Annotated in this window: 48 protein-coding genes (2 of these 48 only partly in view); 27 read left to right on the top strand and 21 right to left on the bottom strand. The window is 65.4% G+C overall.

Translation table 11 applies throughout. The annotated features are described in order from the left end of the window. A protein-coding gene (locus LDO41_RS16415; protein WP_223990028.1) for a carbon starvation CstA family protein crosses the window boundary here: on the bottom strand, window positions 1-1229 show its 5' portion. The gene continues 844 nt to the left of window position 1, outside the view; 1229 of the gene's 2073 nt are visible here — the first part of the coding sequence; the start codon lies at window positions 1227-1229; its stop codon lies off the left edge, out of view. Between the two features lie 151 nt (window positions 1230-1380). Here LDO41_RS16415 and LDO41_RS16420 point away from each other — a divergent pair, with 151 nt between their 5' ends. The 5 genes from LDO41_RS16420 to LDO41_RS16440 all read left to right on the top strand — a co-directional run bounded on the left by LDO41_RS16420 (window position 1381) and on the right by LDO41_RS16440 (window position 7497). Then, window positions 1381-2799: a cache domain-containing protein gene (locus LDO41_RS16420; protein WP_223990030.1), complete on the top strand. Its 1419-nt coding sequence runs from the start codon at window positions 1381-1383 to the stop codon at window positions 2797-2799. Then, a complete protein-coding gene (locus LDO41_RS16425) occupies window positions 2796-3470 on the top strand; it encodes a response regulator (RefSeq protein WP_223990032.1) in 675 nt (224 codons plus the stop codon). Before LDO41_RS16420 ends, LDO41_RS16425 begins: the two co-directional genes overlap by 4 nt. A gap of 317 nt (window positions 3471-3787) precedes the next feature. Then, window positions 3788-4915, top strand: a complete 1128-nt coding sequence (locus LDO41_RS16430; RefSeq protein WP_377741619.1) for a TRAP transporter substrate-binding protein — start codon at window positions 3788-3790, stop codon at window positions 4913-4915. Between the two features lie 18 nt (window positions 4916-4933). Next, window positions 4934-5581: a TRAP transporter small permease subunit gene (locus LDO41_RS16435; protein ID WP_223990036.1), complete on the top strand. Its 648-nt coding sequence runs from the start codon at window positions 4934-4936 to the stop codon at window positions 5579-5581. Next, window positions 5578-7497 carry a TRAP transporter large permease gene (locus tag LDO41_RS16440; protein WP_223990038.1) on the top strand — a complete coding sequence of 640 codons (1920 nt, stop codon included), beginning with the start codon at window positions 5578-5580 and terminating at the stop codon, window positions 7495-7497. Before LDO41_RS16435 ends, LDO41_RS16440 begins: the two co-directional genes overlap by 4 nt. Window positions 7498-7554: 57 nt before the next feature. Here the strand turns inward: LDO41_RS16440 and LDO41_RS16445 are convergent, their stop codons facing one another. Further along, on the bottom strand, window positions 7555-9408 hold the full coding sequence (locus LDO41_RS16445; protein ID WP_223990040.1) for a phosphoenolpyruvate carboxykinase (GTP): 1854 nt from the start codon (window positions 9406-9408) through the stop codon (window positions 7555-7557). Window positions 9409-9833: 425 nt separating this feature from the next. Here LDO41_RS16445 and LDO41_RS16450 point away from each other — a divergent pair, with 425 nt between their 5' ends. From LDO41_RS16450 to LDO41_RS16480, 7 genes are all read left to right on the top strand, one after another. Next, window positions 9834-10856, top strand: coding sequence for a D-2-hydroxyacid dehydrogenase family protein (locus tag LDO41_RS16450; RefSeq protein ID WP_223990042.1), 1023 nt, complete (start codon window positions 9834-9836; stop codon window positions 10854-10856). A 135-nt stretch (window positions 10857-10991) separates the two neighbouring features. Beyond that, window positions 10992-11612, top strand: coding sequence for an MOSC domain-containing protein (locus LDO41_RS16455; protein ID WP_223990044.1), 621 nt, complete (start codon window positions 10992-10994; stop codon window positions 11610-11612). 306 nt (window positions 11613-11918) lie between these two features. Beyond that, entirely contained in the window at window positions 11919-13148 is a 1230-nt protein-coding gene (locus LDO41_RS16460) for an efflux RND transporter periplasmic adaptor subunit (protein ID WP_223990045.1), read from the top strand. A 4-nt stretch (window positions 13149-13152) separates the two neighbouring features. Beyond that, window positions 13153-16383 carry an efflux RND transporter permease subunit gene (locus LDO41_RS16465; RefSeq protein ID WP_223990047.1) on the top strand — a complete coding sequence of 1077 codons (3231 nt, stop codon included), beginning with the start codon at window positions 13153-13155 and terminating at the stop codon, window positions 16381-16383. 87 nt (window positions 16384-16470) lie between these two features. After that, complete coding sequence (locus LDO41_RS16470; protein ID WP_223990049.1) at window positions 16471-16980, top strand: MotA/TolQ/ExbB proton channel family protein; 510 nt, start codon at window positions 16471-16473, stop codon at window positions 16978-16980. Then, window positions 16977-17306: a DUF2149 domain-containing protein gene (locus LDO41_RS16475; RefSeq protein ID WP_223990051.1), complete on the top strand. Its 330-nt coding sequence runs from the start codon at window positions 16977-16979 to the stop codon at window positions 17304-17306. The genes LDO41_RS16470 and LDO41_RS16475 overlap by 4 nt, the downstream gene beginning before the upstream one ends. Then, window positions 17303-18133 (top strand): ChaN family lipoprotein, encoded by an 831-nt coding sequence (locus LDO41_RS16480; protein ID WP_223990053.1) that lies wholly within the window; start codon window positions 17303-17305, stop codon window positions 18131-18133. Before LDO41_RS16475 ends, LDO41_RS16480 begins: the two co-directional genes overlap by 4 nt. A gap of 192 nt (window positions 18134-18325) precedes the next feature. Here LDO41_RS16480 and LDO41_RS16485 read toward each other — a convergent pair whose 3' ends face one another. Continuing rightward, window positions 18326-19789 carry a sensor histidine kinase gene (locus LDO41_RS16485; protein ID WP_223990055.1) on the bottom strand — a complete coding sequence of 488 codons (1464 nt, stop codon included), beginning with the start codon at window positions 19787-19789 and terminating at the stop codon, window positions 18326-18328. Window position 19790: 1 nt separating this feature from the next. Continuing rightward, complete coding sequence (locus LDO41_RS16490; RefSeq protein WP_223990057.1) at window positions 19791-20465, bottom strand: response regulator; 675 nt, start codon at window positions 20463-20465, stop codon at window positions 19791-19793. Between the two features lie 220 nt (window positions 20466-20685). Between LDO41_RS16490 and LDO41_RS16495 the strand changes: the two genes are divergently transcribed. Then, window positions 20686-21798 carry an ABC transporter substrate-binding protein gene (locus tag LDO41_RS16495; RefSeq protein WP_223990471.1) on the top strand — a complete coding sequence of 371 codons (1113 nt, stop codon included), beginning with the start codon at window positions 20686-20688 and terminating at the stop codon, window positions 21796-21798. Window positions 21799-21813: 15 nt separating this feature from the next. Here LDO41_RS16495 and LDO41_RS16500 read toward each other — a convergent pair whose 3' ends face one another. Then, complete coding sequence (locus LDO41_RS16500; protein WP_223990059.1) at window positions 21814-22539, bottom strand: TetR family transcriptional regulator; 726 nt, start codon at window positions 22537-22539, stop codon at window positions 21814-21816. 414 nt (window positions 22540-22953) lie between these two features. Between LDO41_RS16500 and LDO41_RS16505 the strand changes: the two genes are divergently transcribed. Genes LDO41_RS16505 through LDO41_RS16515 form a run of 3 tightly spaced genes read left to right on the top strand, consistent with a single transcriptional unit; the run spans window position 22954 to window position 28764 of the window. After that, window positions 22954-24123: an efflux RND transporter periplasmic adaptor subunit gene (locus LDO41_RS16505; protein ID WP_223990061.1), complete on the top strand. Its 1170-nt coding sequence runs from the start codon at window positions 22954-22956 to the stop codon at window positions 24121-24123. A gap of 35 nt (window positions 24124-24158) precedes the next feature. Then, window positions 24159-27311 carry an efflux RND transporter permease subunit gene (locus tag LDO41_RS16510; protein WP_223990063.1) on the top strand — a complete coding sequence of 1051 codons (3153 nt, stop codon included), beginning with the start codon at window positions 24159-24161 and terminating at the stop codon, window positions 27309-27311. A 1-nt stretch (window position 27312) separates the two neighbouring features. Continuing rightward, on the top strand, window positions 27313-28764 hold the full coding sequence (locus LDO41_RS16515; RefSeq protein ID WP_223990065.1) for an efflux transporter outer membrane subunit: 1452 nt from the start codon (window positions 27313-27315) through the stop codon (window positions 28762-28764). 38 nt (window positions 28765-28802) lie between these two features. On the opposite strand, the gene LDO41_RS16520 is transcribed toward LDO41_RS16515, so the two are convergent. The 5 genes from LDO41_RS16520 to LDO41_RS16540 form a co-directional block, all read right to left on the bottom strand. Next, window positions 28803-29648: an OmpW/AlkL family protein gene (locus LDO41_RS16520; protein WP_377741620.1), complete on the bottom strand. Its 846-nt coding sequence runs from the start codon at window positions 29646-29648 to the stop codon at window positions 28803-28805. Window positions 29649-29686: 38 nt separating this feature from the next. After that, a complete protein-coding gene (locus LDO41_RS16525) occupies window positions 29687-30922 on the bottom strand; it encodes a DUF2957 domain-containing protein (protein WP_455423710.1) in 1236 nt (411 codons plus the stop codon). A gap of 165 nt (window positions 30923-31087) precedes the next feature. Then, the gene (locus tag LDO41_RS16530; protein WP_223990069.1) at window positions 31088-32461 is read right to left on the bottom strand and encodes a DUF2957 domain-containing protein; all 1374 of its coding nucleotides are present in this window, start codon (window positions 32459-32461) and stop codon (window positions 31088-31090) included. A 241-nt stretch (window positions 32462-32702) separates the two neighbouring features. Next, complete coding sequence (locus tag LDO41_RS16535; protein ID WP_377741607.1) at window positions 32703-33623, bottom strand: DUF1571 domain-containing protein; 921 nt, start codon at window positions 33621-33623, stop codon at window positions 32703-32705. Window positions 33624-33781: 158 nt separating this feature from the next. Continuing rightward, window positions 33782-34735, bottom strand: a complete 954-nt coding sequence (locus LDO41_RS16540) for a TetR/AcrR family transcriptional regulator (protein WP_223990071.1) — start codon at window positions 34733-34735, stop codon at window positions 33782-33784. Between the two features lie 581 nt (window positions 34736-35316). Here LDO41_RS16540 and LDO41_RS16545 point away from each other — a divergent pair. Genes LDO41_RS16545 through LDO41_RS16560 form a run of 4 tightly spaced genes read left to right on the top strand, consistent with a single transcriptional unit; the run spans window position 35317 to window position 39663 of the window. Beyond that, window positions 35317-36918: a flavin-containing monooxygenase gene (locus tag LDO41_RS16545; protein WP_223990073.1), complete on the top strand. Its 1602-nt coding sequence runs from the start codon at window positions 35317-35319 to the stop codon at window positions 36916-36918. Beyond that, window positions 36915-37820 (top strand): SDR family NAD(P)-dependent oxidoreductase, encoded by a 906-nt coding sequence (locus LDO41_RS16550; RefSeq protein WP_223990075.1) that lies wholly within the window; start codon window positions 36915-36917, stop codon window positions 37818-37820. The genes LDO41_RS16545 and LDO41_RS16550 overlap by 4 nt, the downstream gene beginning before the upstream one ends. Then, entirely contained in the window at window positions 37817-38797 is a 981-nt protein-coding gene (locus tag LDO41_RS16555) for an alpha/beta fold hydrolase (RefSeq protein ID WP_223990077.1), read from the top strand. The genes LDO41_RS16550 and LDO41_RS16555 overlap by 4 nt, the downstream gene beginning before the upstream one ends. Beyond that, window positions 38794-39663, top strand: a complete 870-nt coding sequence (locus LDO41_RS16560; RefSeq protein ID WP_223990079.1) for a metal-dependent hydrolase — start codon at window positions 38794-38796, stop codon at window positions 39661-39663. Before LDO41_RS16555 ends, LDO41_RS16560 begins: the two co-directional genes overlap by 4 nt. Here the strand turns inward: LDO41_RS16560 and LDO41_RS16565 are convergent. After that, window positions 39647-40471 carry a MerR family transcriptional regulator gene (locus LDO41_RS16565; RefSeq protein WP_223990081.1) on the bottom strand — a complete coding sequence of 275 codons (825 nt, stop codon included), beginning with the start codon at window positions 40469-40471 and terminating at the stop codon, window positions 39647-39649. The two genes, LDO41_RS16560 and LDO41_RS16565, sit on opposite strands and share 17 nt — an antisense overlap. A 317-nt stretch (window positions 40472-40788) precedes the next feature. Between LDO41_RS16565 and LDO41_RS16570 the strand changes: the two genes are divergently transcribed. After that, window positions 40789-42792, top strand: coding sequence for a methyl-accepting chemotaxis protein (locus tag LDO41_RS16570; RefSeq protein WP_223990083.1), 2004 nt, complete (start codon window positions 40789-40791; stop codon window positions 42790-42792). Window positions 42793-42839: 47 nt separating this feature from the next. Here LDO41_RS16570 and LDO41_RS16575 read toward each other — a convergent pair whose 3' ends face one another. The 3 genes from LDO41_RS16575 to LDO41_RS16585 form a co-directional block, all read right to left on the bottom strand. Further along, on the bottom strand, window positions 42840-43415 hold the full coding sequence (locus LDO41_RS16575) for an Sbal_3080 family lipoprotein (RefSeq protein WP_223990085.1): 576 nt from the start codon (window positions 43413-43415) through the stop codon (window positions 42840-42842). Window positions 43416-43561: 146 nt separating this feature from the next. Then, window positions 43562-44164, bottom strand: a complete 603-nt coding sequence (locus LDO41_RS16580) for an OB-fold putative lipoprotein (RefSeq protein WP_223990087.1) — start codon at window positions 44162-44164, stop codon at window positions 43562-43564. A gap of 81 nt (window positions 44165-44245) precedes the next feature. Beyond that, entirely contained in the window at window positions 44246-44830 is a 585-nt protein-coding gene (locus LDO41_RS16585) for a TetR/AcrR family transcriptional regulator (protein ID WP_223990089.1), read from the bottom strand. Between the two features lie 178 nt (window positions 44831-45008). On the opposite strand from LDO41_RS16585, the gene LDO41_RS16590 reads away from it, so the two are divergent. The 4 genes from LDO41_RS16590 (at window position 45009) to LDO41_RS16605 (ending at window position 47978) form a co-directional block, all read left to right on the top strand. Next, window positions 45009-45950, top strand: coding sequence for a ketopantoate reductase family protein (locus LDO41_RS16590; protein ID WP_223990091.1), 942 nt, complete (start codon window positions 45009-45011; stop codon window positions 45948-45950). A 108-nt stretch (window positions 45951-46058) separates the two neighbouring features. Continuing rightward, the gene (locus tag LDO41_RS16595) at window positions 46059-46991 is read left to right on the top strand and encodes a ketopantoate reductase family protein (RefSeq protein WP_223990093.1); all 933 of its coding nucleotides are present in this window, start codon (window positions 46059-46061) and stop codon (window positions 46989-46991) included. Window positions 46992-47121: 130 nt separating this feature from the next. Then, window positions 47122-47571: a Panacea domain-containing protein gene (locus LDO41_RS16600; RefSeq protein ID WP_223990095.1), complete on the top strand. Its 450-nt coding sequence runs from the start codon at window positions 47122-47124 to the stop codon at window positions 47569-47571. A 2-nt stretch (window positions 47572-47573) separates the two neighbouring features. Further along, complete coding sequence (locus LDO41_RS16605; protein ID WP_223990097.1) at window positions 47574-47978, top strand: hypothetical protein; 405 nt, start codon at window positions 47574-47576, stop codon at window positions 47976-47978. Window positions 47979-47985: 7 nt separating this feature from the next. Here LDO41_RS16605 and mnmE read toward each other — a convergent pair whose 3' ends face one another. The 7 genes from mnmE to rpmH form a co-directional block, all read right to left on the bottom strand. Next, window positions 47986-49413 carry a tRNA uridine-5-carboxymethylaminomethyl(34) synthesis GTPase MnmE gene (mnmE, locus tag LDO41_RS16610; protein WP_223990099.1) on the bottom strand — a complete coding sequence of 476 codons (1428 nt, stop codon included), beginning with the start codon at window positions 49411-49413 and terminating at the stop codon, window positions 47986-47988. Further along, window positions 49410-50249: a CHAD domain-containing protein gene (locus tag LDO41_RS16615; protein ID WP_223990101.1), complete on the bottom strand. Its 840-nt coding sequence runs from the start codon at window positions 50247-50249 to the stop codon at window positions 49410-49412. Before LDO41_RS16615 ends, mnmE begins: the two co-directional genes overlap by 4 nt. Before the next feature lie 183 nt (window positions 50250-50432). After that, window positions 50433-51203, bottom strand: coding sequence for a trans-aconitate 2-methyltransferase (gene tam, locus LDO41_RS16620; protein WP_223990103.1), 771 nt, complete (start codon window positions 51201-51203; stop codon window positions 50433-50435). A gap of 118 nt (window positions 51204-51321) precedes the next feature. After that, window positions 51322-52992 carry a membrane protein insertase YidC gene (gene yidC / locus LDO41_RS16625; RefSeq protein ID WP_223990104.1) on the bottom strand — a complete coding sequence of 557 codons (1671 nt, stop codon included), beginning with the start codon at window positions 52990-52992 and terminating at the stop codon, window positions 51322-51324. 22 nt (window positions 52993-53014) lie between these two features. Further along, on the bottom strand, window positions 53015-53311 hold the full coding sequence (gene yidD / locus LDO41_RS16630) for a membrane protein insertion efficiency factor YidD (RefSeq protein ID WP_223990106.1): 297 nt from the start codon (window positions 53309-53311) through the stop codon (window positions 53015-53017). A 10-nt stretch (window positions 53312-53321) separates the two neighbouring features. After that, entirely contained in the window at window positions 53322-53822 is a 501-nt protein-coding gene (rnpA, locus tag LDO41_RS16635) for a ribonuclease P protein component (protein ID WP_223990108.1), read from the bottom strand. Window positions 53823-53991: 169 nt separating this feature from the next. After that, window positions 53992-54126: a 50S ribosomal protein L34 gene (gene rpmH / locus LDO41_RS16640; protein ID WP_008650850.1), complete on the bottom strand. Its 135-nt coding sequence runs from the start codon at window positions 54124-54126 to the stop codon at window positions 53992-53994. Between the two features lie 826 nt (window positions 54127-54952). On the opposite strand from rpmH, the gene dnaA reads away from it, so the two are divergent. Together dnaA and dnaN are read left to right on the top strand one after the other, a co-directional pair. Beyond that, window positions 54953-56671 (top strand): chromosomal replication initiator protein DnaA, encoded by a 1719-nt coding sequence (gene dnaA, locus LDO41_RS16645; RefSeq protein WP_223990110.1) that lies wholly within the window; start codon window positions 54953-54955, stop codon window positions 56669-56671. Between the two features lie 399 nt (window positions 56672-57070). Further along, window positions 57071-57671: the 5' portion of a DNA polymerase III subunit beta gene (gene dnaN / locus LDO41_RS16650; RefSeq protein ID WP_223990112.1), read on the top strand. 515 nt of this gene lie beyond the right edge of the window; 601 of the gene's 1116 nt are visible here — the first part of the coding sequence; the start codon lies at window positions 57071-57073; the stop codon falls past the right edge of the window.

Consider the following 57671-nt stretch of genomic DNA (forward strand, 5'->3'; position numbering starts at 1 on the left):
GCCGCTGCCACCGCTTCCGGCGTGGTGCCGATCACGGCCGCCGGGCTGTTCATCGCGAAGTACACGCCCGGCTCGATCACCGAAGCGGCCACCAGCGCCATGATCGCGACGAACGATTCGGCCAGCATTGCGCCGTAACCGATAAAGCGCGCGTGCGATTCGTTCTCCAGCAGCTTGGGCGTGGTGCCCGAGGAGATCAGCGCGTGGAAGCCCGAAACGGCGCCGCACGCGATGGTGATAAAGAGAAACGGGAACAGGTTGCCCGACCACACCGGACCGTTGCCCTGCGCGAACTGCGTGAACGCGGGCATCTTGAGTTCAGGCGCGACGATCACGATGCCGATGGCCAGCGCGATGATCGTGCCGATCTTCAGGAACGTCGACAGGTAGTCGCGCGGTGCCAGCAGCAGCCACACGGGCAGCACGGCGGCGATAAAGCCGTAGATGATCAGCATCCACGTCAGGGCCTTGCCGTCGTACGTGAACAGCGGCGCGAGCGTGGCGCTGTCGTGCACGTACTGGCCGCCGATGATGGCGAGCATCAGCAGGACGAAGCCGATTACCGACACTTCGCCGATACGGCCCGGGCGCAGGTAGCGCGTGTAGATGCCCATGAACAGCGCGATGGGAATCGTCACCGCCACGGTGAACGTGCCCCACGGCGAGCCGGCCAGCGCCTTCACGACGATCAGGGCCAGCACCGCGAGGATGATGATCATGATCATGAAGCAGCCGAACAGCGCGATCAGGCCGGGCACGGTGCCCATCTCGGATTTGACGAGGTCGCCCAGCGAGCGGCCGTCGCGGCGCGTGGAGATGAACAGGATCATGAAATCCTGTACCGCGCCGGCAAAGACCACACCGGCGAGAATCCACAGCATGCCGGGCATATAGCCCATCTGCGCGGCCAGCACGGGGCCGACCAGCGGACCGGCACCGGCGATCGCGGCGAAGTGGTGGCCGAACAGCACCGCCTTGTTGGTCGGTACGTAGTCGAGGCCGTCGTTATGGCGCCAGGCCGGCGTCATGCGTTTGGGGTCGAGCTGCATCACCTTGTCGGCGATAAAGCGGCTGTAGTAGCGGTAGGCGATCAGGTAGATGCAGATCGCGGCTACCACGATCCACAGCGCACTGACGGCCTCCCCGCGCGACAGCGCGACCGTGGCGAAGGCAAACGCGCCGATGACGGCGACGGCCAGCCACATGAGGTGTTCTGAGATGCGGTTCATGTGTGAAAGGTCTCCTCTTTTTACGGCGTGTAGTATTGATACCCGCCCCTTGCCCACACAACCGCGTAACTACGCAACGTGCCTGCGTAGTACTACGCAGGTCGACGATGACATGCGGCCTTGCGGGTGTCGGTGTTTACCCCCGCTCATCATGAAACTGCGCCAGAAGATACTTTTGCTTGCCGTCGCGCCGCTCGCCGTGGCGATGCTCGGCATCGCGCTGGCCGTGCGTTATCAGGCCACCGCGCTCGCGCGCCATGAGCACGCGTTGGTCGAAGCCGCCTACCTCCAGAGCAAGGAAATGGAGCTCCGGCACTACGTGGAACTCGCGCAGAGCACGATCAAGCCGATGGTGGATTCAGGCCGCAAAGACGCCGCCACGCGCGAGGCCGCGATGGAGGCGCTGGCACGGCTCGACTACGGTCCAGACGGTTACTTCTTCCTGTACGACCTGCAGGGCCGCAACCTCATGCATCCGCGCCAGCCCGAACTCGTCGGGCAGGACCTGTGGCTGATGCGCGACCCCGAAGGCGCGCTCACGATCCAGAAGCTGATCGCGGCCGCGTCGAAGGGCGGCGGCTCGGTGCGGTACCTGTGGCGCAAGCCGTCGTCGCAGCAGGTGGCGCCAAAGCTCGGCTATGTGGTGGCCATCCCCGAATGGAACTGGATGGTCGGCACCGGTATCTACCTCGACGACGTCGAGGAGACGCTGCGCCGCCTCGACGCGCGCGCGGCGATCGACATTCGCGACACCATGGCGTGGATCGGCGTGATCGCGGGCATCAGCATTCTGCTGGTGGCGGCAAGCGGACTCGCCCTCAACGTGAGCGAGCATCGCGAGGCCGATGCCAAGCTGCGGCAACTCGCGCAGCGCGTGGTGCAATCGCAGGAACAGGAACGCGCGCGGCTGTCGCGCGAGCTGCATGACGGCGTGAGCCAGTTGCTGGTGTCGGTGAAGCTGGTGCTCGAGACCGCCGCCAACCGCCTGCGCATCGCGCCCACCGAGAGTGCGTCGGTGGTGCCGGTGCTCGGCATGGCGCTGAGCCGCCTCGATACCGTGTTCAACGAAGTGCGCCGCGTGGCGCGCAATCTGCGCCCCGCGCTGCTCGATGACCTCGGCCTGTTCGCGGCACTGCAGCATCTGGCGCGCGAGATGCAGGAAGGTAGCGCGTTGCAGGTCGATGTGACGCTGCATGGCACGCCGCGCGAACTGTCCGACGAGCAGGCCACCGCGTTGTTCCGCATCGCGCAGGAGGCGCTGACCAACGTCGAGCGCCACGCGCATGCGCATCGCGTGCTCGTGACGCTGGACTTTGCCGCCGATGCCACACGCCTGACCGTGCGCGACGATGGCGCGGGCTTCGACGTCGCGCGCATGCAGCTGGATCCGAATCGCGGCATCGGCCTGCGCAACCTGCGCGAACGCATGGCCGCGCAGGGCGGCTCGTTTGACATCGCGTCGGGCCTTGCCGGCACGCGGCTCGTCGCTTCGCTGCCGCTCGCGCCGCCATCGTCGTTAGCGTCGTCTTCCGCTTCTTCTTCCGCAGTCTCCGATATCTCGCCGTCATGAATGTGTTTTCGGAAGCCGCCACGCCGGCCCGCGTCCTGCTGATCGACGACCATGCGCTGGTGCGCGATGGCATGCGCATGCATCTGACACTGCAACCGGGGCTCGAAGTGGTCGGCGAAGCCGATGATGGCGAGGCCGCGCTGGCGTGGCTCGCGCAGGCCGACGAGGCGCACCGACCCGAACTGGTGATCACCGATATCGGCATGCGCGGCATGGGCGGTATCGCGCTGGCGAGCGCGCTGCATGATCTCTATCCGGAGCTGGCCGTGCTGATCGTCTCGATGCACGACAACCTCGAGTACGTGCGGCAGGCGGTGCGCGCGGGCGCGCGCGGCTACGTGCTGAAGGACGCGCCGGCCGACGAACTTCTCGCCGCGATTCAGACCGTGCTTGCGGGCCGGGTGTTCTACAGCGCGCGTATCGCGCGCGCGATGGCCGCGCAGTCGGAAAGTCCGCTCGATGCGCTCACGCCGCGTGAGCGCGACATCCTCAACGGTATCGGCCGTGGCCTGGCCAACAAGGATATCGCCGCGCAGCTTGGCGTCTCCGTGCGCACGGTGGAGACCCATCGCCTGAACCTCAAGCGCAAGTTAGGCATCGAGGGCCGCGCGGGACTCGTCAAGTATGCGGTGCAGCAATTGGGCACCGATGGCGAGGCCGGACAAGCCTGAAGGGTAATCCCTACATTGTTGACGTGATGCAGGCTTCCTAAGATCAATACAACTAAAGGCCGTGGAGATTGCCTCTAATGTCTCCCCGCATCGTCGAAGAACGATGCGTCATGCGCCTCGCACCGATTTCCTTCCGTTCCATTGTTGACGTCTGATGGCGGCGCTGGCTCATGGCTGGCGCGGCACGACGACGGCCAGGCATTTCGTGTCGGTCCAAACCAACAGCAGGGGAGACAGTCATGGCAGCAAGGCGCAAAGGCAGCAAGGTCGCGGGCGTTCAGAGCGTTCAGGGCGCGGACCCACACGTGGAGCCGCGCGTGGAGCCACACACGGCGGCAGGTTCGCGCCGTAACTTCCTCGGCGGCGCCGCGGCCGCGGCCACCGGCGTGGCCACACTCGGCTTTCCCTCGATCGTGAAGGCACAAGGGCCGATCAGCATGCGCTGGCAAAGCACCTGGCCGACAAAGGACATCTTCCACGAGTTCGCCGGTGACTTCGTCAAGAAGGTCAACGACATGTCCGGCGGCGAGCTCCGAATCGAACTGCTGCCGGCCGGCGCGGTGGTCAAGGCATTCGACCTGATCGACGCGGTCAGCAAGGGCACGCTCGACGGCGGCCACGGCGTGATCGCGTACTGGTACGGCAAGAACTCGGCGCTCGCGCTGTGGGGGTCCGGACCCGCGTGGGGCATGGATGGCAACATGCTGCTGGCCTGGCACAAGTTCGGCGGCGGCAAGGAACTGCAGGAAGAGATCTACCGCAGTCTGAACCTCGACGTGGTGTCGCTGATGTATGGGCCGATGCCGACGCAGCCGCTCGGCTGGTTCAAGAAGCCGATTACCAAGCCCGAGGATTTCAAGGGGCTCAAGTTCCGCACGGTCGGGCTGTCGATCGACATCTTCACGGGCCTTGGTGCCGCCGTGAACGCGCTGCCCGGCGCCGAGATCGTGCCCGCGATGGACCGAGGCCTGCTCGACGCGGCCGAGTTCAACAACGCGAGCTCCGATCGCGCGCTCGGCTTCCCGGACGTGTCCAAGGTCTGCATGCTGCGCAGCTTCCATCAGTGCTCGGAGCAGTTCGAGGTGCTGTTCAACAAGAAGCGCTACGACGCGCTGTCGCCGAAGCTGCGCTCGGTCATCGCCAACGCCGTCGACGCCAGTTCCGCGGAGATGTCGATGAAGGCGATCGATCGGTACTCCAAGGACTACCAGGCGCTGCAGGAGCAAGGTGTGAAGTTCTACGCCACGCCCAACTCGGTGCTGCAGGCGCAGCTGAAGATCTGGGACGAGATTGTCGCGCGCAAGGAGAAAGAGAACCCGATGTTCAAGAAGGTCAACGACTCGATGAAGGCGTTCGCGCAGCGCAGCACGCGCTGGCAGAACGATACCAACGTCGACTACCGCATGGCCTCGTCGTATTACTTCGCCACCAAGAAGAGCGGCTGACACACCGGGAGCGGCCTCGTGCAAACACTGCTGCTGGGTATCGACAAGATCAGTACCCTGGTGGGACAGGCCGCCTCGTGGCTGATCATCGGATTGACGCTGATGATCAGCTACGAGGTGTTCTCGCGCTACGCGCTGGGCACCCCGCACGCATGGGTTCTCGACGCGAGCAACATGCTGTACGGCGCGTTGTTCATGCTTGGCGGCGCGTACACGCTGGCCAAGCGTGGCCATGTGCGCGGCGACATCCTGTATGGCTTTCTGACGCCGCGCGGGCAGGCCGGGATCGACCTCGTCCTGTACCTGTTGTTCTTCTTCCCGGGCGTGATCGCGCTCGCATGGGCCGGCGTGGACTTCTTTCAGGACTCGCTCGCGCAGAACGAGCATTCGTCGATTGCCGCCGACGGTCCGCCGATCTATCCGTTCAAGGCCGTGATTCCCGTGGCCGGTGCCCTGCTGCTGCTGCAGGGGCTGGCCGAGGTGATCCGTTGCGTGCTGTGCCTCAAATACGGTCACTGGCCACGTCGCGAAGAGGATGTCGAAGAGGTGGATGTCGACAAGCTCAAGCAGATGGTGGGCAAGAGCGATGTGCTCGCGCGCACGGCTGAACCCGATGGTGACGACCGCAACAAGGACGCATCGAAACTGGAGAGCACCACGCGATGAGAAAGGAACTGTGGTTCGGCCTCACGCTGATCGTGCTGATCGTTGGCGCCGTCGCGTGGTTTATGCCGGCGCCGTCGATGTGGACCAACGGCCATCTCGGGCTGCTGATGCTCGCGCTGATCGTGGTGGCGATCATGCTCGGCTTCCCCACCGCGTTCACGCTGATGGGCATGGGCGTACTGTTCGCCTGGCTCGCCTACCGGCACGCCGATCCGGGTATCGCGGTGCAGCAGACGCTCGATCTGATGGTGCAGCGCGCGTACGCGGTCATGACCAACGACGTGCTGATCTCGATTCCATTGTTCGTGTTCATGGGCTATCTGGTCGAGCGCGCGAACCTGATCGAGAAACTGTTCCGCAGCCTGCATCTCGCGCTCGCATGGCTGCCGGGGTCGCTCGCCGTGGCCACGCTGATCACGTGCGCGATCTTCGCCACGGCCACCGGCATCGTCGGCGCGGTGGTGACGCTGATGGGCCTGCTCGCGTTTCCGGCGATGCTGCGCGCGGGATATAGCACGCAGCTGTCGGCCGGTGCCGTCACTGCGGGCGGTTGCCTCGGCATCCTGATTCCACCCTCGGTGCTGCTGATCGTCTATGGCGCCACGGCCGGGGTGTCGGTGGTGCAGCTCTATGCCGGGGCGTTCTTTCCGGGGCTGATGCTGGCCGGGCTGTACATCCTCTACGCGATCATCATCGCGAAGATCAAGCCGTCGCTGGCACCGCCGCTATCGGCGGAGGAGCGTCGCATCCCGCTGTCGACGTTCGCATCGACGCTGCGCGACCGCATCAGCCAGCGCGCGTTGCCGGCCCTGTTCGGCGCGCTCAAGGGTCGCCGCAATGCCGACGTGCCGATGGGTTATGTGATGCGGCAGCTCGGCGTGGTGCTGTCGCCGGCGATCGTGGCCGCCATCCTGATGAGTCTGATGTACGCGGTCGCCACGGCGCCAAAGAACGTGGCCGTCGGTAACGGCGCGGTGGAGATGGGCGCGATGATCGATAGCAACGAGTCGTCATCGTTCGACTCGCTGCAGGCGCCGCCGAGCGAAGGCGAGGCGCTGGCGCCGCCGCCCATTGCCACACCGAAGCCGGTGACGCCGCAGGACGTGGCGCCGATCGCGTCTACGCCGGTGGTCGAGCCTCCCGCGGCCGAAGCCCCGCCCACGCCGGTGCCGCAGTGGTTCTGGATCATGCTGGCCGTCGTCGCGCTCGGGCTCGTGGTGTTCTACTGGTATTTCAATTTCGCGCGGCTCGAGATCTTCAAGCTGCTGCTGTCGTCGTTCTTCCCACTCGCGGTGATGATCATCGCGGTGCTCGGGTCGATCGTGTTCGGTCTGGCCACGCCGACGGAAGCCGCCGCGGTGGGCGCGCTCGGTGGCGCGGTGCTGGCCGCCGCGTACGGGCAACTCAACTACGCCGTGGTGCGCGACTCGGTGTTCCTCACCGTGAAGACGAGCGCGATGGTGTGCTGGTTGTTCGTCGGTTCGTCGATCTTCTCGGCGGCGTTCGCGCTGCTGGGCGGACAGGCGCTGGTCGAGCAGTGGGTGCTGTCGATGGACCTGACGCCCGTGCAGTTCATGATCCTCGCGCAGGTGATCATCTTCCTGCTGGGGTGGCCGCTCGAATGGACGGAGATCATCATCATCTTCATGCCGATCTTCATCCCGCTGCTCGACAACTTCGGTATCGATCCGCTGTTCTTCGGGTTGCTGGTCGCATTGAATCTGCAGACCGCGTTTCTCTCGCCCCCGGTAGCGATGGCCGCGTTCTATCTGAAGGGCGTGGCGCCACCGCACGTGACGCTGAACCAGATCTTCGTCGGCATGCTGCCATTCATGGCGATTCAGCTGGTCGCGCTGGTGCTGCTGTATGTCTTCCCGGGCATCGGGCTGTGGCTGCCGGAGGTGTTGTATCGCTAGACGACGCTACCCATAAAAAACGGCCCCCGAAGGGGCCGTTTTTTATCATGCAGTGTCTTAACCGAGACGCTTTTCCAGCGCGGCCTTGGTGTCGACGAGTTCCTGCGGCAGATGGTGCTTCAGCTGCGTGAACAGTTCCTCGTGCAGCGCCAGCTCACGCTTCCATGCGTCAGCGTCGATCGACGTCACTTGGTCGAACTGGGTGGTGTTGAAGTCCAGACCGTTCCAGTTCAGGTCGCCATAGCGCGGCGAGGTGCCGAACACGTGCTCGGCGCCCTGCCCCTTGCCTTCCACGCGGTCGATCATCCACGACAGCACGCGCATGTTCTCGCCAAAGCCCGGCCACACGAAGTTGCCCGACTCGTCCTTGCGGAACCAGTTCACGCAGTAGAACTTCGGCAGCTTGGCGCCCGATGCCTCGAGCTTCTTGCCGAGCGCGAGCCAGTGACCGAAGTAGTCGGCCATGTTGTAGCCGCAGAACGGCAGCATCGCGAACGGATCGCGGCGCACCACGCCCTGCTGGCCGGCTGCCGCCGCGGTGGTTTCCGAGCCCATGGTCGCGGCCATGTACACGCCTTCGGTCCAGTTGCGCGCTTCGGTTACCAGCGGCACCGTGGTCGAACGGCGGCCACCGAAGATGAACGCGTCGATCGCGACGCCGGCCGGGTTGTCCCAGTTGTCGTCGATCGACGGGCACTGCGATGCCGGTGCGGTGAAGCGTGCGTTCGGATGCGCGGCCTTGGCGCCGGTTTCCTTGGCGATGGCGGGCGTCCAGTCCTTGCCCTGCCAGTCGACCAGGTGCGCGGGCGCTTCCTTGGTCATGCCTTCCCACCACACGTCGCCATCGTCGGTCAGCGCGACGTTGGTGAAGATGACGTTCTCCTTGAGGGTCGCCATCGCGTTGTAGTTGGTCTTCTCGCTCGTGCCCGGTGCCACGCCGAAGTAACCGGCTTCGGGGTTGATCGCGTAGAGACGGCCGTCCTGGCCCGGCTTGATCCACGCAATATCGTCACCGATCGTGGTGACCTTCCAGCCCTCGTATCCCTTGGGCGGAATCAGCATCGCGAAGTTGGTCTTGCCGCAGGCCGACGGGAATGCCGCGGCCACGTGGTACTTCTTGCCCTCGGGCGAGGTCACGCCGAGGATCAGCATGTGCTCGGCCAGCCAGCCTTCGTCGCGGCCCATGGTCGAGGCGATCCGCAGCGCGAAGCACTTCTTGCCCAGCAGCGCGTTGCCGCCGTAGCCCGAGCCGAACGACCAGATCTCGCGCGTGGTGGGGAAGTGAACGATGTACTTGGTCGGGTTGCACGGCCACGGCACGTCCTTCTCGCCAGCGGCGAGGGGCTTGCCCACGGTGTGCACGCACGGCACGAACTCGCCTTCGGTACCGAGCACGTCGTACACGGCACGGCCCATGCGGGTCATGATGCGCATGTTGACGGCCACGTACGGGGAGTCGGACAACTCCACGCCGATGTGGGCGATCGGCGAGCCGAGCGGGCCCATCGAGAACGGCACCACGTACAGCGTGCGGCCGCGCATGCAACCGTCGAACAGGCCATTCAGCGTCTGGCGCATCTCGGCGGGCGCGGTCCAGTTATTCGTGGGGCCGGCGTCTTCCTGCTTGTCGGTGCAGATGAAGGTACGGTCTTCCACGCGCGCGACGTCCGACGGATCGGACAGCGCGAGGAACGAGTTCTTGCGCTTGGCGGGGTTCAGGCGTTGCATCGTGCCAGCCTCGACCATCAGATCGCACAGGCGGTCGTACTCTTCCTGCGAGCCGTCGCACCAGTAGATGTTGTCGGGTTTGGTCAGCGCGGCGATCTCGGCGACCCAGGAGATGAGCTTCTGGTGCTTGACCCATGCCGGAACATTGAGAGCCGGCGTGCCTTGCATTGTGGGATGGTTCATTATGTTGTGCTCCAAAGCGACTAAAGAATTCAGTCAAAGCCGCGCGGGTGTTTGGCATGATGCACATCGCATCGCAATCGTCACATCCCGTTACAACTCCACGGCGGCGAATTCCGAGCAAAAGATCGCGGCACTTCGTAAGGCTGCGATACAGTTGCGCTTCGCCCGTCCGAGGGTTCCGCGTGGCTTTGTCCGGCGACATTGCGCAATGGGAGCAAGGCTCAACCATCGGGCATTGCCGTCAGGAGCGGGCAAGGATACCACTGCTGCACCCCGCTGTTTTTTGCTGCGCAGCATCGCCAGAGGCGATTCGTGTAATGTCGATGCCTGCTTGCTGCGTGGATCTGGATGCCAACCATACTGTCCGGCGCGCCGCGGTTCTGTTGCCGCGCGCACCAAGCCTTGCTGAAGTCAAAGAGTCACCAATGAAGATTGCCGTTCTCGACGATTACCAGGACGCCGTGCGCAAGCTGCCGTGCTTCGCGCTGCTGGAAGGCCACGATGTCAAGGTGTTCAACAACACCGTCAAGGGCGTGGGCCAGCTGGCCGCACGCCTGTCCGATGTGGAAGCGCTCGTGCTGATCCGCGAGCGGACCCGTGTCACGCGCCAGCTGCTGGAAAAGCTGCCCAAGCTCAAGATCATCAGCCAGACCGGCCGCGTAGGCGGCCAGGGCGGGCATATCGACCTCGAGGCCTGCACCGACCGTGGCGTGGTGGTGCTCGAGGGCTCCGGTTCGCCGGTAGCGCCGGCCGAACTGACGTGGGCGCTGATCATGGCCGCGCAGCGTCGCATTCCGCAGTACGTCGCGAGTCTCAAGCATGGTGCGTGGCAGCAGTCGGGCCTGAAGTCCACGACGATGCCGCCGAACTTCGGCCTGGGCCAGGTACTGCGTGGGCAGACGTTGGGCATCTGGGGCTACGGCAAGATCGGCAAGCTGCTGGCCGGTTACGGCCGCGCGTTCGGCATGAACGTACTGGTGTGGGGCCGCGAGGGTTCGCAGCAGTCGGCCCGCGACGATGGCCTGAACGTGGCCGAGTCCGCCGAGCAGCTGTTTGCCGACAGCGACGTGCTGACGCTGCATCTGCGGCTCAACGACGAGACGCGCGGCATCGTGCGGCTGGCGGATCTGCAGCGCATGAAGCCCACCGCGTTGTTCGTCAACACCAGCCGCGCCGAGCTGATCGAGGAGAACGCGCTGGTTGCCGCGCTCAATCGCGGGCGGCCGGGCATGGCGGCGGTGGATGTGTTCGAGTCCGAGCCGATCCTGCAGGGCCATGCGCTGCTGCGCATGGAGAACTGCATCTGCACGCCGCACCTCGGTTACGTCGAGCGCGACAGTTACGAGCTGTACTTCCGCACCGCGTTCCAGAACATTCTGGACGTGCTGGCCGGCAAGCACGACAGCATCGCGAACCCGAAGGCGCTGACGCCGGCACTGTCGCGCTGAGGCGCGTTCAGTTGCGCTGAGGCGCGGCAGGGGTAACCCGCACCTGCGGAGCGGGCGTGGGTTGCCCCACATTCAAACGCGCAAATCGGTCGCTACACTGGGTCATCTTCGATTCGCCCGCACGGGGGGTTCCCGATGACCGATTCCGCCCGCGTTCTCGCCATCAGCGTGGGGACCGCCTTGCCGCTGGTGGTGGCGGGCGGCGGTACCGAGGCCGTTGTCCTGTCGGCGATTCGCAAGCATCCGCTTAGCACCCAACTGCGTCCGCTCGCGGTGCAGGTGCATGGCCTGGGCCTGGTCGGCGATGAGCAGGCCGACCGCACCGTGCACGGAGGGCCTGACCGCGCGGTCTATCTCTATCCGTTCGAGCACTACGCCTGGTGGAACGCGATACGGCGCGAGGCCAGGGTGCCGGAGTCCAACCGACCGCTCGGCTTTGGCGCGCTCGGTGAAAACCTGACCGTGCAAGGTTTGTACGAAAGCGAGCTCTGGGCCGGCGATATCCTGCGTATCGGCAGCGTCCTGCTCGAGGTCGCGTCGCCACGGCTTGCTTCCGCCAAGCTCAATGCCGCCATGGGCTACGGTCATGCGGCCCGAGATATGGTGCAGAGCGGCAATACCGGCGTCTATCTGCGCGTGCTCAAGCCTGGAGAGATTCAGGCCGGCGACGTCATATCAGTGACACCCGGACCCCGTGAAGTGTCGGTGGAAAACATCAACCACCGACGCAGGGATGGCCGGCGCGTGCTTTTCTGATATGTTTGCCTTTTAATACAAGGTGTGCAACGCCCCTCCCCCGGCCGGCCAGCACGCATGCGCGGTTTTCGTCGCGTAGGCGCACGCGGTCGGCGTTGGCACGTCCGATGCATGTAATGCACTGTAATAAGACGCGCTAGCCTGAAACGGTCGGGCGCGGTACTTATACAGATTCGATACAAGGCATTTACAGCACCGTACATGCTTTGCCGTAAATAGGGCAATCACGCGGACGAAGTCGCTCCAAGAAGCTACCGACCGCCAGGGGAGCAGCGTTTGACGTTCGCAGTGGAGAAGGGTCCTCACATGAAAACAGACGGGATCGACCAGCCCAAAGGGTTTGTCGATGGCAACTGGAGCGCGGCCGCCGGTACGGGGCGCGGCCGGACTTCGCCGTGGATCGCGGTAGTCGTGGTACTCGTGGCCGGCGGCGCCGGCTGGTTTGGCTGGAAGACGTGGTACGCGCCGAAGCATGAAGTCAAGGCGCCGGTGGCGATCATGGTGTCCACTGCCATCGTGCAGCAGGGCGACGTGCCGCTCGAGGTCAACGCCAACGGCAACGTCACGGCGCTGCAGACCGTCGAGGTACGGCCGCAGGTGTCGAGCACGGTCCAATCGGTGCATATCAAGGAAGGCCAGACCGTCAAGCCGGGCGATCTGCTGTTCTCGCTCGACTCGCGCATGGACGAGGCCAACATGGCACGCGCCCGCGCGCAGCTGCTGCGCGATCAGGCTGACCTGGCCGACGCGCGCCGCACGTTGTCGCGTAGCCAGGAATTGCTCGAGCGTAATTTCATCTCGCGCAGCGCGGTGGACACCGCACAGGCCAAGGTTGATGGTTTCGAGGCGACAATCCGCGCCGACCAGGCTGCCATCGAGGCCAGCCGCGTCGCCATCAGTTATGGGTCGATCCGCGCCACTATTGGCGGCCGAACCGGCATCATCAACGTGTTCCCGGGCTCGCTGGTTACACCGACGGCTACGGCCGTATCGATGGTCACCGTAGCGCAGATCTCGCCGATCGCCGTTACGTTCACGCTGCCCGAGCGTCAGCTCGCCGCGTTGCGTGAAGCCTTGCGCACCGGTCCCGTCAAGGTGACCGCATTGCCGAACGACGGCAGCAAGACCCCGGTGGTCGGGCGCATCACGTTCATCGACAACACGGTGGATCCGCAATACGGCAGCATCCGCATCAAGGCGCAGTTCGACAACGAGGAAACGCGCCTGTGGCCGGGCACGTATGCCAACGTCAACGCGGTGGTGCAGACGCTCAAGAACGCGCTAACGGTGCCGCCGCAGGCGGTGGTAACCGGCCCCGAGGGCCGCTTCGTCTACGTCGTGCAGCCCGATAACAAGGTTGCGCGCGTGCCGGTCAAGGTGGTCGCGACCACCGCCGCCGCCGCGATTGTCGAAGGTGTGCAGCCCGGCGCGCGCGTGGTGACCGAAGGCACGCAGAACCTGCGGCCCGGCACGCTGGTGCGCGAAGGCAAGGCTGGCGGTGCTTCCGCCCCTGCCGCTGGCAACGGCGGACACTGACATCATGACGCTGTCCGAGCTTTGTATCCGCCGGCCCGTCATGACGGTGCTGCTGTGTCTCGCCGTCATCGTGACCGGTATCGTGCTGTACCCGACGATTCCAATCGCGGCGCTGCCGAGCTTCAATTCGCCCGTGATTCAGGTTACGGCCACGCTACCGGGCGCGAGTCCGGAAACCATGGCCGCGTCCGTGGCGATCCAGCTGGAGAAGCAGTTCGCGACGATCCCGGGCGTGACGGTCATCAGCTCGTCGAACACGCTCGGCAATTCGAGCATCACGATCGAGTTCAACAACGATCGCGAGATCGACGCCGCCGCCGTCGACGTGCAGGCCGCGCTGTTCCGCGCGCAGCGCACGCTGCCGATCGAGATGACGCAGCCGCCGTCGTACCGCAAGGTGAATCCGGCGGACGCCCCCGTGATCCTGCTGGCGATCAACTCGCCGGCGATGAGTCTGGCCGAGCTGAATGCATTCGGCGATAACCTGATCTCGCCGACGCTGGCCACGCTGCCGGGTGTCGCGCAGGTGCAGGTGCTCGGCCAGAAGCGTTTTGCGGTGCGTGTGCGCGCGCGGCCCGACGCACTGGCTGCGCGCGGCCTGACGCTTGACGAACTCGCGGTCGCGCTCAATCGTGCCAATACCAACACGCCAGTGGGCACGCTCGACGGCGCGCGCCAGACGCTGACCATCCAGGCCAACCGCCAGCTCGCCAACGCCGAGGCGTTCCGCAACATCATCGTAGCGAGCCAGCCGAGTGGCGCGATCGTGCGGCTCTCCGACGTGGCCGAAGTGGAGGACAGCGTCGAGACCATCAAGACCGGCAGCTGGCTCAACAACGAACGCTCGATCGTGCTGACCGTGCTGCGTCAGCCCGATGCCAACACGGTGGCCGTGGTCGACTCGATCAAGTCCACGCTACCGCGTCTGATCCAGCAGATGCCGGGCTCGGTCAATGTGGCCGTGGTCAACGATCGCTCGGTGTCGATCCGCGAATCGATCCATGACGTGCAGTTCACGCTCGCGCTGACCGTCGCGCTGGTGGTGCTGGTGATCTTCCTGTTCCTGCGCCGCGCGGCTGCGACGCTGATCCCGACCGTGTCGGTACCGATTTCGCTGATCGGCACCATCGCGCTGATGAAGGCACTTGGCTACAGCCTCGACAATGTGTCGCTGCTGGCCATCACGCTGGCTGTGGGCCTCGTGGTCGACGATGCGATCGTGATGCTCGAGAATATCGTGCGCCATATCGAGGAAGGCGTGGCGCCGCTCAAGGCCGCGCTGATCGGCTCGCGCGAGATGGGCTTCACGATCCTCTCGATCTCGATCTCGCTGGTGGCGGTGTTTATCCCGATCTTCTTCATGCCGGGCGTGATCGGCCTGCTGTTCCACGAATTCGCGGCGGTGGTGTCGCTGGCGATCCTCGTTTCCGCACTGGTCTCGCTGACGCTGATCCCGATGCTGTGCGCGCGCTTCCTATCGGCGGAGAACGTGCCGATCGATGAGTCGCAGCACGCATATGGAAGCAAAGCGGGAGACAAAGCGGGCGACAAGGCGGGCGACTATGTGGGCACTGCGGCAGTTCACCACGCACCGCAGAAGCAGTCGATCGGCCTGCGTTCGACGCAGTGGTTCGAAGACCTGTTCAACTGGACGCTGCGCAAGTACGCCGGTGGACTCGACTGGTGCCTGGCGCACCGTCCGTTCGTGCTCTGCATCGCGGCGCTTACGTTTGTGCTGACCGCCGTGATGTTCGCCACGATCCCGAAGGGCTTCTTCCCCGAGGAAGACATCGGCCAGATTCAGGTGAATGCGGAAGGTCCGCAGGACATCTCGTTCGACGCGATGTCCGCGCGTCTGCGCGACGCGGCCGAGCGCATCCGCGCGAATCCGTCGGTGAAGTCGGTGGTGGCGTCGATTGGTGGCGGCAACTCCCCCGCGATCAACACGGGCCGCATGTTCGTCGAGCTCAAGCCGCTCGGCGAGCGGCCCAAGATGCCGCAGGTGGTGGAGTCGCTGCGCAAGGACGTGTCGGTGGTGCCGGGTCTCGCCGTGTATTTCTCGCCGGTGCAGAACCTGCGCCTCGGCGGCCGCCAGAGCAAGAGCCGTTACCAGTACACGCTGCAGAGCGTGAAGGCCGGCGAGCTGCAGTCGTACTCCGATCGCCTGATGGCCAAGATGCGCGCGGAGCCGATCTTCCGCGACGTCACCAGCGATTCGCAGCAATCCGGTCTCGAAGCTCAGCTGACGATCGATCGCGACAAGGCCAACGCGCTGGGCGTCCAGATTCAGGACGTGCGCACGGCGTTGTACACCGCCTTCGGTGAACGTCAGGTGTCGACGATCTACACGCCGATCGACAACTACTACGTGATCCTGCAGGCCGCCGAGCTCGACCGTGCCGACGAGACCGCGTTCTCCAAGCTGTACGTGCGCAGCAAGACGGGCCAGATGGTGCCGATCTCCGCGTTCGCGACCACCGAACGGCGCGTTGGCCCGATCGCGGTCAATCACCAGGGGCAGTTGCCCTCGGTCACGGTGTCGTTCAACCTCGCCCCGGGCGCGGCGCTGGGCGATGCCTCGACCAAGATAGAGCGGTATCTCAAGGAGATGGAGATGCCCAACTCGATCTTCCCGAGCTGGGGCGGTGACGCGGCGGTGTTCCAGTCGTCGCAGGCCACGCAGATCGTGCTGCTGGTAGCGGCCATCGCGGTCATCTACACGCTGCTGGGCGTGTTGTACGAGAGCTATATCCATCCGCTGACGATTCTGGCCGGCCTGCCGTCGGCCGCGATCGGCGCGCTGCTGACGCTGTTCCTGTTCAAGGTCGAGCTGTCGCTGATCGCGACCATCGGCGTGCTGATGCTGATTGGCATCGTCAAGAAGAACGCGATCATGATGATCGACTTCGCGCTCGCGGCGCAGCGTGAACAGGGCATGGCGCCGGGCAAGGCGATCCGGCAGGCGTGCCTGCTGCGCTTCCGCCCGATCATGATGACCACCTTCGCGGCGGTGATGGGCGCCCTGCCCCTAGCGCTCGGCCTTGGCGCGGGCGCCGAACTGCGCCAGCCGCTTGGCCTCGCGGTGGTTGGCGGCCTGCTGTTCTCGCAGGTCATCACGCTGTTCATCACGCCGGTGATCTACCTCGCGCTCGATCGCTTTTCGGGCAGCGGCCCGCTGCAGATGGATGCGGAAGGCAATCTGCTGGCCGAGGCGGAAGCGGTGGCGCAGCGGTAGGTACGCGCGTCCGCACGCAGGAAGGGGCCGCCACTGTGCGGCCCCTGTCATTTTTGGCCCGACATAATTGCCTTAGAATCCCACGCCATGACACCCACCTTGCTTGAAACCCTCATGTATGAGGTCGGCCAGCTGTTTCTATACCCGACCCTGGCACTGATCGGCCTGCTGTTCGTCCACGCGTTCTGGGCGCTGGGCGACTTTGCCATGCAGGCGTGGCTGCGCGCGCGGCACCCGATGGAAAGCGGGCGCGGCTACGCGCTTGTGGCATGGGCGCGGCGGCATGACGAAGACGACGCCGAAGCGCTCGACGTGGCGGCGCACCGGCTGCTCGAACGGGCACGCATCGCCACGCGCGTGGCGCCGATGCTGGGCCTCGTGGCGACCATGATTCCAATGGGGCCGGCCCTGAAGAGCCTGTCCGGTGGCGACCTTGCCAACGTCGGCGAGAACCTGACCATCGCATTCTCGGCAGTCATCCTCGCGCTGATCGCGGCCAGCATCACCTTCTGGGTGGTCAACGTGCGGCGCCGCTGGCTGGCGGAGGAACTCGTGTGGCTCGGTCGCATGCGCGCCGCGCGGAGTACTGCCGCATGAAGTTCCTCGACGAGAGCGAAGCCGACGATCCGATCCTGTCGGTGGTGAACCTGATCGACGTGTTCCTGGTGGTTATCGCCGCGCTGCTGATCGCGATCGCGCGCAATCCGATGAACCCGTTCACGCACGAGGACGTCACCGTCATTACGCGGCCCGGTCAGCCCGATATGGAGATCGTGTCGCGCCAGGGGCAGAAGGTCGTGCGCTATCAGGGTACCGGCCAGCCGGGCAGCGGCGACGGCGTCAAGGCGGGTGTCGCCTATCGCATGAAGGATGGATCGATCGTGTATGTACCCGAGACCGTACCGGAGACCGGCAAACCATGAGTATTCGCATGATCGCGCTGACCTGCGCGCTCGTCCTGGCCGGCTGCGCCGGCACGCCGCCCTCGCCTGAAGACGTCAGCAAGACCTTCAAGGGCAAGTCGTACGTATTGCTGGGTGAGGTGCACGACAACGCCGAAGGCCAGCAGCAGCGGCTCGACGCGCTGACGCGGGCGGTGCAGGCCGGCTGGCGGCCGGCCATCGCCATGGAGCAGTTCGACCGCGAGCGTCAGGGTGATCTCGATCGCGCGCGGCGCGAGCGTCCTGACGATCCGGACTACGTGATCGCACAGGCTGCCGGTAGTGGCAACGCGTGGCAATGGCCGCTTTATCGGCCCGTCGTAGCGCTGGCGCTGCAATACGACCTGCCACTGCTCGCGGCCAATCTGTCGCGTGCCGACGCCAGCCGCATTGTGCGCGGCGGGCTGGGTAGCGTGTTCAATGTCGGCCAGCAGAAAGCCCTCGGTCTCGACAAGCCGATGCCGGCCGATCTCGTCTCCGCGCAGTCGACCGAACTCGATGCGGGCCACTGCGGGTTGTTCCCGCGCCAGATGCTGCCGGGCATGCTGAACGCGCAGGCCGCGCGCGACGCGATGATGGCCGCGACGATGCAGCCCTATGCCGAGCGCGGCGCGGTGCTGATCGCGGGCAATGGCCACGTACGCCGCGATCTGGGCGTGCCGCGCTGGATCGCGGGGAACAAGGCCACCGTGCTCAGCATTGGTTATCTCGAGGAGAGCAATACGGTGGCGAGCGGCTACGACGCCGTCATCCGCGTGCCCGTCATCGCGCGCAAGGACCCGTGCGAGGACGCGGTGGTGCGCAAGTAGTGGCGCTCACCTGCGATCGCCGTATTGTTTGCCCCCTCTCTCTCTGCGTGAGAGGTCGCAATGGCTCGCACACCAGCGTCTTGCTCCCCTCTCCCTTGAGGGAGAGGGGCCGGGGGAGAGGGTGAAAGGTTAATTCACCAATTGTTTTCTCCCCTCTCCCTCGGGGAGAGGGGCCGGGGGTGAGGGCAGCCCTCATGCTAGCTTCAACGCCAGCACCGCGCGCACGCCCTTGCCCTGCGTGGCGTCCTCGAACGTCACGCTGCCGCCGAAACGCGCCGCCATCTCGCGTGAGATCGCGAGGCCGAGGCCCGACCCTGGCTCGGCGTGGCCAACGCGACGGTAGAAGCGCGCGAATACCTTCTCGCGTTCGTCATGCGGAATGCCCGGCCCGTCGTCCTCCACCATCAGCAGCGCCTGCTCACCCGCCCGCATCGCGGAGAGCGTGATACGGCTGCCGCGCGGCGAGTATTGAATGGCGTTGTGCACGAGGTTCGCCAAGGCTTCGCGCAACAACGCGCCATCCGCGCGGACCGGCAGCTGTAACCCCGCGGGCCGTTCCCAGCCGAAGTCCTGCTGCTTGCCGCGTGCAAGCGGCAGATAGTCGAGCGCCACCTGCTCCGCGATGGCGACCGCATCGATCACGTCCACGGCCTCCACTGCCACCGCACCGTCGCGGCGCACACGCGCGAGCGCCAGCAGCTGGTTGGTCAGCCGCGCCGCCTGCCCAAGCTGTGCCTCGATCGCACCCACCGCTTCGCGCGCGGCCTGCACGTCTTGCGGGTCGCCGCGATGCGCGAGCTGGCGTTGCGCGAATTCGGCCTGCGTCTTGAGAATGGCAAGCGGCGTGCGCAGCTGATGCGCGGCATCGGCGATGAACTGCGCCTGCGCCTGGGCCATCGCCTCGGAGCGTGCCACGTGCATGTTCACCGCGTCGACGAGCGGCCGTACTTCCACGGGCACATGGTCGAACGCGAGCGGGGTGAGGTCGTCTGGCGAGCGCGCGCGCACATCGTTGCGCACGCGCGCCAGCGGACGCAGCACATAGGTAATGCCGCCGACGAGGATCAGCGCGGACAGCACGATCAGCACGGTATCGCGCGCCAGCGCGCTACGCCACACGCGCGAGATCAACGCCGTGCGCGGCTCGGCGGTCTCGGCCACCTGGATGATCACGCGCAGATGCGCATCGGGCCGGTACACCGGTCGCGCCATCGCGGCGATGCGCACCGCTTCGTCGCGATACGTCGCATCGTAGAAGCGCGGTTCGTTGTTGACGAGCGCCCCGGCGGGCAACGGCAGATCGTCATAGCCGGTGATGGTGTCGACCACCCCCGCGCGTTCGATCGACACGCGATAGAACACATGCGTCTGCGCGGCGGTCTCGAACATCTCCAGCGCGGCGTCGGGCAGCGACAGCTGCACGCTTTCGCCGGCCATGCCGATTGCATTGTCGATGGTGCGCACCGAGCCGTACAGCGAACGATCGTAGGCCGTGTTGGCCGCATCGCGCAGCGTGTCGTACGTGAACCAGGAGTCGATCGCCGTGATCGCGACCAATGCCGGCACCAACAGCAACAGCAGCTGGCGCCGCAGGCTGCCACGCAGCCACAATCGCAAGGGCAAGCGCGCGGGCGCGCGCAGATGCCGGCGCCACATGTCAGGCCTCGGCCTCGGGTTCCAGCAGATAGCCAAAGCCACGCAGCGTGACGATCGTCACACCATGCCCGGCGAGCTTCTTGCGCAGACGATAGACCAGCACTTCGATTGCATCGGGGCTGACATCGGCGTCGAGCGAAAACACCTTGTCGAGCAGCTGCGCCTTGGTCAGCGGCTGACCGCTGCGCGCGAGCAACGCGCCGAGCAGCGTCGACTCGCGCGGCGTCAGGGCAAGCGGCGCGCCACCGAGCGTAAAGCTGCGCGTCTCGCCATCGAACACCAGCGCGCCGCATTGCAGGCGCGGATGCGCGCGCCCGCGGCTGCGCCGGATCAGCGCGAGGATGCGCGCCTCGAGTTCGGCAATCGCGAACGGCTTGGGCAGGTAGTCGTCGGCGCCAAGGTTCAGGCCGCGCACGCGCTCGTCGAGCGTGTCCTGCGCGGTCAGGATCAGCACCGGCGTGCGATCGTCGCGACCGCGCATGGCCTTGAGCACCGCGAGGCCATCCTTGCCGGGCAGACGCAGGTCCAGCACCACGGTGTCGTATTCCTCGGCCATCAACCGGGCCTCGGCCTGCAGACCGTCCGCCACGTGTTCGATGACGAAGCCGCCCTGCTCGAGCGCGCGCGCGACCCAGCGGGCCAGTTCCACTTCATCTTCCACCAGCAGGATGCGCATGCGGGGCCTCCTCCGCCCGGTCGGCAACCCGGATGCGGGACGCGTCCGGGGGCGCCTATAATAACGCCGCCCCGCCAAGGGTGTCGCCCCTGCCGCCATGTCGCTCACGCCGCTCTCGCCGCCCACGCCGCTCACCGTACCGCCGAACGAACGGACTCCCGCCGCGCATCCAGTGCTGCCGGTGCGGCGACGCCTGCTCGAAGCGGGGGCCGCCGCCACCATGCTGGCGGCGCTGCCGTCCATGGCCCGCGCACAGAGCACGGCTTCGCGTCCGGCGGGCGCACCGCCAGCCGGTTATCCGGCGGAGTACGAAGGCATCATCTCGCGCGCGCTGCACGAGGGCGGTGTCACCGTGTACGCGTCCACCGACAGCGACATCGTGCGCCCCCTGATCGATGGCTTCGAGGCCCGCTATCCGGGCGTGCGCGTGCAATACCGCGATCTCAATACTGTCGATCTGCACGAACGCTTCCTGGCCGAGACCGCGCGGCTGGGCGCCGGCCGTCCGCCGCGCGATGCCGATTGCGCGGACGTGCTGTGGAGCACGGCGATGGATCTGCAGATCAAGCTCGTCAACGACGGTTATGCGCAACGCTACGAGTCGCCCGAGCGCACCGCGCTGCCGGGCTGGGCCGTCTGGCGCGACGAAGCGTGGGGCACCACCTTCGAACCGGCGGTGATTGTCTACAACCGCCGGCATTTCAGCGACACGCGGATGCCGGGCAGTCGCAGCGGCCTGGCGCAGCTGATGCAGGAGCACGGGCCGCTATGGCGCGGTCGCGTGGTCACCTACGACATCGAACGCTCGGGCATCGGGTATCTGTTCGCGCAGCAGGACGCGCGCATGGGCAACGAGTTCTGGTATCTCGCGCAGGCGCTGGGCCGCGCGCAGGCGAAGCTGTCGGTGTCGTCGGTGGACATGATCGAGCGCATCGCGCGCGGCGAGTTCGTGCTCGGCTACAACGTGCTGGGATCGTATGCGTTGTCGCTGATGGAGCGCGGCGCGGAAATCGGCGTGATCGCACCGCGCGACTACACGCTGGTGATGTCGCGCGTGGCCTTTATCGCGCGCAAGTCGCCGCGGCCCAATGCGGCGCGGCTGTGGCTGGATTTCCTGATCTCGCGTGAAGGACAGGCGCTGCTGGCCCGCTCGACCTCGCAGCTGTACACGATTCGCAGCGATATGGAGAGCAGCCAGACTCCGGTGGCGCTAGCCGAGCGGCTTGGCTACACGCTCAAGCCAATCAGCGTGGGGCCGGGCCTGCTGGCCGGGCAGGACGCCTTGCGCAAGCGTGCATTTCTCGCGCGCTGGAACGAGGCTCTCCGGGGTTGATTGCGCGGCTGAGCGTTATTCCGCCAGCGACTGCTGCCGGGCCTGCGCCTCGCAGAACGTAGCCACTTCCGCATCGAGTTCGGCTTCCGCAAGCGGACGCGCGACGTAGCCGTGTCGCAACGCCGGCGAAAAGCGCAGCGTATCGATAAACACATCGGCCATGCGCTCGGCCTGGCCGGCGAGGTCGAAGTCGGTGGGGCAGAACAGCCAGTGCGCCAGCACGCCGCCGATGGCCGCGTGGAACGCATTGACCGCAAAATCCAGGTCGAGGTCGGCGGGCAGTTGCCCGCGCTCGGTGGCCAGCCGCAGATGCTCGCGGATCTTGGCGATACCTTCCTGATGCGATTGCCGCTGGCGCTCGAAGATCGCGCCGTTGTCCTGCACCATCTCGCACTTGTGGAACAGGATCTCGAAGATCCGCCGCCACTGCGGATTGACCACGGTCTGGCGGAACACGAACGCGCAGATATCGCGCACCCCACCCAGCGGATCTTCATGCCGCGCGATCCGCTCGGGATCGCAGAGGGCTTCCACAGGCAGGTTCACGCGATCGACCATCGCCGCGAACACGTCGCTCTTGTTCTTGAAGTGCCAGTAGATGGCGCCGCGCGTCACCCCGGCCGCCTCGGCGATATCGGCGAGCGACGGGCGCGCCACGCCGCGCGTGTGGAAAACCGTTTCCGCCGCGTCGAGTATCCGGTTGCGCGTTTCCAGCGCCTCTTCCTTGGTACGTCTGACCATGTCTTTCCTGGTGCCTCGTTTTTGATGCCCTCATCGTCGCGATCAAGGCGCGGTCATCCCGCGTTGACGGCCGGCATCGTACCCCGGCCGCAGCGTTTGTGCTCGTCAACACCATGTTTCCCATGCCCCACCTTGGGGCAAATGTGCCTGGGACTCCAACAATGTTTGACGAAACACTTAACATACATGCTTGAATGTATATATACTACGCGCTGTTTCGCCGTCCGGCCACTCATGACGCTGCCCTTTCTGCCAGAACGAGGCGGCCACTTCTCTCAGCCCGGACGGCTGCCCGCCTGATGTTTCCGCCTGCGTTGCCTGCCCTCGCCGACCGCTGCCGCCGTCCATGAGGTGCCCCGCGTGCACGGCGCGCCGCACTCAGCACAAGATTCCAATCTCCAGATGGGGTGATCGATGAGCCAGACCCGACTTATTCACTATCTCGCCGCCGGTGCCGCGGTCCTGACGCTCGCCGCGTGTGGCGAGAAGGCACCGCAGGGCGGCGCCATGCCGCCCGCCGAAGTTGGCGTGGTGACCGTCACCCCGCGCCCGGTCGCCGTGATCAACGAGCTGCCGGGCCGCCTCGAAGGCGTGCGGACTGCCGAAGTGCGCGCGCGCGTGGAAGGCATCGTACTGTCGCGCAACTACACCGAAGGCGGTGAAGTGCGCGCCGGCCAGGTGCTGTTCCGCATCGACCCGGCGCCGTACCAGGCGCAGCTCGCGTCCGCGAAGGCATCGCTCGAGCGTGCCGAGGCCAACGCGGTGTCCGCGCGCCAGAAGGCCGAGCGCTACAAGCCGCTGGTGGCCGTCAATGCCGTCAGCAAGCAGGAATACGACGAAGCCGTGGCCGCTGCCGGTCAGGCCAACGCGGACATCGCGTCGGCCAAGGCCGCCGTGACCACCGCGCAGATCAACCTCGGCTACACCACCGTCACCGCGCCGATCTCGGGCCGCGTGGGTCGTGCCCTCGTGACCGAGGGCGCGCTGGTCGGCAAGGGCGAGGCCACCAAGCTGACGCTGGTCGAGCAGGTAGATCCGATCTGGGTCACGTTCACGCAGCCCGCGGCCGATGTGGCCCGCCTGCGCCGCCAGATCGAGGCGGGCGAGGTCAAATCCGTCAACGGCGGCGCGCGTGTGCACCTGTTCGTCGAGGGCAGCGATCGCGAGTATGCGCAGACCGGCAAGCTGCTGTTCTCCGACATGACCGTCGATCCGACCACCGGCGCGATCACGCTGCGCGCGGAATTTCCGAACGCGAAGCGCGAGCTGCTGTCGGGCACGTTCGTGCGCGTGAAGGTCGAACAGGGTGTGGACGAGAACGCGCTGACCGTGCCGCAACGCGCGCTGATCCGCACCGCGCAGGGCGCCAGCGTGATGGTCGTCGGCAAGGACGGCAATGTGGCCAGCTTGCCGGTGACGGCGACGCAGGCGGTGGGCGACAGCTGGGTGGTGTCCGACGGTCTCAAGGGCGGCGAGCAGGTGATCGTCGAAGGCCTGCAGAAGGTCCGCGCGGGCGCGCCGGCCAAGGCCGTGCCGTTCCAGCAGCCCAAGACCGCCGACGCGGCCGCCGCCAAGCAAGGCTGATCGCAGCCTGACCCAATCAGAAGGGAGCCAGTTCCATGGCCAAGTTTTTCATCGACCGGCCGGTGTTCGCGTGGGTACTCGCGCTGATCATCGGACTCGGCGGGTTGCTGTCGATCCTGCAGTTGCCGATCGCGCAGTACCCCAATATCGCACCGCCGATCATCACGGTTTCGGCAACGTACCCCGGCGCATCCGCGAAGACGCTCGAGGACTCGGTCACCACGGTGATCGAGCAGGAGCTCAACGGCGCGCCCAGCCTGCTGTACTACGAATCGCAGAGCGAGGCCACTGGCCTTGCGACGATCAACATCGCGTTCGCGCCGGGCTCCAACGCCGACCTGAACTCGGTGGAGGTGCAGAACCGCCTCAAGCGCGTGGAAGCGCGTCTGCCGGCGGAGGTGCGCCAGCAGGGTGTGCGCGTCGACAAGGCCGGGAACAACTACATGATGTTCATCACGGTCCAGTCGAAGTCCGGCAATAGCGACGCGATCGCGCTCGGCAACTTCGTCTCGGCGCAGGTGGTGGACTCGATCCGGCGCGTGCCCGGCGTGGGTGCGGCCGATCTGTTCGGTACCGAGTACGCCATGCGCGTGTGGCTCGATCCGGCCAAGCTGACCGGCTACAACCTGACGCCGCTCGACGTCACCGCTGCGGTGTCCGAGCAGAACATCCAGGTCGCCGTCGGCGAGCTGGGTGGCACGCCGTCACCAAAGGGCACCGAGCTCAACGCGACCGTCAACACCGAAAGCCGGCTGACCACGCCCGAGCAGTTCGCCAACATCCTGCTGCGCGTGAATCCCGATGGTTCGTCGGTGCGCATCAAGGACGTGGGCCGCGTGGAACTCGGCGGCGCCGATTATTCGACGCTCGCGCGTACCAACGGCAAGCCGGCCTCGGCCATCGCCATCAAGCTGGCCCCGGCCGCCAACGCGCTGGCCACCGCCAACGCCGTGCGCGCGCGTATGGACGAGCTGGCCAAGTATTTTCCGACCGACTACGAGTACAGCATTCCATACGACACGTCGGCGTTCGTGAAGATCTCGATCGAGGAAGTCATCAAGACGCTGCTGGAAGCGGTGCTGCTGGTGTTCCTGGTGATGTACCTGTTCCTGCAGAACATCCGCGCGACGATCATTCCGACGCTGGTGGTGCCGATTGCGCTACTGGGTACATTTGGCGCGATGCTGGCTTTCGGGTTCTCGATCAACGTACTGACCATGTTCGGCATGGTGCTGGCGATCGGCATTCTCGTGGACGATGCGATCGTCGTGGTGGAGAACGTCGAGCGCATCATGAGCGAGGAAGGCCTGTCGCCGCGCGCGGCGACGCGCAAGGCCATGGGCCAGATCACCGGCGCCATCGTCGGTATCTCGCTGGTGCTGGTCGCGGTGTTTATCCCGATGGCGTTCTTCTCGGGTTCGGTCGGCAATATCTATCGCCAGTTCTCGCTGTCGCTGGTCTCGTCGATGGCGTTCTCCACGCTGCTCGCGCTGACGCTGACGCCGGCACTGTGCGCCACGCTGCTGAAGCCGGTGCAGGCCGGCCACCATCACGAGAAGAAGGGCTTCTTCGGCTGGTTCAACCGCACGTTCGCGCGCGCGTCCACCGGCTATCAGGGCATCGTCGCCCGCGTGATCCGTCGCTCGGCGCGCTACCTGATTCTGTACGCGCTGATCGTCGCCGGTGTGGTGCTGTTGTTCCAGCGCCTGCCGTCGTCATTCCTGCCCGATGAGGACCAGGGCTACATGATCACGGTCGTGCAGCTGCCGCAGGGCGCCACGCAGGATCGCACCATCGGCGTGCTCAAGCAGATCGAGGACTACTACCTGCAGAAGGAGTCGAAAGTCGTCGATCAGATGATCACGGTGGCGGGCTTCTCGTTCTTCGGCCGTGGCCAGAACGGCGGTATCGCGTTCGTGCGCCTGAAGGACTGGAAGGAGCGCAGCGGTGCCGATGAAACGGCGCAGGCGCTGACCGGCCGTGCGTTCGGCGCGCTGTCGTTCATCAAGGACGCGATCATCTTCCCGCTCAACCCGCCCGCGATCTCGGAACTCGGCAATTCGTCGGGCTTCGACTTCCGCCTGCAGGACCGCACGGGCCAGGGCCATGAGAAGCTCATGGAAGCGCGCAACCAGATGCTCGGCATGGCCGCGCAGTCGAAGGTGCTGGCGGGCGTACGGCCGGAAGGCCAGGAAGACGCGCCGCAGCTGCGCATCGATATCGATCGCGAGAAGGCGCGCGCGCTGGGCGTGTCGGTGGCCGATATCAACGCCACGCTGTCGATTGCATTCGGCTCGTCGTACGTGAACGACTTTATCTACGAAGGCCGCGTGCGCCGCGTGATCGTGCAGGCAGAAGGCGCGGACCGCCGTCTGCCCGACGACCTGAGCAAGCTGCGCGTGCGCAATGGCAACGGCGACATGGTGGCCTTCGCGGCGTTCTCCACGTCGAAGTGGATCATGGGTTCGCCGCGTCTCGAGCGTTATAACGGCATGCCGGCGGTGAAGATCGCCGGTCAGGCCGCGCCGGGCCAGAGTACTGGCGAAGCGATGCGCGTGATGGAAGAGAATTTCACCAAGCTGCCACCGGGCTTCGGCTTCGAATGGTCGGGTCAGTCGTACGAGGAACGCCTGGCGGGTGCGCAGGAACCGATCCTGTACACGCTGTCGCTGATCATCGTGTTCCTGTGCCTGGCGGCGCTGTACGAAAGCTGGTCGATCCCGGTGGCGGTGCTGCTGGTGGTGCCGCTCGGTGTGCTCGGCGCACTGATCGGCGTGACATTGCGCGGCATGCCCAACGACGTCTACTTCAAGGTGGGCCTGATCGCGACGATCGGCCTGTCGGCGAAGAACGCGATTCTGATCGTCGAGTTCGCCAAGGACCTGCAGGCGCAGGGCCGCAGCCTGATCGACGCGACGCTGGAGGCCGTGCATCTGCGCTTCCGTCCGATCCTGATGACGTCGATGGCGTTCATCCTCGGCGTGCTGCCGCTGGCCATCGCCACGGGCGCGGGTTCGGGCAGCCAACGCGCGATCGGCACCGGCGTGATGGGCGGTATGATCGCGGCGACGCTGCTGGCGATCTTCCTGGTGCCGGTGTTCTTCGTGGTGGTGCGCAAGCGCTTCCCGGGCAGCGAACGCCAACAGGAGCTCGACAAGATGCGGCTGGACCCGAAAGAGGAAAACTGACATGACCAAGACCCTGACCACATGGCTGCTGGTGGCGGGCGTGCTCTCGGGTTGCACGCTCGCGCCGAAATACGACCGCCCTGCCGCGCCCGTCGCGGGGGCCTATCCGGCCGCGCCGGAGGGCTACGCGGCCGCAGAGGTGAAGAGCGGCGAGACGCGCCGCGCGGCCGATATCGGCTGGCGTGACTTCTTCCGCGATCCGCGCCTGCAAGGGCTGATCGCCACCGCGCTCGACAACAACCGCGACTTGCGTACTGCCGCGTTGCGCATCGAGGAAGCGCGCGCGCAGTATCAGATACAGCGCGCGGACCTGCTGCCGACCCTCAACGGCAATGCCGCATTCCAGCGCGGCCAGTTCTCGTCGCTGTCGGTCGTGCCTGGTTCGAGCGGCGCGCAGACGTTCACCGGTAGCACCTATCAGGTGGGGCTCAGCATCTCGCAGTACGAGCTCGACTTCTTCGGGCGTGTGCGCAGCCTGTCCAATGCGGCGCTTGCACAGTACTTCTCCACCGAAGAGGCGCGGCGCGCGGCGCAGATTTCGCTGGTGTCGGAAGTCGCCAAGGCCTACCTGTCGGAGCGTGCGCTGGCCGAACAGTACGATATCGCGCGCGACACGCTGGCGGCGCGCCAGAGTACGTACGACCTCGCCAAGCGGCGCTTCGATGCGGGCGCGACGTCGGCGCTCGATCTGCGCGATAACGAATCGCTGGTGGCCCAGGCACGCGTCGCGGCGGCACAGCTCGCGCGGCAACGTGCGCAGGCGCAGAATGCGCTCGAGGTGCTGGTGGGCAAGCCGCTCGCCGAGATCGCCGATTTGCCCGCGCCGATGAAGCTGTCCGATGAACGGATCATCAGCGACATTCCGGAAGGATTGCCATCGAGCCTGCTTGAGCAACGTCCCGATATCCGCCAGGCCGAGCAGCAACTGTTGTCGGCCAACGCGAATATCGGCGCGGCGCGCGCGGCGTTCTTCCCGCGCATCACGATGACGGCCAATGCGGGCACGCTGAGCCCGACATTGTCCGGGTTGTTCGATGCGGGCACCAAGACGTGGTCGTTCTCGCCGCAACTGGTGCTGCCGATCTTCGATACGGGCCGGAATCTGTCGAATCTCGAGCTGGCCAAGGTACGCAAGAGCATCGAGATCGCGAACTACGAGAAGACGATTCAGGTGGCGTTCAGCGAGGTCGCTGACGCGCTCGTGGCGCGTGGCACGCTCGAGGAGCAGGTAGCCGGTCAGGCCCAGCAACGCGACGCCGAAGCCGCGCGCTTCGAACTGTCGCGCATGCGTTTCCGTTCGGGCGTGGCGAGCTATCTGGACGAGCTCGATGCACAGCGGCAGTTGTTCAATGCCGAACAGGCGCTGGTGCAGGCGCGCCAGTTGCGGCTGGTCAACGCGATCGACCTGTACCGCGCACTGGGCGGCGGCCTCAACGAGAGCGCCGTGCAGTAAGCTGCCGTACGCCCTCTCCTCCTGGGAGAGGGCGCTCCTCAAAACTTGTACGTCGCCGCCATAAAGAAAATCACCGGCTTCGGATCCAGCTTCGTCTTCGATGTGGACAACGTCGTCCCATCCGACGCCTTGATCGTCATCGTCGACGTCGACTTGAGCGGAATGTAGGTCACCGCCGCCGTTACCCCCCAGTGCTCGTCAAAGTTATACGTGCCCCCCACGTTGAACACGGGTGCCCACGACGACGACGCATCCGCATGCACGCTGGTCGGCCCCGGAATGCCCGCGCCAGCCGCCAGAATCGCCCCGAGGTTGTTGTTCACCGACGCCTCGAACGCGGGATTGATGCGAATGTCGGTAAAGAAGTTATACGACACCCCCACCCCCAGAAACGGCCGCAACCGCGAATCCGGATCCATAAAGTGATACTGCACGATCGCTGCCGGACTCCACTGTCGCGCGCGCGTGATGATCGGGTTCAGCGACGGATCGCCCAGGCTCTGATGCCCCAGCGCGCCCGCCGGCCCCGGCGGAATCAGCTCGCCGTGCCCATACAGCTTGAACTCGGGCGGAATGCCGCCGACGCCGGTGAGCGCGATATGGTCCGTGACGAAGTGGCTGAACGTCAGACCGAGCGTGCTCGCGTTCGACGTCGACAGGCCGCTGCCCGGCGCCGAGAACGTGCTCGGCAGACCAAGCGGATAGTTGATCGGCACATCGACCACATTGGTCGTGAGCGGCGGACTCACACCGCGTGTCTGAATATAGAACCATCCCGCCGACACCACGTTGTCGCCGGCCTTCTGCGCGAGCGCCGGCGCCGCGCACGTCATGCATGTGGCGCACAGCGCCACGCCAGCCAGCAGACGCGTCAGCCGACCCATCCGTTGCGATTGCACATTCATCGATTTCTCTCCGGTGCTCATTCGACGAATGCGCCGATGGTGAAGTACGGCGAACCGCTACGCGTTTCGAGACAACCGAACACGCCGCCCGTGAACATGAACTTGCCGACCGGCGTGGTCGCCGTGCCGTCCTTGCGCAAGGTTGTGACAACCCCCGGCATGGTCTGCGAGTAGTCGAGCTTGAGCGCGATCGCGCGGGTCGCATCGGAGGCACGGAACGGGTCGAGCATCGCGGCATCCTGTCCCACGAGCGCCGTCGTGCGGTACTCGAAGTCGCTATCCACACCGATATACTCGCCATTGACCGCGCCCTGCGTGGTGGAGACCGCCGGCGCCATCATGCCGATGCCAATCTCGTCGTCGGCGCCGATCGGCTGCAGATTGGTGAACGAGGAGTTCGCATAGCCCACGCGAATCATCACCGGCACCAGCGCACCGCGCAGCTTGCCGACAATCAGGTACGCGTGCCCCTGCGTGCCGCCCAGCGTCGGTGGCAACTCTCCCTCATAGTTGGTCGACAGCAACGCCCCGCTCGCATGCACGGTGAACTTGTTGCCCTTCTGCCGGCACGTGCCGCCCATCGCGTTGTCGCATACGGTGAACGACCCGTCGGCCGCCAGTGCCATGCGGTAGTCCTGCCCCACCCACTGGAAGCCCTTCGACGGCACCTCGTGGAAGCCCGAGCCGTTGTAGTTGCCCGCCACCTTTGTGAGGTCGCTCTCGATCTGCGAGAAGCCGATGAACTGGAAGTACGGGAACGTGGTGTCGGGCACCGCGCCCGCACCGGCCACGCCGTTGAACTGGATGCGCGCGCCAGGGATCGTGCCGCCCATCACGCCTTCACCAAGGAACAGACGCGCTGGTCGCGCGGGATCGAGACTCGCACCATTGAGCCGGAACGCGCACTGGTTGAGCTTGTCGGTGGGCAGGCCAGTCTCCTGCGTCAGGGTGCCCGACATCATGTTGGAGCCGCTGGTCGTGTCCGAGCGCGTCGGCTGTACCGTGCCCGTGGTGCGCGGTACCGACGAGTCGAGGAACGTCACGGCCCACGTCATCTGCTTCGTGTCGATCTGTACCTTTACGAGTTCGCCTGAGCCGGTGCCGCCGAGGTATGGCGTCGAGTAGTTGACCGTCGCCGGGCACAGCCGCACGACGGTCGAGGCCGGCGCGGCCGAGGACGAGCCTCCACCTTCGCCACCGCCGCATGCGGCCAGCGCGAGCACGGTGCCCGCCGCGAGCAGCGCGCGCGGCAGCCAGCGTTGTGCGATGCGCGTGACGCCGCGGTTGTCAAAGGGGCGACGCAATGCGGCATGCTGCTGCATGGCTTCTCTCTCCATGGCCAGTCTCCTTGTGGGGCGCCCGTGCGGGGATTCCCTGCGGGCGCTTCTGTAATGGGCGGTGATACGACGGGGGATTGCTCAGCGACTTGCCACCACACTCACGCGGAACGTGGGATTGACGGGGTCGCCATACAGATGGGCGAACACGGGGCCACTGGTGATCATCTGGCCGGCCTGTCCGCTGTTATCGACGGTGTTGACGAAGCCCGGCGCGTTCTGCGTCAGGTCCATCTGATAGGCGCCGAGCGGATGCAGCGACGCGTCCTGCGGATCGATCAGCGCCACCACGTTGTTCTGCACGATCGACGACACGTACTTGAGATCACTGCCCGAACCGATATAGCTGCCGTTGAGCACCGCGGTGGTGGTCTTGACATTGGGCGCGAGCAGCGCGAGACCGGACTCGTCATCGATCACGATCTCGAACGTGGTCAGGTCCGCGATCGCGTAGCCGACGCGAATGACCAGCGGCACGAGCTTGCCTTCGAGCTTGCCGATCACGAGCACGCCCTTGGCCTGGCTGCTCTGGTCGGTGGTGACCGATTCCTTCCAGAAGTACGGGTAGTGCTTCGTCTTGTCGGTGTTGGTGCTTTCGAACGCGCCGTCGTGCTGCGCGCGCGGCTTCCACGGCTGGCCAGTCGAGAAGCAGTCCGTACCGGCCGCTGGCGTGCAGGTGCCATCGGCGTTGATGGTCTCGGTGGACGTCTTGGTCGCCGCGATGAACTTGTCGCCATCGAGGATCGACGCGCCCGACGGTACGATGTGGTAACCGATCATGTTGTACGACCCGGCCACCTTGCTGAAGTCGCTCTCGGTCTGCGCGAACGCGAGCACCGGATAGATCGGGAACGTCTTGGGCGGAATCACGCCAATGCCGAAGATGCCGTCGAACGCGATGGTCGCGCCCGGAATGCCGCCACCAGCCACGCCGTTGCCGACGAACACGATCGGCGGATTGGCCGGATCGATGATGGCCTGCGACGCGCCATCGGAGGCGGTAACGGTCTTGAGCTGCAACGCGCATGCATTCTGCGCGGGCGTGGGCAGCGGCTTGTCGGGATGCGTGAAGGTACCTTCGAGCGTCACGCCCGCACGCGTCGGTTGCACATCGCCGGGCTTCTTCGGAATTGCCGACTCGATGATCTGGATGCGGTAGGTGCCCGCGGTGGTGTCGAACTGCATCTTCACGAACTCGCCGGCGCCGGAGCCACCGGTGTACACGGTGCCGTAGTCGAGCGAAGCGGGGCACAGTGCCGCCACGGGCTGGTTCTGCGCGGGTCCCGAGTCAGGGCAACTGTTGGTCTGGGCGCATTGCTGATTCGCGGCTGCGGGAGAGCTGGTGGGATCGCCGTCACCACCGCCGCAGGCGGCAAGTGCAAGCGAAAGACCTACCCCGGTTGCGGCAAGGAATGCATGGCGAAACGACGGGCGTCGCTGCGTCGGCTGGTTCATGGTGTCTCCATTTCTTATGCCGGCGACCCGGTATATCCGGATCTTTCTCGGTGCTCGGACTCTCGCCGCTGGCGCGACCGAGCGTCAATAGAGCGGTCGTTCCAAACATGGCTGGCCCGATTCAGACGGTAGCCGCGCGGCCAGACGCGGTGCCGTTCAAACTACGCACGCAGGCGTGCAAAGACGAATTCAAACGCACGCGAGCGCATGCGTACGAACTGCACTGCGGAATCGTTGGAGATCAGAACTTGTATTCGCTGTTGGCGGCGTCGAAGGTCGATGCATCGAAGTTCTTCTTCACGGCTTTCTCGAAGACGATCTTCTCGACCATAAAGCCGTCGGCATCCCACGCGGTTTCCACGCGCGGCCACGGATGCGTGAGGTCGAACATCAGCTGCACCTTCTTCGCGTAATACTTGGGCGCGCCTTCGGGCAGGTCCCACGTCAGCGCGATCATGCGCGTGCCCTGCTCGCGCATGAGCTCGGCCTTGTTGTACTTTTCGCTGAGGCCGGCGGCGCGCAGCGTTCGAGCATCGCGCTCGAGCATCGACACCACGAACTGCAGGCCGAGGTCGCGCACGGTGTGATTAGACTGCGCGCGGGCGAGCGAGCCGTCGAGCGAAAGCCAGATCGAGGTAAAGCCGAGCATGCCGCCGAGGTGGCCGTACATCTCGTCCTTGCGTCGGGTCTCGTCATAGAGGATCTCCTGCCCGGCCTGCACGCCATTGGGCAACCATTTGGCATAGAGCTGTCGCGGCAGATGGCGATAGCGCACCAGCATGCGTGCGGGCACGTCCTGCCATTGGCCATTGAGCCGCTCCTGACGCGTCATCGCGTACTCGTACTCGGGATAGCGATTGACCTCGGCGCGTGCCCACAGCAGCAGCGCTTCGGGCTTCAGCGCGTCGAAGGTGGCGAGCAACTGATCGTCGGGCAGCGCGGCCAGTTCACCGCTGGTGGTCTGCTTCGAGAACAGCGCGGCCTGTTGCTGGGCCGGCAGCGCATCGTATGGCGTGGCAGCGCGTGTGGCGGCCGATTGCGCATGCGCCTCAGGCGCGAGGCCCGGTGGCGCGGCCACAAGGCCGAGCATGCCGCCGGCGAGCGCGAGCAGCGTCAACGGCAAGGCAGATGACAGAGAAGAAAGCATCGGGGGGGTCTTCATGGGTGTCTCCTCGTTCTTGTTATGGACAGCCACTGCGGATGTGACGACGGCCGGTGGACGCGCGCGCGCACGCACGCCTCGCTCTCGCGATACGAAGATCAGGATCGATCGGGAGGAGGCGGCCCCGGCCGGGGCCGCCTGGTGAAGCTACAGCTCGACTACGTCCGCGGTCGCGTGCGCATCCAGTCGTCGAGCGGGTTGCTCGGGAATGGCGCGCAGTGATCGCGGCGGACTGCCATGCTTGCCGTGGCCGAGCGCGCGGTGCCCTCGTTGCGCACGCTGCGCGCCGAGCCGCGACGCGCCCGGTTCACCGCGGCGGCGGTGGCCGCGGCAACGGTCTGTGCTTCGTCTTCGACGGTAGCGGCCAACGCGGCGATATGCTCGAGCTTGGCGCGCTCATCGGCATGCTGATCCTCGCCGATATCGAACACGTCCTGCAGCGCGCCGAGCTGATCGGACGACGGTGCGGGCGCCTTGAGGGCGGCCACCACCAGCGACGTCAGTTGCGCGAGCACATGCGCATCGCTCATCTGCTGACCTTGCGTGAAGGTCGGCATGAGGTTGCCGAGGTCATCGCCGGCCAGCACACCCGCGAGTGCCTTGAGCGCGAAATGCAGGCGCCAGCCGAGCTCCTGGCGTGGCACGTCCGGCAGCGCGCGGCCGAAGGCTTCGAAGAAGCGGCCGAACACTGGCGCGTAATGCCCGATCAGATACGACTGGATAAACGGTGAAGTATCGGAATACACGCGGCCGAGCAGCCGCAGGAATGAAGGACCACCGATATCGGGCTCGCGCGCCATCTGGAGCGCGGGCACGAACAGCGCGCCCATCACGTGTTCGCAGCGGATATCGTGACCGGGCCAGCGTGCCTCGACGGCGTCGAGTAACGCGAGCCTGCGCTCGTTGAGCGGATCCAGACGGCGCCCAAGCACCGACTGCATCATCATCTCCTTGCTGCGGAAGTGGTAGTTGACTGCTGCCAAGTTAACGATGGCGCGCGAGGTGACTTGACGCAGGGAAGTCGCCTCGTAGCCGACCTCGATGAACAGCTTCTCCGTTGCATCGAGAATGCGGGCCTTCGTGTCACCTGCCGTGCTTCTGCCGGTCTTCATGGGTGTCTCTCGCAAAAAGATTCCTGCTGTGGACCCCTGCAAAAAATATCCACGACCGTTTGGCTCCGTTGCTCTGCGGCTTACGGTTGCTTGAAACGGTTGTACGAAGCCTAGCGACGGCTTCGGGCGTTTCACAAGCCAAATATCTGAAGAGTTGCTCTAATGAGACAGAACGGTGGATCGCCCGGTCAAAGGTCGTCCGTCCGCGTGGTCCGATCCGGTCGCTGTCTACCGCAGAACCGCTTGAAACCTCGGTTTGCGGGAAACGGTGCCAGCGATTCCAGGCCACGCTCCTCTCCTCCCTGCCCCCCGACAGGGTGACTACCGCGCCCATCATGCTGTGATGTTTCGCAGCAGTTGTGACACATTCTGCAATGTCAGTGCGAATGCTGACAACTCCAGATTGCCCCCTATGCTAGTGGGGCAGACAAATGCGTCGAATCCCAGAGATGTTTCCGATTCGGGATGGCGGACTAGAGGAATCCCTCAAGTCGAGGCATTGACCTAACGCTCGGCGGGGTGCCTATGATGACATTGATCGATGTCAAGATCGATGATCATCCTTCACGGACGCCCCCCCGATGAACGCACCCGCCCCGAGTCCCGCCGCGACGCCCGTCGATGCGCATTGCGACGTCGCCATCATTGGCAGCGGCTTTGCTGGCCTCGCCATGGGCATCCGGCTCAGACAATCCGGGGTCGAGGACTTTGCGATCTTCGAGAAGGCCGACGCACTGGGCGGCACCTGGCGCGACAACCACTATCCCGGCTGCGCGTGCGACGTGCAGTCCCATCTCTACTCGTTCTCGTTCGCGCCGAATCCCGACTGGTCGCGCATGTTCTCGCCGCAACCGGAGATTCGCGCTTACCTCGAGCGTTGTGCCGATCGCTTCGGTCTGCGCCCGCATCTACGCTTCGGCCACGAACTGCGCCGCGCGCTGTGGGACGAGCGGGCCGGCGTGTGGCGGCTCGACATGGCCAACGGTGCACGCATCAGCGCGCGCGTGCTGGTCTCGGGCATGGGCGGGCTGAGTCGCGCGTCGATCCCCGACATTCCCGGCCTCGAAACCTTTGCCGGCACCTGCTTCCATTCGCAGCAGTGGCGGCATGACTATCCGCTCGCGGGCAAGCGTGTGGCGGTGATCGGTACCGGCGCAAGCGCGATCCAGTTCGTGCCGGAGATCGCGCCGCAGGTGGCTACCCTCGACCTGTATCAGCGCACGCCGCCGTGGATCATGCCGAAGCCGGACCGCGCGGTGAGCGAGCGAGAGCGCTGGCTGTTTCGCCATCTGCCGTTCACGCAGGCACTGATGCGCACGGGGCTGTATTGGGCCCTCGAAGCGCGCGTGCTCGGCTTCGTGTTGCACCCAAGGTTGATGAAGGCCGTGGAGCGGATCGCGCGCCGGCATCTGGCGCGTCAGGTGCCCGACCCCGCATTGCGTCGCACGCTGACGCCCAATTACACGATTGGCTGCAAGCGCGTGCTGATCTCCAACGATTACTACCCTACGCTATTGCGCGCCAACGTGGACGTGGTGACCACGGGCATCGCGCGTGTCGAGCCCGATGCGATCGTGCTGCGCGATGGCACGCGGCGCGCTGCGGATTGCGTCATCCTCGGCACGGGCTTCCATGCCACCGACCCGCTGCCGCGCGGCGTGGTGGTGGGCCGCGACGGGCGCGATCTGCTCGATGCGTGGAGCGACGGCGCGCAGGCCTACCTGGGCACCACCGTCGCCGGCTTTCCGAACCTGTTCCTTGTGGTGGGGCCGAACACAGGCCTCGGTCACAGCTCGATGGTGTTCATGATCGAGTCGCAGGTGACCTACATCCTCGATGCGCTGCGCAATATGAAGGCGCGCGAGGTGCATGCCGTGGACGTGCGACCCGAGGTGCAGCGCGCGTTCAATGCGCGTATCCAGCACAAGCTTGGTCATGCGGTATGGACGGCTGGCGGCTGCGCCAGCTGGTACATCGATCCGCGCAGCGGCAGGAACACCACGCTATGGCCCGGTTTCACGTTTCAGTTCCGGCGCGCGACGGCAACCTTCCGGCTGGACGACTACGAGACGTGGCCGCGCCGCGCCGCGACTCGGGACGCCCGGGACGCCCGGGACGTCCACGACACGTCCGACCCGCTGGATCCTCACGGTGCCTACAACAACGAACGGAGACCCGCGTGAAGGTATTTCGAGACAAGGTGGCGGCCATCACGGGCGCCGCCTCGGGGATGGGCCGCGCGTTGGCGCTGGACCTGGCGCGCGAGGGCTGTCATCTCGCGCTGTCCGACTGCAATGCCCATGCGCTTGCGCAGACTGTCGCCGAGGTCGGCCGCGTGGCGTCGCGCAGCGCGCCGATGCTGCGTGTGACCAGCGCCATCGTCGATGTCTCGCAACGCGACACCGTGCATGCGTGGGCCGACGAGACCGCTGCCGCGCACGGCTACGTGAACCTTATCTTCAACAATGCGGGGGTCGCGCTCTCGAGTACCGTCGAGGGGATGAGTTACGACGATCTCGACTGGATCATCGGCATCAACTTCTGGGGTGTCGTGCATGGCACCAAGGCGTTTCTGCCGCATCTGCAGGCGAGCGGCGAGGGGCACGTAATCAATACCTCGAGCGTGTTCGGCCTGTTCGCGCAGCCGGGCATGGGCGCGTACAACGCGAGCAAGTATGCGGTGCGCGGCTTTACCGAAGCGCTGCGCCAGGAGCTCGATCTGATGAACTGCGGCGTGTCCGCGACCACCGTGCATCCGGGCGGTATCAAGACCAATATTGCGCGCGCCAGCCGCGTGTCGCCGAGCGTCAACGGCCTGCTCGTGCGCGACGCGCAGCAGGGTCGCGAGGAGTTCGAGAAGTTCTTCATCACCTCGCCAGAAAAAGCCGCGCGCGTGATCCTCGAAGGCGTGCGCGCCAATCGGCGCCGCGTGCTGATCGGCCCCGATGCCGTGGCCGCCGATGCGATGGCGCGCCTGCTGCCAGCCGCGTACCAATCGCTGGTGGTGCGCGACGCCCGGCGTAAGCGCCGCAAGCTGCTTGGCAACGGCGCGTCGGCGCCCGCGCACGATGGAGAGCGGGCATGAGCGCCGCCCTGCCGCGCGAGGGCACACTGCAGTCACCGCCGGGCTGGTTCACGCGGTGGTTTGGCCAGGGACGCATCGGGCTCGTCGACGTTTCGCGCGAGACCCTCGCGCGGCGGTACGCGCTACCGCAATCGCGCTGGGCGGAGGTGCGCGTGCCGGGCACGATGGGCGTGCGCATCCATTACACCGACGAGGGCGTCGTCGACGGCGAACCGCTTGTGCTGATCCACGGGTTTGGTGCTTCGCTGCATACGTGGGAAGGGTTGATGCCCATGCTGCGCCAGCGCTATCGCGTGCTGCGCTTCGACCTGCCGCCGTTCGGGCTCGGTGGTCCTTTGCGAACTACGGATGGCCGCATCGTGACGATGGATATCGATGTCTATCGCGATGTCATCGATGGCTTTCTGGCCGCGGTTGGCGTCACGCGCGCGACGTTGATCGGCAGTTCGCTCGGTGGATTGATCGCGTGGGATCTCGCGGTGCGCGCGCCCACCCGCGTGCATCGACTGGTGCTGATTGGCGCTGCGGGCTTTCCGATGAAGCTGCCGATATGGATCGATCTGTTTCGCCATGCATCGGTGCGTTGGTCGGCACCGTGGATGCTGCCCGAGGCGATCGTGCGCGCGGCCACGCGCGATGTGTATGGCGATGCCTCGCGCATTCCCGAGGCCACGTTCCGCCGCTATGTCGATCTGTTCCACGCGGCCGGCGTGCGCGAGGCGGTGGGGCGCATGGTGCCGAAGCTTGACTTCGACACATTGCCGACCGAGGCGTTGCGCACGATGCGCGTGCCCACGCTCGTGTTGTGGGGCGAGCGCGATCGCTGGATTCCACCCGCGCACGCCGATGCTTTCGTCGATCGCATTGCCGGCGCGCGGTTGCGCCGCTACGCGGGCCTCGGCCATATTCCGATGGAGGAGGATCCGCACGCCGTCGCGGCCGACCTGCTGCCATTCCTCGAGGAGACCTCATCATGATGCCGGTCAGACGCGACGTGCATCCCCATTTGCCACCTGCGCGCATCTGCGACTGGCATGAGCGGGGGCACCATGTCACGCATTACATCAACGCGCTGTCGATCTTCTTTCCGGCCGGCGAACGCTTCTTCATGGATAGCGTGCGGCATTATCGTGATCGCATCACCGATCCCGAGCTCAAGCAGGCCGTCAGCGGCTTTATCGGGCAGGAGGCGATGCACACGCGCGAGCACGTGCTCTACAACCGTCTGCTCGATGATGCGGGGCTGCCGGCTGCGAAGCTCGACCATGCGGTGGCGCGGCTGCTGAATCTGTTGCGTGGAGTTCTGCCGCCGTCGTGGCAGCTCGCGCATACGATTGCGCTCGAGCATTACACCGCGATGCTCGCGGGTGGGTTGCTGGCCGATGCGCGTCATATGGGCGATTCGGAGCCAGGCTACCGACAGGTGTGGACGTGGCATGCGCTCGAGGAGACCGAGCACAAGGCCGTGGCCTACGACGTGTGGAATGCCGTGATGAAGCCTGGGCCGTATCGCTACCTGCTGCGGGCGGGCACGATGCTCACCACCACGGTCACGTTCTGGGCGCTGGTTTTCGTATTCCACATCCGGCTGGTCATGGCGGATGACACGTGTCCGCACAAGCTGTCTGGCTTCGGGCGCGTGATGAACTTTCTGTGGGGGTCGCCGGGCGTGCTGCGGCGGCTGATTCCCGAATGGCTCGACTACTTCCGGCCGGGGTTTCATCCGTGGGATGCGGACAATCGCGCGCAGCTGGCGCGCATCGATCCGCTGATCGCGGAGATCGAGGACACCGCCGTGCGCGCCGGGGCAAGTCCGCGCGCGCCGTCTATCCGCGGGGCTTAGGCTTGGATCCCGCGACTGGCGTTTGCGCCGGCGCATCGTGCAAATGCTCGAGGATCGCGGCCACGCGGTCACCCAGGTACTTGTTGGCCGAGATCTCGAGCGCGCGCATCATCTCCGTTTCCACCGCCACCATCGCCAGCGGGCGGATGCGCCAGAGGATATCGACGAGCCGCGGCACGTCCTGCGGCGGCGGCAGATTGCCGTCGCCGAAGCGATCGAGCTCGCGCACCACCATGGCAACGATGCGATCGGAAACGGCCTGAAAGTGGCTGCGCGCGTGGTCGATGATGCCGAGCACGTCCTCGAGCGGAAAGCCCGCGCGCGCGATCTCGGCGCCGGCCATCAGCGCGCGCGGACTGCGCGCGAGGTAACCAAAGCCATCGGGCTCGAGCAATCCGAGTTCGATCGCCTTGGCCAGTGCCGGGCGCGACACCGCGCGGCCGAACAGGCGCGCGAGCGCCAGATACGAGTAATGCCGCGGCGCCTCGCTGGTCCACGGGCTGCTGATCGCGCTCTCGAGCCCGAGAATCGAGCGCAGGTCGTGCCCTTCGACGATCGCCTTGAGCAGCTCGATGATATTCGCGAGCGTGTAGCCGCGCGCAAGCAAATGGTTGATCAGCCGCAGCCGGCCCAGATGGGTTTGCGTGTAAATGCCCACCCGCCCACGCCGCTCGGGCGGATCGATCAGCCCGCGATCCTGATAGGAGCGAATATTACGCACGGTCGTCCCCGCCACCCGAGCGAGCTCGTCGATCGTGTACTCGGGATATGCGGGGGTGCGGTGGGCGGCAGGCTTGGACGCGGGCATGCGCAGATTCTAGACCGTTTCAATAACCTACCGCGCCCCGCGCGCTTGCGCGCTGCGTCTCTCGGCGGGGGCCTTGGGGGGCGCAGCCCCCCATCAATCTTTGCTCCCCTCTCCCCCGGGGAGAGGCGCCGAGGGTGAGGGCCCACGCCTCATATACAAGGCAATACATATAAAACCATTCCATCTGTAGCCTTTTTCCAATAACCGCTAAAGCTGTAGAGACAAGTAACCGTAAATGCTTCGGTGACGACCGGCCCGAAGAGCAGGCGTCACCCACGCGCCGGGATGGCGTGTGGCCACTCTACGGAGCGCCCCCCTTGTCAGAACTATCGATCTATCGTCCGAATACTGTCGGTCGCGCACGGGAGCGCGCCGGCAACTGGAGCATCGGCACGCGCGTCGCGCTTGTCGTCCTCGTCGTGCAGGTTGTCGCCTTCGGCGCGTTCTCGCTAGCGATCTCGCTGGCCAGCATGCGCCAGCTGGAAACGCAGGCGCGCGACGCGATCGTCGCCGAGAGCCAGACGCTGCGCGAGCTGGTCGGCCAACTCGACGACACCATGCTGCAGGAAGCCGACCGCTTCATGCTGAGCTTTGCCGCGGTCCTGCCGGGGCCGTACACGGTAGACCCGTCGCAGACCATCGAGGTCGCCGGCAAGCCGACGCCAGCCTTCCGCAGCGGCGACCTGCAACTGAACAACAGCTTCGAGGTGCCGGACCGCTTCCTCGCCACCACCGGCGGTACGGTATCCACCGTATTCGCACGGACCGGTGACGACTTCGTGCGCGTGACCACCTCGCTCAAGAAGCAGGACGGTGAACGCGCGGTGGGCACGGTGCTCGATCGCTCGGGCGCCGCCTATGCCGCAGTGGCCGCGGGTCGTTCCTTTCGCGCCCTCACCTGGCTGTTCGGCAAGCCGTACATGAGCAAGTACGAACCCGTGCGCGACGTCGGCGGCAAGATCGTCGGCGCGCTGTACGTCGGCGTGAACGTCGAAGCCGAACTCGCCTCGCTGAAGAACCGCATTCGCCGCAAGACGATCAATGGCACCGGGCACTTTATGCTGATCGATGGCAAGCCCGGCGCGGATCAGGGCAAGGTGATGGTCGACCGGCTCGGCAGCGAAGGCAAGTCGGTGCTCGACGCGAAGGATGCGGAGGGCAAGACCTGGGTGCGCGACATGATCGCCGCCAAGGATGGCGCGCTCGCACATACCGTCGCGCTTGGCAGCGAGCCGCCCACCGAACGGCTGACCGCGTTCGTGACCTACCCCGAATGGCAATGGCTGATCGCCGGCTCGGTGCCGATGGCCACGCTGCGCGACGAACTTGTGGCCAGCCGCAACCGCTTCCTGATCGGTGGCCTGCTGGTCGCGCTCGTGGTATCGGCCGCGTTCTGGTGGCTGCTGCGGCGAATGGTCAGCCAGCCGCTCGCCCACGCGGCCAACGCGGCGTCGCGCCTCGCGGCGGGCGACCTGACCACGCGCCTCGACAGCGCGCGTGGTGACGAGATCGGCGAGTTGATGCGCGCGATCGACGGCGTCGGCCAGGGCCTGACCGGCATTGTCGACAAGGTACGGTCCAGCATCGGCGCGATCGCCGGCAGCACGAGCCAGATCGCCAGCGGCAATGCCGATCTGTCGGCGCGTACCGCGGCGCAGGCCGGCAGCCTGGAGCGCACGGTGGCCAGCCTCGAACAACTGACCACGACCGTGAGCCAGAACGCCGAGAACGCCAACGATGCGGACGGCGCGGTGGCCAGCGCCGCCGAGGCCGCGCGCGCGGGCGGAGCCAAGGTAGGCCGCGTGGTTACCACCATGGCCGATATCCACCGCAACGCGCAACAGGTGGTGGATATCATCGGCATGATCGACGGCATCGCGTTCCAGACCAATATCCTCGCGCTGAATGCCGCCGTGGAAGCGGCCCGCGCGGGCGAGCACGGCCGCGGCTTCGCGGTGGTCGCGGGCGAGGTGCGCAGCCTCGCGCAGCGCAGCGCCAACGCCGCGGGCGAGATCAAGCAGTTGATCGAACGCACGGTAACGGACCTGAAGTCGGGCAACGAGGCCGTGCAGCAGGCGGGCAGCGCAATCGACGACATGGTGCGTCGCGTCGAGGGTATCGCGGCGTTGATGGGCGATATCAGCGTGGCTTCACGCGAGCAGTCGCAGGGCCTGACGCAGATCAGCGGCGCAGTGGCGGAGATGGATATCACCACGCAGCAGAACGCCGCGCTGGTAGAGGAAGCGGCTGCCGCCGCGGAGAGCCTGCATTATCAGGCGCAAGAACTGCGGCAGGCCGTAGAGGTGTTCCGCCTCGCTTGAGGCAGGTTGTGGTGCGACCCTCTCCCGCTGGGAGAGGGTGACCAACCTCAGGCCGCAGGCCCGGGTTCAGCCGTAGGCTGCGCGCTATCCGCCTGCGGAGCCGGTTGCGGCTTCAGACCCGGGAACAGTTTTTCCACAAGCATCTCGATGGTCTGGTCGGCCGGCACCAGATGGCTGAAATTGAGACCGCCCGCGCTGCGGTTCGCGTTGTACACGGCCTTGCCGACGCGTTCGCCGTTGCGATATACGGTGATATCGGCCGCGTTCACGAACGGCAGCCAGTAGGTCTGCTCCTGCACCGCGTAAGACACGGTAATCGGGCACGATGCGATCGACGAATCGGGCGGCAGCATCTTCACCTCGAAGTTGCGCGCGCGCAGCGATGAGCGGAACGCGCTCAGGTAGGCGTTGCCATTGACGGTATTGGCGATCACGCACACCAGCGTGCCATCGGCGCCAATCACGCGCGAACCATCGATGCGGTATTGCGGAACGCCATTGGGCGTCTGGAACGCCCGCAGCGGATCGGACTGATCGGGGCGATCCACGGGCGTTACCGCCACGTAGGTAGAACAGGCGCTGACCATCAGGGTCAACGCAGTAACAAGAAGGGCTCGTTTCATCGGGGTGTCCTGGCGGGTATTCTCGAGCGTGTCAGCGCGGCCGAGCGCACCGCCGGCAGCATACCCACCTACTCTAAGCGTCCCGACGCGCTTTCAATCGCGCGAACAGAGGGTAAAACCCCCGGCAAAACCCCCGGCACCCGTGCCTAGTTGGCACCGCCGCGCAGCAGACAGTCCGCAAGCAGCGGCGTGTCACCGTTCAGCAGCCCCGCGCCCGTGCACTCGACGGCCACCTTCTGGCCGCGCCGGACCATGGTCGCGCGCGCCTCCACCTCGCAGGCGCGCGTGCCCGGGCCGCAGATCTGCTGCGGCAACAGGATCCCGCGCACCACACTGCCGTAGTCGTTGGTACGAATCTCGACGACCACGTCGTTCCCCTCGCGGCGGATGCCGGTGGCAACGCCCTCGACGATAAAGTACTGGCCGCGATAGCGATCGTCCGCCGCGCCAGTGTTATCGCGGTAGTCGTTGAGGATGGTGTCCGCCTGATAAACGGGCAGGCGATCGGCCGGGCGTGCCGGATCGATGCTGATCGGATCGAGCGTGCCATCGCGCGGAATACCGCGCGGGAGGTTGGATGCCACCTCGGACGCCGCAGCGGGATCGGTCGCCGGGGCGCTGCCGGGCCCGGTGTAGGGAGCAACCTCGGCATTTCTTTCGATGGCGGCTTCATTGCCGACAAACCAAAGCATGCCGAGGACGACCACGGCGATGATGGCAATGAGGATCTGACGGGTGCGACTCAACATCGAAGAAGCCTGCTCGAGCGGAAACGTGACGAAGGCCGCCAGTGTAAACGTTTCCTCCCCGCGACTTCCTGCACCCGGGCTTTAGCCGCCCGGCAGTTGCGCACGCGCCGCCGCCAGCACCTCATTGGACAGCGCATGGCCGCGCGTGGCGCGCGAGAGGACCAGTGCGCCGACCAGCAGCGCCATCTGCGCGAGCGCTTCGGTATGGCGCGTGGCGGCATCCTCGCCCGGCTGGACCTCCTCGAGCAGCGCCAGTTGTGCGGTGAACCCTTCGACAAAGGCCTCGTGCACGGGCTTGTCATCGGCTTCGCGCGACACGTCGACGGCCAGCGCGGCGATCGGGCAGCCCGTACCCATCGCGTTGCGGCTACGCGCGGACAGGTAGCTGTCGATCAAGGTTGTGAGCGCGGTGGCGCGATCGGGAGCACTATCGATGCGCTTGCGCCACCGGTCGGTCGATTCTTCAAAGGCCCGTGTGCACGCGATGGCCGCGAGCGCATCCTTCGACTCGAAATGACCATAGAATCCGCCATGCGTGAGGCCCGCCGCCGACATCAGGTCCGCGACGCTGATGCCGTGAAAGCCCTGCTCGCGGAACAGGCGCGCGGATACCTGTTCAATATTGGCACGGTTCTGTTCTGCTTCCGCTTTCGATACCCGTGGCATCTCGTCTCTCCTGCTTCAAGCTTGAATAACCCAATGGTGACCATGATGGTCGGCCTTGCGCGGCGTGCTGTCAACGCACTGAATAAAAGTTGTTCGTCATGTATTATCGCGTGACGGCCATCACGGCATGACTAGCAACGCGTACGCCACGCCGCGTACGATCAAGGAGACAGACATCATGAACATTCTGGTACTGGGCGCGGGCGCCATTGGCGGCTATTACGGTGCGCGGCTGATCGAAGCCGGCGCCGACGTGACCTTCCTCGTGCGCCCGGGGCGCGCCGCGCGGCTCGCGCAGGACGGCCTCGTGGTCCGCAGCGAGCTGGGCGCGTTCCAACGCCCCGTGCGCACCATCGATGACGCCGGTGTGCGTGCCAACCCTGCCGCGTACGATCTGGTCCTGCTCGCCTGCAAGGGCTATGACCTCGAATCCGCGATGGACGCCATCGCGCCCGCGATCGGTGCGCAGACGCGCATCCTGCCGTTCCTGAACGGTCTTTCCGTGTACGAACGACTGGATGCCCGCTTCGGCCGCGCGCACGTGATGGGCGGCGTGTCGCAGATCGCGACGATGCTGGAGGCCGATGGCGCGATCGGCCACTACGGCAAGCTCGATGTCGTGATCGTCGGCGCGCGCGACGCCGTGCAGCAGTCCGCCGCCGAAGCGTTCCACGCACTGCTTCAGACCACGCCAGGTTCGCGCACCCTCTCGGACAATATCGATCAGGCGCTGTGGAACAAGTGGATGCTTATCGCCACTGGCGCGCTGATGACCTGCCTGATGCGTGGCACCGTCAGCGATATCGCGCGCACGCAGGACGGCAAGGCATTGATGCGCCGCGCCATGGCCGAAAGCCTGGCGGTGGCGACGGCCGAAGGCTTCCCGATCCCGCCGGCGGTGGTCGCGCAGATGGAAGCGCGCCTGCTCGACGAAAACCTCGACTGGATGGCATCGATGGCGCGCGATATCGTCAACCATGCGCCGCGCCTCGAGGCCGACGACGTGATTGGCGACCTCGTGCGCCGCGCGGTGGGCTTCGGCCACGACGCACCGATCGCGCAGGCCGCGTACTGCCATCTGCAAGTGTACGAGGCACATCAACGCCGCACGGTGGCCTAACACGGTGGCTTAACACGGTGGCTTAACCAACACCCGGCCGTCAGCAGCGTGGGCGGCGCCGCAGTATAGTCTCCCCACACCAGACCTCTGGAACTGTGGAGAGCGACCATGAAGATTGCAGTGATCGGTGCCGGCGGCGTCGGCGGGTTCTTTGGCGCGAAACTGGCCGCGTCGGGATGCGACGTGACGTTCGTCGCGCGGGGCAACCATCTGCGCGCGATGCGCGAGCACGGCCTGCGCCTGCGCGAAGGGCGCGGCGCCGCCGAAGACCTGCATCTGCGCGAAGTGCGCGCGGTGGAGAACATCGATCAGGTGGAGCAGGCGGACCTGATCATGATCGCGGTCAAGCTGTGGGACACCGAAGCGCTTGCCCCGACGCTGAAGCGCCTGGTCGATCGCGGCGCGGCCGTGGTGTCGTTCCAGAACGGCGTTCACAAGGACGAGATCCTGCGGCGTCATCTGCCCGCGGAGGCCATCCTCGGCGGGGTCAGCTACATCGCCTCGGTCATTGCCGAGCCCGGCGTCATCGAGTACAAGGGCGCGCTGCAACGGCTGGTGTTCGGCGAGTTCAGCGGCGTGGCGAGCGAGCGCGTCAAGGCGTTCCACGCCGCCTGCGCGCGGGCCGGGTTCCAGGCGGATATCAGCGAAGACATCACGCGCACGATCTGGGAAAAGTTTGTATTCCTGGTCGGCCTGTCGGGCACCACCTCGAGCATCCGCCAGCCTATCGGCCCGATCCGCAAGAACCCGCAGACTCGCGCGTTCCTGCACGACGTCATGCGCGAAGTCGTGGCGGTCGGCCGCGCCAAAGGCGTCGCGCTCGCCGAAGATTTCGCCGACGACCGCCTCGCCTTCGCGGACACGTTACAGCCGGACATGACCTCGTCGATGCACCACGACCTGCAACGCGGCAACCGCCTCGAAGTCCCCTGGCTCAGCGGCGGCGTCGCCACCTACGGCCGCGAACTGGGCGTCCCCACCCCCTGCAACCGCGCCATCGCCGACGTGTTGGCGCTTTACGCGGAAGGCACGCGCGGCTGAGCCGCGCCGACACAAACTGACACAGGATTCCGGATTTCTACGACGTCGATTCCTCTTGCGTGATGACAGAATCCCTCTTCGCCTGCAGCGCGTGTGCCGCAGGCAGAAGACGCTGTCAAAGGAGAGGAAGATGAAGTACTCCGCAATGGCACTTGCCAATGCATTCATCCAACGTGCACGGGAAGGTCGAGTACGAGGCCTTACGCTCGACAAGCTTCAGTTGCTGATGTTTTATGCGCAGTCATGGCACTACAAGCGCTCGGGCGAGGCGCTGGTGGCTGACACGTTCTGCAGATGGGGAGAAGGCCCACTCGTGCCGTCGATCCATTTCGAGTTCATGGAGCACGGCAAGCGCATCCTCGACGAGTTCGCAACGAGAGGTGGGGAGCGATTCGTGCAGCCCATGCTTCGGCCTAGCGATTTCGACGCATGGGACCTCGTCGATGACATCATCCGGGTGTTTGGTCCGCTCACGGACAAGGAACTTGCCGATCTCGCGTGCCGTCCCGGCACAGCTTGGAGACAGGCAACCCGGGGTGGCGGTCCGATCCTGAACGAAGCGCTGACGCTGGGCCTCTGATCATGCGCAGCCGTCGTGATGCCCTGCCAATCGGGTTGCCAAACGCGAGGTTGGGGACCGAGTCCGAAGACGGCCAGTCATCCGCTGAGCTCGCCCGCGCCGATGCGGATCAGTACGATCCGCAGTTGCTCGACGACGGTGGCGATTCAGGCGCTGCGGATGCGCGTGCCAATCGGGAGCTCCGCGCGACGTATGCTGCTAGCGCTTATCGCCTTGCGGTCACTGGACTTGGTTTTTGGTTTCTTGTTATGAGCGCGACGGCGATTGTCTTCGGAGCGACGGGAAAGCAGATTCTCAGCGACGCAGTCCTCATTGCCGTGACCACCGGCACGACTATAAACGTGTTGGCTGCATTCCTGGGCGTCATTCGTGGCCTGTTTCCGGGCACTTCGAGGCACGACCGCTAGGCGTGCCTCACTTCCCGATACAGAACCGCGTAAAGATCGTGCCGAGCAGATCGTCGCTGGTGAACTCGCCCGTGATGCTGTTCAGGTGTTCCTGCGCGAGGCGTAGTTCCTCGGCGAACAGGTCGAGGGCCTGGGCTTGCTGAGCCGCGCGTTCGGCAGCGCAGTCGAGGTGCGATTCGGCGCAGCGCAAGGCGGTGAGGTGACGCTCGCGCGCGAGGAAGGTGCCTTCGTTGCCCGACTGCCAGCCGACCAGCCGTAGCAATTCGCGTCGCATCAGGTCGATGCCCGCGCCGGTACGCGCGGAGATCCAGATCTCGGTCGGATTGGGGCCGTTGGCCACCACCACGTGCGGACGGTTGCCGCCGAACATGGTGTCGCTGGCCGCGGGCGCGGTGTCAATCTTGTTGACCACGCGCACGATCGGCGAGCCCGGCGGCAGATGCCCGCTGAGCCGGTCGTCGATCGCATCGTCGATCTCGGACAGGCCGTGCTCGAGGTAGTCGGTGGCATCGACGAGGTGCAGCACGATATCGGCGCGCCCGATCGCTTCCCACGTGCGTTCGATGCCGATGCGCTCCACCTCGTCGGCCGCGTCGTCGCGCAGGCCTGCCGTATCGATGATATGGAGCGGGATCCCTTCGATCTGAATGGTCTCGCGTACGCGATCGCGTGTGGTGCCAGCGATCGGCGTGACGATCGCGAGTTCCGCGCCAGCCAGCGCATTGAGCAGCGATGACTTGCCCACGTTCGGCTGACCCGCGAGCACCACGGACAGGCCCTCGCGCAGCAGCGCGCCCTGCTTTGCCTGCTTCAGCACGCCATGCAAGGCGTCGCGAATCGCCGTCAGCTGGCCGCGCGCATCGGAAGCTTCGAGGAAGTCGATCTCCTCCTCGGGGAAGTCGAGCGTCGCTTCCACCAGCATGCGCAGATGAATCACCTTCTCCACCAGCGTATGGATAGCCTGCGAGAACACGCCCTCCATCGAACGCGCGGCCGAACGGGCCGCGGCCTCGGTACTGGCCTCGATCAGGTCCGCCACCGCTTCAGCCTGCGCCAGATCGAGCTTGTCGTTGAGAAACGCGCGCCGCGTGAATTCACCCGGCTCCGCCAGCCGCAGGCCGATCTCGCGTCCCGCTTCAAGGCACCGTGCGAGCAGCATCTGCATGACCACGGGTCCACCGTGCCCCTGCAGTTCCAGCACTTCCTCGCCTGTATAGGAATTCGGCGCGGGAAAGTACAACGCAAGGCCATGGTCGATCACGCCGCCGCGCGCATCGAGAAACGGCAGGTAGGTGGCGTGGCGCGGCTTGAGTGTCTGGCCACATACGGCACGCGCGATCGTGCCGACATCGGGGCCGGATACGCGCACCACACCAATACCGCCGCGACCGGGCGCGGTCGCGATGGCGGCGATAGGAAGCGAGGGAGCAGTCATGGGCGGTATTTTGGCAGATCGGCCAGGCACTCACACAGCAGTCGCCGGGCCACGGCATCATCGACCACCGCGCCGAGCGCGGTCTGCCGACGGACTAGCTTCTTGTGCAGACGCTTGCGCAGCCGCCGCGGCAGCACGTCCGCGAGCGCTTCGATTGCATAGCGCAGACGCTTGTTGCCAATGCGCAGGCGATGCACGCGTTCGATCCGCTCGTCGCCGGTCTGGCCTTCGTGTGCTGCCTGTGCGAGTTCGCGAACGTGCTGACGCGCCTTGCCGACGCGGCGACGCGCAAACGCATCGAGGCGCTTGCCGCCATCGCTGACACCACGATTGCTGTCTGCCTTCTCGCGGCCACGGGCAAGGCGCCGCAGATCCCGCTCCAGCGTACCCAACTGCGCGCGCATGTCACGTGACAATGTTGTCATCATGGCGCGATACGCCACCGCGCGCCGCGCCTGTGCGGTCTCGCGCAGTGCCAGCAGCAGCGGATGTCCGGGCTCGCGCTCGAGCGCGGGCGCAATGGTCTCCGCGATGAACACATCCCAGTCACGCGCCTCGCTGCCGGCGTTGGCGGTATCGCGCAACACCGCTTTCCAGCGCGCATTGATGGTGTCGGACAGCACGGGGCGAAACGCCCAGGCCACCGCGCGCAGATGGCGCACGGCCACGCGTAGCTCGTGGATGGCCTCCACGTTGCTGCCGTCGCTCACATCACTGCCATCGCCGCTCTCGCCGGTATTCTCACCAGCGCCACCGGCGAGCACCGCTTCGATGTGCGCCCGCACCGTGCAAAGCCCCACATCCGCCAGAGCCACGAATGCAGCGAATGGACGCATCCTGCGCCGCAGGCGGGCGGATGAACGCCGGGGTCGTTTGCGTTCTGCCATAGCTGACAAATCGTCTGACGATCGTGCGAGACGCTTCAAGTGTAGGCGATGAGGCACGCCGTCACGCGGGTAGCCGCAGTACACCAGCCGCCTGTTGCGGCGCGACATGGCCGTTGCGTGTCGCCGCGCGCTTTAGCGCGTGGCGACGATAAACACGCGCGGAAACGGCAACAACACCGTGCCATCAGGCAACGCCGGCATCGCCTTCGCCAGCGCGGCTTCATAACGCCGCAGATACTCGGCACGCTCGGCGTCGTCGAGCGGCGCGAGGAACGGCCGCAGGCCGCTGCCCTTGAACCATTCGACAACCGCCGCCGCGCCACCGGCAAGCGGATGCTGATAGATCGTGCGCCAGATATCCACGCGCGTGCACAGCGGCTTCAGCAACTCGTAGTACCAGCGTTCGGACGCGAGCGGCGTGCGCGCATCGGCAGCCGCCGCAAGCTTGGCCGCCCACGGTCCCTCGAGCGCGACCTCGCGCATCAGCAAATGCGGCGCCTCGTTGAGGTTGTCCGGCATCTGCACCGCCAGACTGCCGCCCGGCGCGAGCTTGCGAATCAGCGACGGCAGCAGCGTGGCGTGGTCCGGCACCCATTGCAGCACCGCATTGGCCAGAATCGCGTCATACGGGCCTTCGTCCTGCCATCCGGTGATGTCGCCAAGGTCGAAGCGCAGCGCGGGCAGCCGCTTGCGCGCCGCGGCAATCATGTCCGGATCACTGTCGAGCCCGATGGCCTCGGCCGCGGGAAAGCGCGCCGCCAGCACCTCGGTGGAATTGGCCGGTCCGCAGCCGATGTCGATCACGCGTGTGGCGGCTTGCGTGGGAATCGCGCCAACCAGATCGCGCACGGGGCGCGTGCGTTCGTCTTCGAATTGCGTGTACTGCCGGGCGGACCAGGTCATGACGGCTTCCTTTTTGTCGTGGATTGACGCCAAGGATACGCCCGCCGACCGCCAAACAAAAAACCCGGCCGAAGCCGGGTTTTTCAGATGCCTGCAGTCAGGCATGAAGGAGGAAGAATCAGCCCTTCGCCGCTGCCGCCGCCTTGCCCTTGCCGAGCATGCGGTTGATCTGCCATTGCTGGGCGATCGACAGGATGTTGTTCACGACCCAGTACAGCACGAGGCCAGCCGGGAAGAAGAAGAACATGAACGAGAACACCAGCGGCATGATCATCATGACCTTGGCCTGCACGGGATCCGGCGGGGTCGGGTTCAGCTTGGTCTGCACGAACATCGACACGGCCATCACGACCGGCAGGATGTAGAACGGATCCGGCACCGACAGATCGTGAATCCAGCCGAGCCACGGCGCGCCGCGCATTTCCACCGACGACAGCAGCACCCAGTACAGCGCGATGAACACCGGAATCTGGATCACGATCGGCAGGCAGCCACCGAGCGGATTGACCTTCTCGGTGCGGTACAGCGCCATCATCTCCTGGTTCATCTTCTGCGGATCGCCCTTGAAGCGTTCACGCATGGCCGTCATGCGCGGCTGCAGGTCCTTCATCTTGCCCATGGACTTGTAGCTCGCCGCGGACAGCGGGAAGAACACCAGCTTGATCAGCACCGTCAGCGCGATGATCGACCAGCCCCAGTTGTTCAGGATGCCGTGCAGCTTCTCGAGCAGCCAGAACAGCGGCTTGGCCAGGATCGTCAGCCAGCCATAGTCCTTCACGAGTTCCAGGCCCGGCGTGATCTGCTCGAGCATGCGCTCTTCCTGCGGACCGGCGAACAGGCGTGCATCGGTGGTGACCGTCGCACCCGGCGCGATCTGGCCCAGCGGTTGCTGGATGCCGACGCGGTACAGGTTGTTGTCGATCTTCTCAACGTAGAACGAATGTTCCTTGCCCGTCTGCGGAATCCACGCGGAGGCGAAGTAATGCTGCACCATCGCGACCCAGCCGCTGTTGGTCGCGCTCGGCACGGTTGCCTTGCCCTTGGCGATGTCTTCGAACGAGATCTTGTGGTACTTGTCCGCGTCCGTGTAGACCGCCGGACCCGTGAAGGTGCTGTAGAACTGCGACTGCTCGACCTTGCTGCCGTCGCGCGCGAGTTCCAGATACAGCGTCGGCGAGATCGCCGCGGTGCCTTCGTTGGTCACGGCGAACTGCGTGTCCACGACGTAGCTGCCCTTGTGGAACGTGTACGTCTTGACGAACTTGATGCCGTTCTTGTCCGCCGTCAGCACGACGCTGAGCTTGTCGCTGCCGTCCAGCGAGCGCGGGCCCGGTGCCGCCGTGAAGACGGTGGTGTGGTTGGGCAGATCGCCGCCGATCAGGCCCGAACGCGCGAGGTAGGTACGCGTGGCGTCACGCTCGAACAGCACCACCGGCTTGCCGTCCTTCTCCAGCTCGCGGAGCAGTTCCAGGCGCGACAGGATGCCACCGGCCGTATCGATCTCGGCACGCATTTCATCGGTGGTGACGATGATCTTCTCGCCAGTCGGCTGCGCCGCGGCTGCGGGAGCTGCCGCGGGCGCGCCCGGCGCACCGGCTGCCGAGGCGGCATTGGTCGTCGGCACGTCGTTGCGTGCGGCGGCGTCGCTCGCGGCACCGGCCGGCGCCTGCTGCGTGGTCGCGCTCGGGAAGAACATCGACGCGTGGCCGTTGGCGCGCTGCCAGTTGTCGTAGAGCAGCACGAGGGCCATCGAGAAGATGACCCACAGGATGGTGCGTTTGATATCCATATCTCGCTATGGTCGGAGGAATTCAGGGTCGGGGAAGCCGAATCGTGACAGGCGGCTGGCCTGGCGCGGCGCTCGTACGGGGCGCCTTGGCGCTCCCCATGTTTCGGGGCTCGGGCACGGGATCATACCCGCCCTGTGCGAAAGGATGACAACGGCAGAGCCGGCAAGCGGCCATCCAGCTTCCGCGCGTGGCGCCGTGCAGGGTTACGGCGTCGCGTGCGTATTCGGAACATGTCGGCAGGAAGCGGCACTGCGAGCCCAGGTACGGACTGAGCGCGATCTTGTAGATACGCAGCAGGGCAAGCAGGATTCGCTTCATGGTGTCGACATCAGACAGGCGTCGCTGGCGTGGAAGACACCGGCTTCGGATCGGGATCGGATCCGGATGCCGAAGGCGGAGACGCTAACGACTGGTGTGACTGTGGTGGGGCCGGTGACGCTGGTGCTGTGGGCGTCGGTGGCAGCGGCCTTGCGGCCACCTCCAGCAAACTGGTGATCTCCGCGCTGCAGGCCCGGCGGATTGCCGCCCGGCTTGCGAACTCCGCACGCGGAAATTTCGTCTGTAGCCGTAACAGCACATCGCGGCCCGCCAATTGGTCCTGCCTGCCGCGAAACAGTTCCCGCGCCATGCGTTTCACCAGATTGCGTTCCGCGGCGCGCGGCGCGAATTTCTTGCCGACGACGACGCCAAGCCGCGCTTCGTCCCTGCCATTGGCAAGCACGTACAGCACGAAGTGCGTGCTGCGTCGGCGCGGCCGCAAAGCAAAAACGGATGAAAACTCATCCGTCTTTGTAAGCCTCGCGGCTTTGGGAAAGGCATGGGTAGACACGCTGTGCATAGCTAGCGAAAAGCTGCGCCCTGCGGCTGCGCTCCCGGCCATCCTGAGTGCGAGGCGGTAGGCAGGAACGGGATCGGGCAGATGAAGTTGCCTTCCGAGAAAGGGACTTCCGAGAAAGACGTCATCCGCCGGCTCACCGTTCGAGCCGGTCGCCCAGCCCTCAGATCGCCAGGCGCTTGCGGCCCTTGGCGCGGCGGGCGTTGATGACGGCACGGCCGCCACGGGTCTTCATGCGCACGCGGAAGCCATGGGTGCGCTTGCGGCGGGTAACGGAAGGTTGGTAAGTACGTTTCATGTTGCACTCTCTGGTTGATCCGGGCTATCCGGGCGCCGGCCTGGCCGGGCGCCGTGGCCGCCGCGTGTGGTTCGCACTATGTTCGGTTCGCACTAGGTTCGCATTCGTTCACACCTGCGCTGAAGCACAGGGGCACCACGAAAGTCGCGAAGCCGATATCGAGTTACTGCTGAGGAAGTCTCGATCCGCGCTGACCAACAACGCGGAAGCTGGCAAGGAGAGTGATCGCCACATGACCGTGACATCCGGCACGTGTGATCCCCTGCCGCATCGCAGAACCCGCCATTTAACCGATTTTCTGCTGAGGTGTCAAGGAAACCGACGTACGGCGCCAGCGAAAGCGGTAGTCCTAATCGGCAACCTCGCGGCCATTGTCCACATCTATCGGTGGGTAACCCGGGAATGCCTCGGGCGGCCCTCCGGCGCCGTGCGAGACGGGTCAAGCCTTTGTTCTAAAGGAGAAATCGCCCGTTTTACGCGTCTTGCATCACCCCATTGGGCGCAAGTTGTGCACAGCAATCCACTGAATTTGCACAAGTTGTCCACAGACTTATCCTTTGTGGATAACTCGGGCCGGGGGGTACAATCCCGGTCCAACTACTACACGGGTTGCGTGGCGCACGTACAACCCGGTCCTCTGCCATCGGTATACCGCTTCCCCTGACGCGCAAGTGCGACGTCGTGGGCGCGGTGTCGCCGTCTTGAGCCGATCACGCGGATCGGCGTCAGGTGCGAGGCCCGGAAAGTGAAGGGGACGCCGCCGCACCCGTGCTGTATCCGAGCAGCTCGACCCGAGATGCTTGGTACGGTCACTCAACAAGAACACATGCAAGATTTCTGGCAGGCGGCAGCCGCGCAGCTCGAGCGCGAACTGACGCCTCAACAGTTCAAGACCTGGATCAAGCCGTTGGCGCCCGTCGCCTTCGACGAGGAGGCGCACGCGCTCAGGATCGCCGCGCCCAATCGCTTCAAGCTGGACTGGGTCAAGAGCCAATTTTCGGGTCGCATCACGGCCCTCGCCTGCGAGTACTGGGAAGCGCAGGTTAGCGTTCACTTTGTTCTCGATCCCGCCGCCTCGGGGCGTTCGGCCGCCTATATGCCGCAGGGTGGCCAGCCCGGCGCCCATCCCGCGGGTCAGGATGGCGCAGCACCGGGTACGTATCAGCAGTCGCCCGCGGCGGGCCAGCAGCAACAGATGCATCCGTCGCACCAGCCGCATCCGTCGCACTCTTCGCGTCAGCCCGCGCAGCCGTATGGCGGCCAGCAGTATGGCCAGCAGGCACCGGGCGGCTATGACTATGCGGCGCCCGGCGCCGGAGCTCACCCGTCGCACGGCAGCCGTGGCGCCGCGTCGGGTCATCCGTTGCAAGGCGGCACACAGAACCACACACAGGGCCATGCGCAGGACATGGGCGAGATCGACGTCGCCCAGATGGATCCGGCCGAGGCCAGCGCGCGCTCATACCGCGTGCAGCCGCAGCAGCCGGCGCAACAACAGCCCCAGCAGAGCGACACGGTTCACGAGCGCTCGCGCCTGAACCCGATCCTGACGTTCGACAACTTCGTCACCGGCAAGGCGAACCAGCTGGCGCGCGCGGCCGCGATCCAGGTGGCCAACAATCCCGGCAAGTCTTACAACCCGCTGTATCTGTACGGCGGTGTGGGCCTCGGTAAGACCCACTTGATTCACGCGATCGGCAACTTCATGTTGCTGGAGAACCCGCGTGCGCGCATTCGCTACATCCATGCGGAACAGTACGTGTCCGACGTGGTGAAGGCGTACCAGCGCAAAGCATTCGACGAGTTCAAGCGCTATTACCACTCGCTCGATCTGCTGCTGATCGATGATATTCAGTTCTTCTCCGGCAAGAACCGCACGCAGGAAGAGTTCTTCTACGCGTTCGAGGCGCTCATCGCCAATCGCGCGCAGGTGATCATCACCAGCGATACGTATCCAAAGGAGATCACCGGCATCGATGACCGGCTGATCTCGCGCTTCGATTCGGGCCTGACCGTGGCGATCGAGCCGCCCGAGCTCGAGATGCGCGTGGCCATTCTGATGAAGAAGGCCGCCGCGGAGAACGTGAGCGTGCCGGAAGAGGTGGCGTTCTTCGTCGCCAAGCATCTGCGTTCGAACGTGCGCGAACTCGAGGGCGCGCTGCGCAAGATCCTCGCGTTCTCGAACTTCCACGGCAAGGACATCACGATCGAGGTCACGCGCGAGGCGCTGAAGGACCTGCTGACCGTGCAGAACCGCCAGATCTCGGTGGAGAACATCCAGAAGACCTGCGCCGATTTCTACAACATCAAGGTCGCGGACATGTACTCGAAGAAGCGGCCGGCCAACATTGCGCGGCCCCGGCAGATCGCGATGTACCTGGCCAAGGAACTCACGCAGAAGAGCTTGCCCGAGATCGGCGAACTGTTTGGCGGACGCGATCACACCACCGTGTTGCACGCGGTGCGCAAGATCGCCGACGAGCGCAGCAAGGATGCACAACTCAATCACGAGTTGCACGTGCTCGAGCAGACGCTCAAGGGCTGAGCACACGGGAAGAAAAACGACGACCAGACGACGAGACAGGGACGTGAAGTTTCGTCCGCTCGTCGTGGTTCGACGATTTTACAAGCCGGCCTTGCCGGGCTGGCATACTACTGGCTACGCGCCCGGCGGCAAACGGGCGTCTGGTTTACCGGTTGCACCGCGGGAAATTGGCCTCAGATAAGGCTTTGCGGTGAGTCGGGACGGTTTTGCAAGGCGGACGGGCGCGCCGTGGCTTTTTGGGCACAAACGCGCCGCTTGCCGGAACTGCCCCGCTTCACCGCAGCGGCTTATCCTTGGTACAATGCAAGATTAACTCCTTGATTCATAAGTGAATTTGAATCGATTTGGAGTTGGCGCATCTGCGGTCGGGCTAACGACAAACGACGAAGGATAAATTCAATGCAATTGGTCAAAACCTCGCGAGACAATCTGCTGCGTCCGCTGCAAATCGTGAGCGGCATCGTGGAGCGCCGCCACACCCTCCCGATCCTGGCCAACCTGCTGATTCGCAAGTCCGGCTCGAACGTTTCCTTCCTGTCGACTGACATCGAGATTCAGATCACCACGCACGCCGAGTGCGGCGTCGGTAGCGACGACGTGGCCACGACCGTGGCCGCGCGCAAGCTGCTCGACATCCTGCGTGCGATGCCCGACGGCGACGTCGCGCTCTCGCTGAACGACAAGCGCATGACCGTGCAATCGGGCAAGAGCCGCTTTGCACTGCAGACGCTGGCGGCCGAGGAATTCCCGACCGTGGCGGAAGCGAGCGAGTTCAACGCGAGCGTGAGCCTGCCGCAGAAGACGTTCAAGCATCTGCTGGCGATGGTCCATTTCGCGATGGCGCAGCAGGACATCCGTTACTACCTCAACGGCATGCTGCTGGTGGTCGATGGCAAGAAGGTGATGGCCGTGGCCACTGATGGTCACCGTCTCGCTTATTGCGGCGTGGAGCTGGATACGGAAGCCACCGGCGGTGGTTCGCGTCAGGAAGTCATCATCC

The organism is Cupriavidus pampae, from assembly GCF_914271485.1.
Lineage (GTDB): Bacteria > Pseudomonadota > Gammaproteobacteria > Burkholderiales > Burkholderiaceae > Cupriavidus > Cupriavidus pampae.

Excerpts from the sequence above, each read along its gene's own strand:
- LDO41_RS16420 (WP_223990030.1), top strand. The coding sequence starts at position 1,381 with ATGAAACTGCGCCAGAAGATACTTTTGCTTGCCGTCGCGCCGCTCGCC.
- LDO41_RS16425 (WP_223990032.1), top strand. The coding sequence starts at position 2,796 with ATGAATGTGTTTTCGGAAGCCGCCACGCCGGCCCGCGTCCTGCTGATC.
- LDO41_RS16440 (WP_223990038.1), top strand. The coding sequence starts at position 5,578 with ATGAGAAAGGAACTGTGGTTCGGCCTCACGCTGATCGTGCTGATCGTT.
- LDO41_RS16445 (WP_223990040.1), bottom strand. The coding sequence starts at position 9,408 with ATGAACCATCCCACAATGCAAGGCACGCCGGCTCTCAATGTTCCGGCA.
- LDO41_RS16450 (WP_223990042.1), top strand. The coding sequence starts at position 9,834 with ATGAAGATTGCCGTTCTCGACGATTACCAGGACGCCGTGCGCAAGCTG.
- LDO41_RS16455 (WP_223990044.1), top strand. The coding sequence starts at position 10,992 with ATGACCGATTCCGCCCGCGTTCTCGCCATCAGCGTGGGGACCGCCTTG.
- LDO41_RS16460 (WP_223990045.1), top strand. The coding sequence starts at position 11,919 with ATGAAAACAGACGGGATCGACCAGCCCAAAGGGTTTGTCGATGGCAAC.
- LDO41_RS16465 (WP_223990047.1), top strand. The coding sequence starts at position 13,153 with ATGACGCTGTCCGAGCTTTGTATCCGCCGGCCCGTCATGACGGTGCTG.
- LDO41_RS16470 (WP_223990049.1), top strand. The coding sequence starts at position 16,471 with ATGACACCCACCTTGCTTGAAACCCTCATGTATGAGGTCGGCCAGCTG.
- LDO41_RS16475 (WP_223990051.1), top strand. The coding sequence starts at position 16,977 with ATGAAGTTCCTCGACGAGAGCGAAGCCGACGATCCGATCCTGTCGGTG.
- LDO41_RS16480 (WP_223990053.1), top strand. The coding sequence starts at position 17,303 with ATGAGTATTCGCATGATCGCGCTGACCTGCGCGCTCGTCCTGGCCGGC.
- LDO41_RS16485 (WP_223990055.1), bottom strand. The coding sequence starts at position 19,789 with ATGTGGCGCCGGCATCTGCGCGCGCCCGCGCGCTTGCCCTTGCGATTG.
- LDO41_RS16490 (WP_223990057.1), bottom strand. The coding sequence starts at position 20,465 with ATGCGCATCCTGCTGGTGGAAGATGAAGTGGAACTGGCCCGCTGGGTC.
- LDO41_RS16495 (WP_223990471.1), top strand. The coding sequence starts at position 20,686 with ATGCTGGCGGCGCTGCCGTCCATGGCCCGCGCACAGAGCACGGCTTCG.
- LDO41_RS16500 (WP_223990059.1), bottom strand. The coding sequence starts at position 22,539 with ATGGTCAGACGTACCAAGGAAGAGGCGCTGGAAACGCGCAACCGGATA.
- LDO41_RS16505 (WP_223990061.1), top strand. The coding sequence starts at position 22,954 with ATGAGCCAGACCCGACTTATTCACTATCTCGCCGCCGGTGCCGCGGTC.
- LDO41_RS16510 (WP_223990063.1), top strand. The coding sequence starts at position 24,159 with ATGGCCAAGTTTTTCATCGACCGGCCGGTGTTCGCGTGGGTACTCGCG.
- LDO41_RS16515 (WP_223990065.1), top strand. The coding sequence starts at position 27,313 with ATGACCAAGACCCTGACCACATGGCTGCTGGTGGCGGGCGTGCTCTCG.
- LDO41_RS16520 (WP_377741620.1), bottom strand. The coding sequence starts at position 29,648 with ATGGGTCGGCTGACGCGTCTGCTGGCTGGCGTGGCGCTGTGCGCCACA.
- LDO41_RS16530 (WP_223990069.1), bottom strand. The coding sequence starts at position 32,461 with ATGAACCAGCCGACGCAGCGACGCCCGTCGTTTCGCCATGCATTCCTT.
- LDO41_RS16535 (WP_377741607.1), bottom strand. The coding sequence starts at position 33,623 with ATGAAGACCCCCCCGATGCTTTCTTCTCTGTCATCTGCCTTGCCGTTG.
- LDO41_RS16540 (WP_223990071.1), bottom strand. The coding sequence starts at position 34,735 with ATGAAGACCGGCAGAAGCACGGCAGGTGACACGAAGGCCCGCATTCTC.
- LDO41_RS16545 (WP_223990073.1), top strand. The coding sequence starts at position 35,317 with ATGAACGCACCCGCCCCGAGTCCCGCCGCGACGCCCGTCGATGCGCAT.
- LDO41_RS16555 (WP_223990077.1), top strand. The coding sequence starts at position 37,817 with ATGAGCGCCGCCCTGCCGCGCGAGGGCACACTGCAGTCACCGCCGGGC.
- LDO41_RS16560 (WP_223990079.1), top strand. The coding sequence starts at position 38,794 with ATGATGCCGGTCAGACGCGACGTGCATCCCCATTTGCCACCTGCGCGC.
- LDO41_RS16565 (WP_223990081.1), bottom strand. The coding sequence starts at position 40,471 with ATGCCCGCGTCCAAGCCTGCCGCCCACCGCACCCCCGCATATCCCGAG.
- LDO41_RS16575 (WP_223990085.1), bottom strand. The coding sequence starts at position 43,415 with ATGAAACGAGCCCTTCTTGTTACTGCGTTGACCCTGATGGTCAGCGCC.
- LDO41_RS16580 (WP_223990087.1), bottom strand. The coding sequence starts at position 44,164 with ATGTTGAGTCGCACCCGTCAGATCCTCATTGCCATCATCGCCGTGGTC.
- LDO41_RS16585 (WP_223990089.1), bottom strand. The coding sequence starts at position 44,830 with ATGCCACGGGTATCGAAAGCGGAAGCAGAACAGAACCGTGCCAATATT.
- LDO41_RS16590 (WP_223990091.1), top strand. The coding sequence starts at position 45,009 with ATGAACATTCTGGTACTGGGCGCGGGCGCCATTGGCGGCTATTACGGT.
- LDO41_RS16595 (WP_223990093.1), top strand. The coding sequence starts at position 46,059 with ATGAAGATTGCAGTGATCGGTGCCGGCGGCGTCGGCGGGTTCTTTGGC.
- LDO41_RS16600 (WP_223990095.1), top strand. The coding sequence starts at position 47,122 with ATGAAGTACTCCGCAATGGCACTTGCCAATGCATTCATCCAACGTGCA.
- LDO41_RS16605 (WP_223990097.1), top strand. The coding sequence starts at position 47,574 with ATGCGCAGCCGTCGTGATGCCCTGCCAATCGGGTTGCCAAACGCGAGG.
- mnmE (WP_223990099.1), bottom strand. The coding sequence starts at position 49,413 with ATGACTGCTCCCTCGCTTCCTATCGCCGCCATCGCGACCGCGCCCGGT.
- LDO41_RS16615 (WP_223990101.1), bottom strand. The coding sequence starts at position 50,249 with ATGCGTCCATTCGCTGCATTCGTGGCTCTGGCGGATGTGGGGCTTTGC.
- tam (WP_223990103.1), bottom strand. The coding sequence starts at position 51,203 with ATGACCTGGTCCGCCCGGCAGTACACGCAATTCGAAGACGAACGCACG.
- yidC (WP_223990104.1), bottom strand. The coding sequence starts at position 52,992 with ATGGATATCAAACGCACCATCCTGTGGGTCATCTTCTCGATGGCCCTC.
- yidD (WP_223990106.1), bottom strand. The coding sequence starts at position 53,311 with ATGAAGCGAATCCTGCTTGCCCTGCTGCGTATCTACAAGATCGCGCTC.
- rpmH (WP_008650850.1), bottom strand. The coding sequence starts at position 54,126 with ATGAAACGTACTTACCAACCTTCCGTTACCCGCCGCAAGCGCACCCAT.
- dnaA (WP_223990110.1), top strand. The coding sequence starts at position 54,953 with ATGCAAGATTTCTGGCAGGCGGCAGCCGCGCAGCTCGAGCGCGAACTG.